Source organism: Bacillus sp. NTK034, from assembly GCF_017303275.1.
Lineage (GTDB): Bacteria > Bacillota > Bacilli > Bacillales > Cytobacillaceae > Cytobacillus.
The window spans coordinates 459,474-517,144 of sequence record NZ_JAFKOJ010000001.1 but is presented as its reverse complement, the minus strand read 5'-3'; the positions used below and the strand labels follow the sequence as shown (position 1 = coordinate 517,144).

63 protein-coding genes and 1 riboswitch (2 of these 64 cut by a window edge) are annotated in these 57,671 nt (G+C 39.6%); of the genes, 19 read left to right on the top strand and 44 right to left on the bottom strand.

Translation table 11 applies throughout. The annotated features are described in order from the left end of the window. Positions 1-648, top strand: partial view of a mechanosensitive ion channel family protein gene (locus JI665_RS02710; RefSeq protein WP_206835963.1) — the 3' portion only. 213 nt of this gene lie to the left of the window's left edge; only the last 648 of its 861 coding nucleotides appear in the window; its start codon lies off the left edge, out of view; the stop codon is at positions 646-648. 102 nt (positions 649-750) lie between these two features. On the opposite strand, the gene JI665_RS02705 is transcribed toward JI665_RS02710, so the two are convergent. The 8 genes from JI665_RS02705 to JI665_RS02670 form a co-directional block, all read right to left on the bottom strand. Beyond that, positions 751-1,875 (bottom strand): N-acetyldiaminopimelate deacetylase, encoded by a 1,125-nt coding sequence (locus tag JI665_RS02705; protein WP_206835961.1) that lies wholly within the window; start codon positions 1,873-1,875, stop codon positions 751-753. Between the two features lie 119 nt (positions 1,876-1,994). Further along, on the bottom strand, positions 1,995-2,705 hold the full coding sequence (dapD, locus tag JI665_RS02700) for a 2,3,4,5-tetrahydropyridine-2,6-dicarboxylate N-acetyltransferase (protein WP_206835958.1): 711 nt from the start codon (positions 2,703-2,705) through the stop codon (positions 1,995-1,997). A gap of 104 nt (positions 2,706-2,809) precedes the next feature. Next, positions 2,810-3,694 (bottom strand): LysR family transcriptional regulator, encoded by an 885-nt coding sequence (locus JI665_RS02695; RefSeq protein ID WP_113881776.1) that lies wholly within the window; start codon positions 3,692-3,694, stop codon positions 2,810-2,812. Between the two features lie 151 nt (positions 3,695-3,845). Continuing rightward, positions 3,846-5,345 carry an MDR family MFS transporter gene (locus JI665_RS02690; protein WP_206837631.1) on the bottom strand — a complete coding sequence of 500 codons (1,500 nt, stop codon included), beginning with the start codon at positions 5,343-5,345 and terminating at the stop codon, positions 3,846-3,848. A gap of 145 nt (positions 5,346-5,490) precedes the next feature. Further along, positions 5,491-5,937 (bottom strand): cyclic-di-AMP-binding protein CbpB, encoded by a 447-nt coding sequence (cbpB, locus tag JI665_RS02685; protein WP_206835955.1) that lies wholly within the window; start codon positions 5,935-5,937, stop codon positions 5,491-5,493. Positions 5,938-6,007: 70 nt separating this feature from the next. Next, positions 6,008-6,151 carry a hypothetical protein gene (locus tag JI665_RS02680; RefSeq protein ID WP_206835953.1) on the bottom strand — a complete coding sequence of 48 codons (144 nt, stop codon included), beginning with the start codon at positions 6,149-6,151 and terminating at the stop codon, positions 6,008-6,010. 52 nt (positions 6,152-6,203) lie between these two features. After that, positions 6,204-6,383, bottom strand: coding sequence for a hypothetical protein (locus JI665_RS02675; RefSeq protein WP_206835950.1), 180 nt, complete (start codon positions 6,381-6,383; stop codon positions 6,204-6,206). 75 nt (positions 6,384-6,458) lie between these two features. Next, positions 6,459-6,695, bottom strand: coding sequence for a YkuJ family protein (locus tag JI665_RS02670; protein ID WP_019381663.1), 237 nt, complete (start codon positions 6,693-6,695; stop codon positions 6,459-6,461). A gap of 184 nt (positions 6,696-6,879) precedes the next feature. On the opposite strand from JI665_RS02670, the gene JI665_RS02665 reads away from it, so the two are divergent. Together JI665_RS02665 and JI665_RS02660 are read left to right on the top strand one after the other, a co-directional pair. After that, positions 6,880-7,830 (top strand): MBL fold metallo-hydrolase, encoded by a 951-nt coding sequence (locus JI665_RS02665; RefSeq protein WP_206835947.1) that lies wholly within the window; start codon positions 6,880-6,882, stop codon positions 7,828-7,830. 60 nt (positions 7,831-7,890) lie between these two features. Then, positions 7,891-8,127: a glutaredoxin domain-containing protein gene (locus JI665_RS02660; protein ID WP_206835944.1), complete on the top strand. Its 237-nt coding sequence runs from the start codon at positions 7,891-7,893 to the stop codon at positions 8,125-8,127. An 84-nt stretch (positions 8,128-8,211) separates the two neighbouring features. Here the strand turns inward: JI665_RS02660 and JI665_RS02655 are convergent, their stop codons facing one another. The 3 genes from JI665_RS02655 to JI665_RS02645 all read right to left on the bottom strand — a co-directional run bounded on the left by JI665_RS02655 (position 8,212) and on the right by JI665_RS02645 (position 10,704). Beyond that, positions 8,212-8,913, bottom strand: a complete 702-nt coding sequence (locus JI665_RS02655; protein ID WP_206835941.1) for a DUF3993 domain-containing protein — start codon at positions 8,911-8,913, stop codon at positions 8,212-8,214. Between the two features lie 258 nt (positions 8,914-9,171). Beyond that, positions 9,172-9,411 (bottom strand): hypothetical protein, encoded by a 240-nt coding sequence (locus JI665_RS02650; RefSeq protein WP_206835938.1) that lies wholly within the window; start codon positions 9,409-9,411, stop codon positions 9,172-9,174. A gap of 78 nt (positions 9,412-9,489) precedes the next feature. Then, positions 9,490-10,704: an EAL domain-containing protein gene (locus JI665_RS02645; RefSeq protein WP_206835934.1), complete on the bottom strand. Its 1,215-nt coding sequence runs from the start codon at positions 10,702-10,704 to the stop codon at positions 9,490-9,492. A 180-nt stretch (positions 10,705-10,884) separates the two neighbouring features. Here JI665_RS02645 and JI665_RS02640 point away from each other — a divergent pair, with 180 nt between their 5' ends. After that, positions 10,885-11,667 (top strand): C39 family peptidase, encoded by a 783-nt coding sequence (locus JI665_RS02640; protein WP_206835931.1) that lies wholly within the window; start codon positions 10,885-10,887, stop codon positions 11,665-11,667. 45 nt (positions 11,668-11,712) lie between these two features. Here the strand turns inward: JI665_RS02640 and fadH are convergent, their stop codons facing one another. Next, a complete protein-coding gene (fadH, locus tag JI665_RS02635; protein WP_206835929.1) occupies positions 11,713-12,477 on the bottom strand; it encodes a 2,4-dienoyl-CoA reductase in 765 nt (254 codons plus the stop codon). A 249-nt stretch (positions 12,478-12,726) separates the two neighbouring features. On the opposite strand from fadH, the gene JI665_RS02630 reads away from it, so the two are divergent. The 5 genes from JI665_RS02630 to JI665_RS02610 all read left to right on the top strand — a co-directional run bounded on the left by JI665_RS02630 (position 12,727) and on the right by JI665_RS02610 (position 16,811). Beyond that, a complete protein-coding gene (locus JI665_RS02630; RefSeq protein WP_206835926.1) occupies positions 12,727-13,602 on the top strand; it encodes a metallophosphoesterase in 876 nt (291 codons plus the stop codon). Positions 13,603-13,757: 155 nt separating this feature from the next. Continuing rightward, entirely contained in the window at positions 13,758-14,225 is a 468-nt protein-coding gene (locus JI665_RS02625; RefSeq protein WP_211202419.1) for a L,D-transpeptidase family protein, read from the top strand. A gap of 136 nt (positions 14,226-14,361) precedes the next feature. After that, positions 14,362-14,976: a helix-turn-helix transcriptional regulator gene (locus JI665_RS02620; RefSeq protein ID WP_206835923.1), complete on the top strand. Its 615-nt coding sequence runs from the start codon at positions 14,362-14,364 to the stop codon at positions 14,974-14,976. Next, positions 14,973-16,247 (top strand): MFS transporter, encoded by a 1,275-nt coding sequence (locus JI665_RS02615; RefSeq protein WP_206835920.1) that lies wholly within the window; start codon positions 14,973-14,975, stop codon positions 16,245-16,247. Before JI665_RS02620 ends, JI665_RS02615 begins: the two co-directional genes overlap by 4 nt. A gap of 96 nt (positions 16,248-16,343) precedes the next feature. After that, positions 16,344-16,811, top strand: a complete 468-nt coding sequence (locus JI665_RS02610; RefSeq protein ID WP_206835917.1) for a YkyB family protein — start codon at positions 16,344-16,346, stop codon at positions 16,809-16,811. Positions 16,812-17,017: 206 nt separating this feature from the next. Here JI665_RS02610 and JI665_RS02605 read toward each other — a convergent pair whose 3' ends face one another. From JI665_RS02605 to JI665_RS02590, 4 genes are all read right to left on the bottom strand, one after another. Next, on the bottom strand, positions 17,018-17,923 hold the full coding sequence (locus tag JI665_RS02605; protein WP_206835914.1) for a chemotaxis protein: 906 nt from the start codon (positions 17,921-17,923) through the stop codon (positions 17,018-17,020). A 271-nt stretch (positions 17,924-18,194) separates the two neighbouring features. Beyond that, positions 18,195-19,514 carry an MFS transporter gene (locus tag JI665_RS02600; protein WP_206835911.1) on the bottom strand — a complete coding sequence of 440 codons (1,320 nt, stop codon included), beginning with the start codon at positions 19,512-19,514 and terminating at the stop codon, positions 18,195-18,197. A 407-nt stretch (positions 19,515-19,921) separates the two neighbouring features. Continuing rightward, on the bottom strand, positions 19,922-20,386 hold the full coding sequence (locus JI665_RS02595; protein WP_206835908.1) for a DinB family protein: 465 nt from the start codon (positions 20,384-20,386) through the stop codon (positions 19,922-19,924). 114 nt (positions 20,387-20,500) lie between these two features. Further along, positions 20,501-21,031 carry an RDD family protein gene (locus JI665_RS02590; RefSeq protein WP_206835905.1) on the bottom strand — a complete coding sequence of 177 codons (531 nt, stop codon included), beginning with the start codon at positions 21,029-21,031 and terminating at the stop codon, positions 20,501-20,503. 281 nt (positions 21,032-21,312) lie between these two features. Between JI665_RS02590 and JI665_RS02585 the strand changes: the two genes are divergently transcribed. Both JI665_RS02585 and JI665_RS02580 read left to right on the top strand, forming a co-directional pair. Beyond that, positions 21,313-21,516: a hypothetical protein gene (locus tag JI665_RS02585; RefSeq protein WP_206835901.1), complete on the top strand. Its 204-nt coding sequence runs from the start codon at positions 21,313-21,315 to the stop codon at positions 21,514-21,516. 109 nt (positions 21,517-21,625) lie between these two features. Further along, positions 21,626-22,780: an aminotransferase A gene (locus JI665_RS02580; protein ID WP_206835898.1), complete on the top strand. Its 1,155-nt coding sequence runs from the start codon at positions 21,626-21,628 to the stop codon at positions 22,778-22,780. Positions 22,781-22,907: 127 nt separating this feature from the next. On the opposite strand, the gene JI665_RS02575 is transcribed toward JI665_RS02580, so the two are convergent. The 12 genes from JI665_RS02575 to JI665_RS02520 form a co-directional block, all read right to left on the bottom strand. Continuing rightward, positions 22,908-23,087, bottom strand: a complete 180-nt coding sequence (locus JI665_RS02575) for a hypothetical protein (protein ID WP_206835896.1) — start codon at positions 23,085-23,087, stop codon at positions 22,908-22,910. A gap of 74 nt (positions 23,088-23,161) precedes the next feature. After that, the gene (locus tag JI665_RS02570; RefSeq protein WP_206835893.1) at positions 23,162-24,040 is read right to left on the bottom strand and encodes an NAD(P)-dependent oxidoreductase; all 879 of its coding nucleotides are present in this window, start codon (positions 24,038-24,040) and stop codon (positions 23,162-23,164) included. Between the two features lie 194 nt (positions 24,041-24,234). Continuing rightward, entirely contained in the window at positions 24,235-24,696 is a 462-nt protein-coding gene (locus JI665_RS02565) for a hypothetical protein (protein WP_206835889.1), read from the bottom strand. Positions 24,697-25,198: 502 nt separating this feature from the next. After that, on the bottom strand, positions 25,199-26,914 hold the full coding sequence (ptsP, locus tag JI665_RS02560) for a phosphoenolpyruvate--protein phosphotransferase (RefSeq protein ID WP_206835886.1): 1,716 nt from the start codon (positions 26,912-26,914) through the stop codon (positions 25,199-25,201). After that, positions 26,914-27,180 (bottom strand): phosphocarrier protein HPr, encoded by a 267-nt coding sequence (locus JI665_RS02555; RefSeq protein ID WP_009331020.1) that lies wholly within the window; start codon positions 27,178-27,180, stop codon positions 26,914-26,916. The genes ptsP and JI665_RS02555 overlap by 1 nt, the downstream gene beginning before the upstream one ends. A 445-nt stretch (positions 27,181-27,625) precedes the next feature. Further along, on the bottom strand, positions 27,626-27,916 hold the full coding sequence (locus JI665_RS02550) for a hypothetical protein (RefSeq protein WP_206835883.1): 291 nt from the start codon (positions 27,914-27,916) through the stop codon (positions 27,626-27,628). A gap of 218 nt (positions 27,917-28,134) precedes the next feature. Then, positions 28,135-29,373, bottom strand: coding sequence for a hypothetical protein (locus JI665_RS02545; protein ID WP_206835878.1), 1,239 nt, complete (start codon positions 29,371-29,373; stop codon positions 28,135-28,137). After that, complete coding sequence (locus tag JI665_RS02540) at positions 29,370-30,566, bottom strand: DUF58 domain-containing protein (protein WP_206835876.1); 1,197 nt, start codon at positions 30,564-30,566, stop codon at positions 29,370-29,372. The genes JI665_RS02545 and JI665_RS02540 overlap by 4 nt, the downstream gene beginning before the upstream one ends. Before the next feature lies 1 nt (position 30,567). Next, positions 30,568-31,506, bottom strand: coding sequence for an AAA family ATPase (locus JI665_RS02535; RefSeq protein WP_206835867.1), 939 nt, complete (start codon positions 31,504-31,506; stop codon positions 30,568-30,570). Between the two features lie 157 nt (positions 31,507-31,663). Further along, complete coding sequence (locus tag JI665_RS02530; RefSeq protein ID WP_206835864.1) at positions 31,664-32,035, bottom strand: cbb3-type cytochrome c oxidase subunit I; 372 nt, start codon at positions 32,033-32,035, stop codon at positions 31,664-31,666. Between the two features lie 262 nt (positions 32,036-32,297). After that, positions 32,298-33,044, bottom strand: coding sequence for an SDR family oxidoreductase (locus tag JI665_RS02525; RefSeq protein WP_206835862.1), 747 nt, complete (start codon positions 33,042-33,044; stop codon positions 32,298-32,300). Positions 33,045-33,194: 150 nt separating this feature from the next. After that, complete coding sequence (locus tag JI665_RS02520; RefSeq protein ID WP_206835858.1) at positions 33,195-33,389, bottom strand: hypothetical protein; 195 nt, start codon at positions 33,387-33,389, stop codon at positions 33,195-33,197. Positions 33,390-33,663: 274 nt separating this feature from the next. On the opposite strand from JI665_RS02520, the gene JI665_RS02515 reads away from it, so the two are divergent. Then, the gene (locus JI665_RS02515) at positions 33,664-33,852 is read left to right on the top strand and encodes a YkvS family protein (RefSeq protein WP_009331029.1); all 189 of its coding nucleotides are present in this window, start codon (positions 33,664-33,666) and stop codon (positions 33,850-33,852) included. 182 nt (positions 33,853-34,034) lie between these two features. On the opposite strand, the gene JI665_RS28465 is transcribed toward JI665_RS02515, so the two are convergent. Then, positions 34,035-34,145, bottom strand: coding sequence for a DUF6254 family protein (locus tag JI665_RS28465; RefSeq protein ID WP_019381647.1), 111 nt, complete (start codon positions 34,143-34,145; stop codon positions 34,035-34,037). 247 nt (positions 34,146-34,392) lie between these two features. Here JI665_RS28465 and JI665_RS02510 point away from each other — a divergent pair, with 247 nt between their 5' ends. Both JI665_RS02510 and JI665_RS02505 read left to right on the top strand, forming a co-directional pair. Further along, positions 34,393-35,004: a CPBP family intramembrane glutamic endopeptidase gene (locus JI665_RS02510; RefSeq protein ID WP_206835855.1), complete on the top strand. Its 612-nt coding sequence runs from the start codon at positions 34,393-34,395 to the stop codon at positions 35,002-35,004. Between the two features lie 200 nt (positions 35,005-35,204). Then, a complete protein-coding gene (locus JI665_RS02505) occupies positions 35,205-35,879 on the top strand; it encodes a hypothetical protein (RefSeq protein ID WP_206835853.1) in 675 nt (224 codons plus the stop codon). A 51-nt stretch (positions 35,880-35,930) separates the two neighbouring features. Here the strand turns inward: JI665_RS02505 and JI665_RS02500 are convergent, their stop codons facing one another. After that, a complete protein-coding gene (locus JI665_RS02500; RefSeq protein WP_206835849.1) occupies positions 35,931-36,989 on the bottom strand; it encodes a GerAB/ArcD/ProY family transporter in 1,059 nt (352 codons plus the stop codon). Between the two features lie 197 nt (positions 36,990-37,186). Between JI665_RS02500 and JI665_RS02495 the strand changes: the two genes are divergently transcribed. Then, positions 37,187-39,337, top strand: coding sequence for an ATP-dependent Clp protease ATP-binding subunit (locus tag JI665_RS02495; RefSeq protein ID WP_206835846.1), 2,151 nt, complete (start codon positions 37,187-37,189; stop codon positions 39,335-39,337). Between the two features lie 49 nt (positions 39,338-39,386). On the opposite strand, the gene JI665_RS02490 is transcribed toward JI665_RS02495, so the two are convergent. The 3 genes from JI665_RS02490 to JI665_RS02480 all read right to left on the bottom strand — a co-directional run bounded on the left by JI665_RS02490 (position 39,387) and on the right by JI665_RS02480 (position 43,359). Further along, entirely contained in the window at positions 39,387-41,081 is a 1,695-nt protein-coding gene (locus JI665_RS02490; protein WP_206835843.1) for a M3 family oligoendopeptidase, read from the bottom strand. A 136-nt stretch (positions 41,082-41,217) separates the two neighbouring features. Continuing rightward, positions 41,218-41,673, bottom strand: a complete 456-nt coding sequence (locus JI665_RS02485; RefSeq protein WP_206835839.1) for a MarR family winged helix-turn-helix transcriptional regulator — start codon at positions 41,671-41,673, stop codon at positions 41,218-41,220. Between the two features lie 102 nt (positions 41,674-41,775). Next, the gene (locus tag JI665_RS02480) at positions 41,776-43,359 is read right to left on the bottom strand and encodes a bifunctional metallophosphatase/5'-nucleotidase (protein ID WP_206835837.1); all 1,584 of its coding nucleotides are present in this window, start codon (positions 43,357-43,359) and stop codon (positions 41,776-41,778) included. Between the two features lie 133 nt (positions 43,360-43,492). Between JI665_RS02480 and JI665_RS02475 the strand changes: the two genes are divergently transcribed. Next, a complete protein-coding gene (locus tag JI665_RS02475) occupies positions 43,493-44,992 on the top strand; it encodes a PAS domain-containing sensor histidine kinase (protein WP_206835832.1) in 1,500 nt (499 codons plus the stop codon). Positions 44,993-45,028: 36 nt separating this feature from the next. Here JI665_RS02475 and JI665_RS02470 read toward each other — a convergent pair whose 3' ends face one another. Beyond that, positions 45,029-46,021, bottom strand: a complete 993-nt coding sequence (locus tag JI665_RS02470) for a phosphotransferase enzyme family protein (RefSeq protein ID WP_206835829.1) — start codon at positions 46,019-46,021, stop codon at positions 45,029-45,031. Between the two features lie 145 nt (positions 46,022-46,166). Between JI665_RS02470 and JI665_RS02465 the strand changes: the two genes are divergently transcribed. Both JI665_RS02465 and JI665_RS02460 read left to right on the top strand, forming a co-directional pair. Next, on the top strand, positions 46,167-47,402 hold the full coding sequence (locus JI665_RS02465; protein WP_206835826.1) for an MFS transporter: 1,236 nt from the start codon (positions 46,167-46,169) through the stop codon (positions 47,400-47,402). Positions 47,403-47,587: 185 nt separating this feature from the next. Continuing rightward, positions 47,588-47,908 (top strand): hypothetical protein, encoded by a 321-nt coding sequence (locus tag JI665_RS02460; RefSeq protein WP_206835823.1) that lies wholly within the window; start codon positions 47,588-47,590, stop codon positions 47,906-47,908. A 440-nt stretch (positions 47,909-48,348) separates the two neighbouring features. Here JI665_RS02460 and JI665_RS02455 read toward each other — a convergent pair whose 3' ends face one another. The 10 genes from JI665_RS02455 to JI665_RS02410 form a co-directional block, all read right to left on the bottom strand. Continuing rightward, on the bottom strand, positions 48,349-48,633 hold the full coding sequence (locus JI665_RS02455) for a ferredoxin family protein (RefSeq protein ID WP_019381639.1): 285 nt from the start codon (positions 48,631-48,633) through the stop codon (positions 48,349-48,351). Then, positions 48,633-49,928, bottom strand: coding sequence for an FAD-dependent oxidoreductase (locus tag JI665_RS02450; RefSeq protein WP_206835819.1), 1,296 nt, complete (start codon positions 49,926-49,928; stop codon positions 48,633-48,635). The genes JI665_RS02455 and JI665_RS02450 overlap by 1 nt, the downstream gene beginning before the upstream one ends. Next, a complete protein-coding gene (locus tag JI665_RS02445) occupies positions 49,921-50,946 on the bottom strand; it encodes an electron transfer flavoprotein subunit alpha/FixB family protein (RefSeq protein ID WP_206835816.1) in 1,026 nt (341 codons plus the stop codon). Before JI665_RS02445 ends, JI665_RS02450 begins: the two co-directional genes overlap by 8 nt. Before the next feature lie 25 nt (positions 50,947-50,971). Continuing rightward, complete coding sequence (locus tag JI665_RS02440; protein ID WP_206835813.1) at positions 50,972-51,790, bottom strand: electron transfer flavoprotein subunit beta/FixA family protein; 819 nt, start codon at positions 51,788-51,790, stop codon at positions 50,972-50,974. A gap of 255 nt (positions 51,791-52,045) precedes the next feature. After that, the gene (locus JI665_RS02435; protein WP_206835809.1) at positions 52,046-52,279 is read right to left on the bottom strand and encodes an aspartyl-phosphate phosphatase Spo0E family protein; all 234 of its coding nucleotides are present in this window, start codon (positions 52,277-52,279) and stop codon (positions 52,046-52,048) included. A 310-nt stretch (positions 52,280-52,589) separates the two neighbouring features. Next, the gene (locus tag JI665_RS02430; protein ID WP_206835806.1) at positions 52,590-53,111 is read right to left on the bottom strand and encodes a 1,2-dihydroxy-3-keto-5-methylthiopentene dioxygenase; all 522 of its coding nucleotides are present in this window, start codon (positions 53,109-53,111) and stop codon (positions 52,590-52,592) included. Positions 53,112-53,172: 61 nt separating this feature from the next. Then, the gene (locus JI665_RS02425; protein ID WP_206835803.1) at positions 53,173-53,808 is read right to left on the bottom strand and encodes a methylthioribulose 1-phosphate dehydratase; all 636 of its coding nucleotides are present in this window, start codon (positions 53,806-53,808) and stop codon (positions 53,173-53,175) included. Continuing rightward, positions 53,805-54,467 (bottom strand): 2-hydroxy-3-keto-5-methylthiopentenyl-1-phosphate phosphatase, encoded by a 663-nt coding sequence (locus tag JI665_RS02420; RefSeq protein ID WP_206835796.1) that lies wholly within the window; start codon positions 54,465-54,467, stop codon positions 53,805-53,807. Before JI665_RS02420 ends, JI665_RS02425 begins: the two co-directional genes overlap by 4 nt. Beyond that, positions 54,460-55,692, bottom strand: a complete 1,233-nt coding sequence (locus JI665_RS02415) for a 2,3-diketo-5-methylthiopentyl-1-phosphate enolase (RefSeq protein WP_206835793.1) — start codon at positions 55,690-55,692, stop codon at positions 54,460-54,462. The genes JI665_RS02420 and JI665_RS02415 overlap by 8 nt, the downstream gene beginning before the upstream one ends. 86 nt (positions 55,693-55,778) lie before the next feature. Beyond that, a riboswitch (SAM riboswitch) is annotated at positions 55,779-55,882 on the bottom strand. A gap of 92 nt (positions 55,883-55,974) precedes the next feature. Further along, a complete protein-coding gene (locus JI665_RS02410; RefSeq protein ID WP_206835790.1) occupies positions 55,975-57,147 on the bottom strand; it encodes a pyridoxal phosphate-dependent aminotransferase in 1,173 nt (390 codons plus the stop codon). 143 nt (positions 57,148-57,290) lie between these two features. On the opposite strand from JI665_RS02410, the gene JI665_RS02405 reads away from it, so the two are divergent. After that, on the top strand, positions 57,291-57,671 hold the 5' end (the start) of the coding sequence (locus JI665_RS02405) for a carbon-nitrogen family hydrolase (protein WP_206835787.1). Its footprint extends 405 nt past the window's final position; the window shows 381 of its 786 coding nt (coding positions 1-381); its start codon is at positions 57,291-57,293; its stop codon lies off the right edge, out of view.

Genomic DNA, 57,671 nt, shown 5'->3' with positions numbered 1-57,671 from the left:
TTCTCTTACGTACTTATTTTTATTTTTGCTGTTACGATACTGCAGATTTTCGGCATAAAAGCAACTGCCATTCTTGCCGGTGCCGGTGTAGTCGGATTAGCGGTTGGCTTTGGAGCTCAAGGCCTTGTCAGCGATGTAGTAACAGGGTTTTTTATATTGCTGGAAAGGCAAATTGATGTCGGGGATTATGTTACAACTGGAAGCTACTCAGGAATAGTGGAGCAAATCGGATTAAAAACTACACAAATCCGCAGTTTTGACGGAACATTGCATTATATCCCCAACCGGGAGATTACCAGTCTGAGCAATCATTCCCGCGGCAATATGCGCGCACTGGTTGATATAGGAATCTCCTATGATGACGATATTGATGAAGCTATAACAGTTCTCCAGGAAGTCTGCGACAAGATAGCCAAAGAAAACCAGGCGATTGTTGAGGGACCTAATGTCATTGGCGTACAAACATTAGGCTCATCTGATGTTGTATTAAGAATTATTGCCAAGACAGAAAACATGGAACAGTGGGCTGTCGAACGACAGCTGAGAAAAGCACTGAAGGAAGCACTGGAAGCTAACGGAATCGAAATCCCATTCCCTCATCAGGTGCTCATTCAAAAACAGGCAGGATCAGAAAGTGCTGCCGGATAAAGCCGTAAGCAAAAAGCTGATTTCGCAGAACCTAAAAAGGTTCTTTGAAATCAGCTTTTTTAACATTTTCAATTTTATTTAGTAAATGCTTACTGCAAATGGTTAACCTTTATACCTTAAATAAGCTGCAATCAATTCAATCGCTTTCTCGATTGCTGCTTCATCTGGATTCAGCCTGGCATGATGAAGTCCGTATTCTGAATTGACGCCAAGCCAAAACATGAAGCCTGGAATTTCTTCAAGCATATATCCAAAGTCCTCACCTGTCATCGCTTCCCTGCATTCAACCACGTTTATGTCTGTACTGGAGCGGGCAAACTCCATGAATTCATTTGTTAAGGCTGCCTCATTGTAAACCTGATGATACATGCTTCCGTAATCGATTGAAGCTTCACATTCATACCCGACTTCAATTCCTTTGACTAGCGCCTGAATTCTGCTTTTTACTTTTTTCATTGATTCAGGGGATAACGTTCGGATTGTACCTTCAAGCCTCGCTTTTTCAGCAATAATATTTTGCACGGTGCCGCCAGTGATTTTTCCGATTGTAACGACTGCGCTGTCCAATGGATCTATGTTCCTTGAAATGATGGACTGAAGCTGGCTGACCAGTGTACATGCTGCCACGACCATATCATTGGTATTATGCGGATATGCCGCATGTCCCCCTTTTCCTTTTAAATCAATGAAAAGTTCCGAGGTGTTTGCAAACAGCAATCCTTCTCTCAATGCGATTGTTCCAACCGGATACTCTGGAGCAATATGTAGGGCCATTATCATATCCGGCTTCCAATCCTTCATTATCTCAGATTTAAGCATGGGTTCTGCTCCGCCAGGCCCTTCTTCAGCTGGCTGAAATATAAACAGTAAATCATCGTTAATGCGTTCTTCAATGAATTTTGTTATTAGGCCAAGTGCAATCGACATATGAAAATCATGTCCGCAGGCATGCATTTGTTCACTATGCACGGACTTGAACGGCAGACCAGTTTCCTCAATGATTGGGAGGCCGTCTATATCAGCACGATACCCAATCATCCTGGAAGGATTCCTGCCGCTGATTTTCACAAAAATACCCGTTTTCCAAGTTTTAATTTCCATGTAGTCCTGAGGAAGGGAATACAGGTAATCTAATAGAAGCTTCTGTGTTTTAAATTCACGGAACCCTAACTCCGGTATTTTGTGCAGCTCCCGCCGTAATGCAACGAATGGATTATTTGTGACCAAAACTCTTCCCCCTTGTAAAAATGCCCCATATATTTCATTCACGCTATAGTCGTCATAATTAACCAAAAGATTTTCACCTTTAGAAAAAGCGCGGATCGCAATCCACGCTTTTCAAATTCTTATAATTGGCGAAGCTCTTGCTTAATTTCTGTTTTAGACTTAGTCTTTTCATCAATCTCTTTAATTACACGAGCTGGTGTTCCTGCCACCACAGTGAAAGGAGGTACATCGTCAATGACAATCGCACCTGCCGCAACTACAGCTCCCTTCCCAACCGTCACACCTTCCAGAACCACTGCATTGGCTCCGATTACAACATCATCTTCTACAACAACAGGTTTTGCTGAAGGAGGCTCAATAACCCCTGCCAGCACAGTTCCTGCTCCAATATGGCAATTCTTGCCGACTGTAGCTCTTCCGCCAAGGACAACATTCATGTCAATCATTGTACCTTCACCGATTACTGAACCAATATTAATGGATGCGCCCATCATGATTACAGCGTTATCACCGATTTCAACCTGGTCTCGGATGATTGCACCCGGCTCAATGCGGGCTTTAATATTTTTCATATCAAGCAATGGAATCGCTGAGTTTCTGCGGTCATTCTCAATAACATAATCTTCAATTTTAGACTGGTTTGCTTCAATCGCCTGGCTAAGTTCAGCCCATTCACCAAATACCACACCAGTGCTGCCATTTATAAAGGCCTTTGCTGAAGCACCGAAGTCGATTCCTTCTAATTCACCTTTAATATAAACCTTTACAGGTGTTGATTTTGTGCTGTTTTGGATAAATGAAATAATCTCATTGGCATCCATCATTTTCATATTAAAAATCCTCCTCTATGTATAACTTTGCAACTAGCATTACTTTAACAAACAAAAGCGCTGAAAACAAGAAAAATAAATGAAAATAGAAGTACTGGTTGATATCATTTTCCTTCTTCTTCAATATGTTCCTTAATTAACTCAACAAATGCCTGAACTTGCTTGAGCTGGAAGGCGGATTCATATCCCAGCAGCCACGTATCACGCTTAATCGGCAAATTATTTTCATCCAGCAGCGGAATCTTAAAAATATTCTTCTCTGCACCATTCAGCGTAATGGCCGGAAGAATGGCATATCCTATTCCATTGAAAGTCATTTGCTTGCACGTCTCAATTTGATCAACGACTATCGTCCGTTTTGGCGACGTTTTGAACTGCCGCAGCCACCAGTCCTGAATTTCCTGATAATAGTTGGAATCACTCTTAAACTGAATAAAGGGCCTGTCTGTTTCAAGGACCTGCTCCGGCCTTGTAATCTCTGTATCCACTAGATAAAGACTATCCTTAAATAAAGGGATTTTAATCCCCTTCCAGTCCGGAGTCCCTCTAATAATTCCAATATGAACCTGATCATCATATAGCGATTTTAATATTTCACTGCTCCAGCCGGTGATCAGAGAAATTTTTGCCTGCGGATAGCGGCTGACAAACTTCTTAAGAACTTGAGGCAGCCAATTTTGCCCTACGATGGAAGCAACAGCTATTTTTAAGGTCCCATGGACCTCTGAATTCAAGGCTGTAATTGATTCCCTGACTTTTTCTTCCTTCGCAAGAACTTCATTAATGAATTGTAGTACGATTTCGCCAGCGGGCGTCAGTGACAAACCCTTTTGTGAGCGTAGGAATAGTTTGCTGCCCCATTCTTTTTCAATATTTACAAGACGCTGTGAAAGGGCTGGCTGCGAAACAAATAAACGTTCAGCCGCTTTCCTCATATTCATTTCCTGTGCCAGCACTGATAAAAGGTGAAATTCCGTAAGTGAAGACATAAACATCTTCCCTTCATAACTTTTTATTATAGTGTATCTTAATCGAATTAAAGTTTCATTATCATTAAAATGGAAAGAAGCACCAAAAATACATACAGTTCTTTAAGAATATAAAAATCTCTGCACGGTAAATGCAGAGATCTCTGGCCGCTTAATCGGCAACTTCCTTTTCATGCTTTGGAAGAGCAATTACCAATAAGAAGCTTATAACAGCAAATAATAGCACTGCATAGTACACTGAATGAAGTGAAACGGTGAGACCATTTTGCAGGATTTCTTTCACTCCGGTATTTAGGCTGTTTCTCGCTTCTTCATTTAAAAGTACATTTGCTGAATCTAAAGATAAGCTGTCATCTATGCCTTCACCATTCTTCTGTATATACGATTTGATCTGGCTGTTCAGGATTCCGCCCAGCAAGGCTGCTCCTATAGTGTTGCCAAGATTTCTCATAAACATATTGGCAGCAGTAGCAATTCCCCTTTGCTTCCATTCCACTGTACTCTGAATGGATACAATAAAAGCAGTGCTCGTTAATCCCATGCCGGCCCCGACCAAAAAGCTTCCAGCCGCCGCCCAGACAGGTCCTGCTTCAGGAGTGAGTGTGACGAATAAAATACTCCCTGCAATTAAAAATACTCCCCCTATTACAGAGGTGCTTCTAAAACCAATTTTCAGGAGAAGCTTGCCTGCAGCTGCAGAAGCTATTGGCCACCCAATCGACATGGTCGTAAGTGTAAAGCCGGCTACAATCGGCGATCTTTCCATGACACCCTGGACAAATGCAGGCAGAAAACTGGAAATCCCGATCAGCATCACACCAGTTGTCAGTGAAGCTAAATTAGCAATTAATATCGGTTTTTCCTTCCAAATATTAAAAGGCATCATTGGCTCTGCTGCTTTTTGTTCCTGCAGGATGAATAAAATAAAGGCAATCACACTAACCGCTAAAAGGCTGATTGATTCAATGGAATTCCAGGCCCAATTTGTACCTCCCTCAACAAGCACAAACATTAGAGATGAAATGGAAACCGTTAATAGCACAGCACCTGCATAATCGATCTGATGCTTTTTCCTTTCCACATTCTCATGAAGGAAAAGCCATAAGCCTGCAATAGCCATGATGCCAAGCGGAATGTTAACCCAAAAAACATATCGCCAGCTGACGAATTCAACAAGAAGCCCGCCTATTGCAGGACCCATGATGGCTGAAATACCCCATACACTTGATAAATAACCCTGAACCTGCGCCCTTTCCTCTTTTGTGTATATATCCCCGACAATGGTGGTTGCAATCGGCATGACTGCTCCAGCACCGAACCCCTGAATTAATCGGAAAATAATTAGAGCTGTCATCGATTCAGCAAAACCGCATAAAATTGAACCTATTAAAAATATGATAATCCCGAATGTCAAAACAGGCTTCCGCCCAAATAAGTCTGAGAGCTTGCCGTAAATCAAAACAGTCACAGCATTCATTAACAGGTAAGCTGAAAACACCCAGCTATATAAAGCAAATCCGCCTAAATCTCCAACAATGGCAGGCATTGCAGTTGAAACAATGGTTGCCTCTATAGCCCCCATAAACATGGCAAGCATAACTGAAGCAAGCACAAAAGGCTTTTTCGTAACTTTTCTCTTTCCTTGCGGCATTTTTTTATGTAAAGTTTGACTCAAACATTTCCCCTCCAAAATGAATAAAAACATGATTAACACCAGCAAGTGACGGCAATAAAATCACCAGGACTCCCATCATTGAAAATAAAGCAAGCTCCCACTGCGGGGAGCTGAATGGTTTTTATCGCTTATTTAATCGTCTAATATGCTTATTTAATTGATCCAAAACAGTTCTGCGAGTCAGTATTCCCTCAAAGTAGCCTTCCTTGTTTTCTATACATATAAAGGGATGGTCAACTAAAAGCTCGATCGATTGCTGTATAGAAGACTCAGCATCAAGCCGCGGGATCTTTCTGTTCATTGCCTCTTCAACCCTTTTTTGCTCCATCTGCTCAAATTCGATTCGCTCTAGCCCGAGAATGGAATCCATGATGATGGGTGTGCTGATTAAGCCATGCAGCTTATATTGCGGGTCTAGTACAGGTATTGCTGTATATCCGCTTTTCGTTAGCACTAAGAGTGCATGCTCCAGGTTATTGCCAACCTGAACATGTGCTACCCGTTCAGAAGGAATCATGAAATCACTAATGTTAAATTCTAAAAATTCCTCGCTATGGAGACTGATCATCGCCGAAAACTCCTCAAAAATTAGTTATACTTCATAACCATTTTATCATAGTCTCCTGCATTTTGCCCCATTAACCTTTGCTGGTTTGAATGTCTTTTACTTCATAGCCGCAGTCTGGACAGCGAAAAATAACATTTTGATTGGACTGTGCGGTTAAAACGGCTTCGATGTCTTTTTCAGCCATGCAGGCTGGACATGTTACAACTGGCATCATTCTGCTTCACCTCATTATCAAAGGGTCCTTTATTATTTATTGTTCTCAATGCCTAATTTTTCGAGTCCTTAATTTCTTTTAAAATTTCTTTCAGTTCTTCAAGAGTTTTCCTGATCCTGATTACTTCTTTTTTTGTATTAATTAAATCTGCAAGCAAAAGAAGAACTGTAAAAAACAGCAAAATCATGAGCAGATAATACATTTCCACACCTCTGTGAGATTGATACTCCATATTATTGCACGCTTTCTCTTTAAGCTATTTTTAATAAGAAAAGAGGCCCAGAAGGCCCCTTATGTATGTGGTGGATTATTGAATCAAATCGAAAATTTCGATCGTGATCATATCAATGTTGTCGAATTGATATCTTTTTGGCTTTTCTTTATCGTAATATACTTCCAGTTCAAACGTTTCATTTTTTGGATGAAAAGTTACCTGGCATTTTCTTTCACCATTCACCTCAAAAAATCTTTGCATTGGCTCTCCGCCTGTTGCTTGTTCCTGTAAGCTCTTTAAGCGTGTTAATATACCTTGAAGCTGTGACATGCTCTCTCTCCTTTCCAAAACAAAACCCATAATTCTACATTTAGGTTTCTCTTTTGGCATGTTTCTATCCTAAAGAATTAAATTCAGAATATTCAAGCTCGATGCTTTACATACCAATATTAACAGAATAAAATATTGTCAGGTGTTTGTACAAGCAAAAGCTTAATAAAGGATGTGATTTTTTTTGGCAAAACCTGAAAAATTGGCGGAAAATCTTTATTTAATTGATGATTTTGATCTTTCATTGGAAAAACGTACCGGTACATATGTCTTAAAAGAAGAAGCGCTGACATTAATCGAAACTTCGGCAAGCCCTTCAATTCCCTACATACTGGAAGGACTAAGCCAGCTTCAGATTCGACCTGAGAAAGTTGAATATATCATCGTTACCCATATTCATCTTGACCATGCAGGCGGCACAGGTCTTTTACTGACACACTGTCCGAATGCAAAGGTTATTGTCCACCCGAAAGGTGCCAGACACTTAGCGGATCCTTCACGCTTAATTGCTGGTGCAAAAGCTGTTTATGGAGATAAATTCGATGGATTATTTAATCCTATTTTGCCTGTTCCGGAGGATAAGATTATCAAAAAAGAACATGAAGAAGAGCTTGAAATAGGGCCAAATTGCACGCTTAAATTCTATCATTCACCCGGACACGCTAATCACCATTTCAGCATCTTTCACCCTGCTATTAATGGAATGTTCACAGGAGACACTGCTGGTGTATATTACCCTCAATTAAAAGAAAATGGAATTGAAATGTATTTGCCCTCAACTTCACCAAACCAATTCGATCCCGACAAAATGCTCGAATCGATTGCCATGTACGAAAAAATGGATCTTGATTATATTTTCTTTGGGCATTACGGAAAGAGTTCAAACCCCAAGGAGGTCTACAGACAAATTAAAAATTGGCTAAAGATATTCATCCATGCAGGTGAAAATGCCCTTTCCGAAGGCGGCACTAAAGATCAGCAGACACAGGCAGCGCAAGCCATGCTTGAAGAAAAAATTAAATCTTATCTAAATAGCAGAGGCATCTCATCTGACCACCCTGTATATAAGATCCTTTCTGTTGATATTGCTGTCTGCTCTATGGGATTAATCGACTTTCTGCAAAAAACAAACTGATTGCTTATCTTAAGATCCTGCATTATGATTGAATAACAAAAAAACTCAGGGGGAAGCACTTTGAAAGAAATTGTTCTATATACACAGCCGGATTGTCCGCCCTGTGAGATAATAAAGTTGTTTTTGAATGAAAATGGATATACTTATACAATAAAAGACATAAAAAAAGATGCAACAGCCCACAAGGAGCTGACCAGGCAATATAATTCCTTTTCTACACCGACAATTGTCATCGGGGACACTGTCATTAGGGGATTTGACCTGGAAAAACTCCAATCTGCATTAGATTTGAAGTGAATCTTCAATTAGCGGAGATCTAACTGCCCGTTAGACTGCCATAGAAATAGGAGCTTAAAAGCTAAGCTTTTAAGCTCCTATCATCTAATTGGATGCCAGCTGCCCGTTTAATTCCTGTTGTTCAAATAAAGCTAATATACCTTGTTTATCATCTGTTAAAAGCATACTTCCTGAACGAAACAAAGCGTTGAATGGATTCAGCAGGAATCCAAATTGATATGACGATTTGTTAATCCAATTTTCAGGAGTTTTAAATGAGCTTTGTATTGCTGCTTCTTCATTACTCTCGGCTTTCTTTAAAATTTTCTCAGGTATATTTTCACCCAGGAATTTGGCGACTTTAAATTCCCCTTCTTGTTCCGCAAGCAAAAGTCCCTCATAGTGACCTTCATATGCGACTGGGCCGTCATGATTTTCTTTAAAGTATTCAAACACATAAATTTTGTTTCCTTCTTTAACTGCTTTTGTATTAACTGAATACGTAAAGAACGGAATGTAATATGCAGCAGCATCAGATCCAAGGGTAAAATACTTGCCATTCTCTGAAACAAGATTTTCATTCAGAAATTCAGCTTTTGGTTCTTCAGAAAAATATGGTTCAAGCAATTCATCGACTTCCTTCATACTTCGCTCTTCCTCGCTCAGTGAAACCTGTATATGAAATGCATTTTGCAAAAATTTGTATACCTCTTGTTTATTGTTAAGGCTCTCTGCATTTGTATGGGAAGGAATCGCTGCTGCCATGACTGCAATTGTTATAATAATTCCTGTTAAGTGCTTGTACATTCCACTCTCCCTTTCTTTATCGTTCACTATTTGTGTACCATCCATTTTACCAGCAAACAACTCTGCTGTTGCCGGTTTTCGTACCCGAAATTCACTTATATTTTGACATAAAAATTCTTTTCTTGTTATGAATCTACCCGTATTGACAAAGAATTAACGCAAAAAGCGGAAAAGCATATATAAAAACAGATGTAAAAATTGTTAATCAGCAGCATGTATTCATTTCTATAAAAAAATGACCCTGCTTAAGCAGGGTCATTACCAATTCCATGTAAGTGCAAAATAAGTGATCATAACAAGAAGAATTCCAAAGCAAATCGCATATGTCAGAAAGATTGGATTTCTGATATATGCATGCTTTTGAACATTATCAGGCAGTTCTGCGTCAATATCCCCTTTTACAGCCTTTCGTTCTTTTGCAGCAAAAAGGGTGTAAGCCAGGGCGTAACCGAGAATCCCCAAACCGATTACTAATATGATCATTGTGTACATGCTCATGTCTAATCTCTCCTCAAGGAAAGTTCTACACTTACATTTCCTCAAATCAAGATTGTTTATACTTCTAAAATTTCATGCTTATAATAATCCATCATGGTTGTATAGAAATTCGTACGATAAATCCACAAATAAGTAATCATTGGTATTAAGCGGGAAGGAAAACGTCCTGATCGTTTCACCTGTCTCAATATCGGTATACAAATCAGAAAGGATTCCTTTTTTATTTATTCGCATTTTCATTATATTTTCAAGAAAATATGGCCGCCAGCTCCAGTTTTTGTGAAGATATTCTTCCTGGGTTATCCATCCCCCATCCCGTTTGAAGTAATTCGCAGATTTCTGGAATCCATCTTCATCACAAATATACAGGCGAAACGCTGCACCATCCAGAAGAACCGCAATCTGCTCCAATGTTTCTTCATATACAAGTACCTTTTTATTTTTATTTGCAAAATCAATCATCTTTTCGTTGAAATCAAGGGTAACCTGATACAAGGACTCTAATTTTTTCTTTTCATGCACAATAAACCGATGGCATTCACTTCGTAATTTTTCCTTTAAAATATCTCTATCAGTGAAATCTTCAGCCGGTTTTTGCAAATAATAACCTTGATAGTAACGGCCTCCATTTTTCCAGGCATACTGAAGCTGGTAAACCATTTCAATATTTTCAAATAGCATGCTTGCTCCTATTTTCCTGGCAAGCATGGATAAAGAATAGAGGATATCATTAAAATTATAAGCAGAAGCATTTGATTTCATGGACTCCAGATCCACCTTTAAAATGTCGGGAGCCAATTGCCCAATCCTATCGAGATGACTGCTTTCATTGCCAAGTTTATCTATGGCTAATTTGATTCCATATGTCCTATAATAATTCAATAGATGGTCCAGATGGTCAATATCTCCCTTATAATTCCGTTCTGTAATTTCCAAAACAATCCTGTCAAGGCCTATTCCTTTTTTTGCATATTCTTTAAGGGTATCTAAAAATTGTTCCCCATCATTGTACATAAGCAAGTCAGCATCCCTGTTGATAAAAAGCAAGATATCTTTATCCAGGTCCCGGGCCTTATCCAAAGCCTTTTTTAATACTTCATAATCTACTTCAATCCGATATTCTTCAGGAATATTCTCATCCTGAAAAAATGGCCCCAGACTGGCAACTCCATCAGATCCTCTATATCGGCCTAAAACCTCATAACCAATGACACGATGCTCATCTGCACTGAATATTGGCTGGAAATAAGGAAATACATTTTCCAAATCTGTAAGTATATCCAATGCATCCATGTCCTAGCCTCCCTATGTATATTAATGAGTTATTATACCATATTCGCTTAAAACTTTTACTATTCAAAATATAGATTCCACTTTTTGATAAAACATCATTGGTTGGCAAAAGCTTTGCATCATATTGCCGTGCCTTCTCTCACAAGCTAATATCAGGACATCAAAGAAAGAGGGTATTTCATGAGGAATTTCCTATTTATATCCTTTCTTATTCCTTTGCTTGGCTGCGGCCATTCTGAACCATCCGGTTCTTTCCAAAGACCTGACATAGCATCAAAAGAGCTGGATGCACAAATACCAGTCCAGGCAAAGAAGGTACAGCAGAAAGTAACAGCCCCGTCTTCGAAAACACCTGCGGCTGTTAAAAAAGACTCTGTAATCATTGATGTTCCACTAATTAGGCAAAACCCCGAATTGAAGTATGGATGCGAAGTAACCAGCCTGGCAATGGTACTGCGGCATGCAGGTGTGCAAGTGGGAAAAATGGATTTGTATAATGCAGTAAAGAAAGATATTGATCCGCTGATACGTTCAAAAGGTGATATATTGAAATGGGGTAATCCAGCAGAAGGATTTGTAGGAGATATGACCGGAACAAGTGCAGGCTACGCTGTTTTTGATAAACCAATTGAAGAATTAGTGAATAGATACCTTCCCGGAAGAGCCGTTAATTTATCCAGCCAAAATTTTGAAGCGGTTCTAATGCATGTATCCAAAGGATACCCTGCTGTGGTCTGGACAACAGGAGATTATAGGCTTCCTGACCGCTGGGAATCCTGGACTCACTCCGGCAAAACCATTAAAACTCCATTAGATCTTCATGCAGTCGTATTAGTAGGCTATGATGAACAGTTTGTTATTCTTAACGATCCCCTCTCAGGGAAAAAACAGGTGAAGGTTTCTAAAGAACAATTCATCTCATCATGGAAAGCATTACAATCCAGAGCAGTAAGTTATCAATAGATAATGTCAACCGGCTGAAAATAATTCAGCCGGTTTTTATTAACATCAAAATGGAAATTGATTCAGCCACTGTCCTCCATCCATCGTGATGCACTCCCCATTAATATAACCTGCATGCTCTGAAAAAAGGAAAAATGCCAATTCTGCGATTTCCTCCGGCTTCCCGAGCCTGCCTAGGGGCACACTTTGGAGTGTCCTGTTTGCAGCATCTTCTGATTCCCAAAGCCTGTCAGCCCCTCCTGTCCTTTCTATCGGACCTGGGGCTATTGCATTCACTCTAATTCCGTATTTTCTTCCCCATTCTACAGCCAGAGTTCTTGTCATGGATAATACACCTGCTTTTGCTGCTGCCGAGTGTATAACACCCGCTCCAGCATCCCATGCATATGTAGCCACCATGTTAATGATACTTCCCTTAATTCCTTTTTCAATCCAGTATTTACCGACTTCACTCGAACAATAAAAGGTTCCATTCAAGACAATATTAATAACAGAATTCCATCCATTTGCACTCAGCTGCTCTGCAGGACATATAAAATTTCCCGCTGCATTATTAACAAGGAAATCAACTTGTCCAAATACACTAATTGTTTCATTGAGCATATGTTTAACATGTTCAATTTCACGGACATCCATTTGAATTGTCAACACTTGTCCCTGGAATGTTTGAATTTCGGCTTTTGCTGTCTCGAGGCGTTCCAGATTCCTTCCTGTTATCACCACATTCGCTCCAGCTTCAGCAAACCTCTTTGCCATATATTTTCCCATGCCGCTGGAACCGCCAGTAACAATGACAGTTTTATTCTTCATTCTAATTCCCCTCTCAAAAATGAATGATCATTCATTTACATTTTACCATTAAATATAGAATTTTCGAATTTTTATTTACAAATAAATTAATATTTCTAAGGAAAATGAAGGATAAGAAAAAGGCATAGTTAATTCTTCTTTTTAATAGGATAGTTTGATAGTATTAAAGATACTGCAATGAGAAGACAGTTGTTTTTCTCATGCCCAATACTTCAGAAAAAAATTTCAATAGATAGGTTGGTATGCTATATGCCGGAAAAAGTTTCCAGAAGATCTTTTTTTAAAAGAGTTCTCGGCTTTTTTGCTGCTGTTTTTGGTATTAGTGCAGGCGGCTATTATTATGCACGGGATATTGAGCCGCGGCTCTTGGAAATCACAAACTACGAAATTTCTGACAACGCTATTCCACAAGCGTTCAATAATAAAAAGATCATCCAATTCAGCGATACCCATCTAGGATTTCATTATGACCTGAAACAGCTTGAAAAATTGATTGAAAAGATAAACAGCTTGAAGCCTGATATTGTCTTTTTTACAGGTGACCTGATGGATGAACCCAACAAATATATAGAGGCGAACCAAATTGCGCCCCTCCTGAAAAGAATTCAGGCGCCGCTTGGAAGGTTTGCTATTTATGGAAACCATGATCACGGGGGCTATGGTTCTGATATTTATAAATCTATTATGGAAGAAGCCGGGTTTACTCTTTTGCTGAATGAAAATCGCAAAATCGAGTTCTCCGGAAGCAGCATCCAGATCATCGGCATTGACGATGCCATGCTCGGCAGACCAGACATAAAGCTTGCCAGCGGAAGTTTGGACGATTCTACCTATAATATTTTATTATCCCATGCACCGGATTTAGCAGATGCAGCTTCAGCTTTCAGCATCAATCTGCAGTTGAGCGGCCATAGTCATGGAGGACAAATAAAACTGCCGTTCATTGGAGCATTAGTTAAACCGCCGCATGCTGAAAGATATTATGAAGGCTTCTATGAAATCGGCAGCCAAAGCCCTTTAACTCTTTATGTAAACAGAGGGCTTGGTACAACCCGGCTCCCCTTCCGGTTTTTATCCAAACCTGAACTGACGGTATTTACCTTACAATCAAACAGCGGAAAGTAGAGGGAAAGCAATTCTTTGCAGCTTTCCCTTTTTTGCTGCATTGGGGGCACATTTTATCCAATTAGTTACAAGTTCACTTTTGCAGACATATATTTGAATAGACCTTTCAGAAAGAGGTGATTGTTATTTACCATATAGTAAAACCTGGTGAGACAATGTCTGTAATCGCAAAAAATTACCGCCGCCCTTTACGTGAGCTTCTCGCGGCAAACCCTTCCATTGTAAATCCAGGCCTGATCTATCCCGGCCAGCAAATAGTAATACCAGGGCTGCCGGAACCTGATTCCATTCCGTATACCATCATTGTTTCAAAAGGCAAAAGAATCTTAACGCTTCTAAATAACAGTACCGTTCAAAAAGTGTATCCCATCGCCGTCGGAAAAATGCTAACACAGACTCCAGTTGGAGAGTTTGTTATTGTGAACAGAGAACCCAATCCCGGCGGACCATATGGGGTCATGTGGCTTTCCCTGTCAAAAGCCGGCTATGGAATTCACGGAACCAATAACCCTTCCTCAATTGGCCAATCTGTTTCCAAAGGCTGTATACGCATGTATAACCAGGATGTGCTCGAATTGTCACGCATAGTGCCAAATGGCACCAGGGTACGGATACAGCCATAAATGCTGCTTACAATCTTCCTTTCAACAAAACTTTCGCTGAAAAATTGCGAAAGTTTTTATTTTTTTATTGATTTTTTTTAAAGCACAACATATCATATTGATATATCAAATTGATACATTGAAAGGAGTTTTATTATTGTCTATAGAACATACCATTCTTGCTGTCCTAAGCTTTTGGCCCAGCACAGGATATAATATTAAATCTGAATTTGAACACAAAGCTGCTGGCCTTTATTGGGGAATGAGCTATGGGAGCATTTACCCGAAATTAAAAAAGCTGGAGGAAGAAGGATTTATCTATGCAATCGAGCAGGAAGAAGAAGGTAGAAAGAAAAAGATGTATGAGCTCACGACAAAAGGCTGGAAAGAATTTGAGAACTGGCTAAAGACTCCTCCCTCTTTTCCAGTTATTAAAGATGAATTGCTAATGAAAATGTCAACCTGGCATGAAGATATGGATAATGAGGTGTTAATTAGCCATTTATTAAAAAGAAAAGAAGAAGCCTCAGATATACTAAACTTTGTACAGGAATGGCCGCGAAATGGGTACTCCTATGTCAGCAAGCTTGGCAGCCTGTCGATTCGATATGCAGAAATGAAGCTCGAAACAGAAATGAAATGGATCGAGGAATCAATTGAAGTGCTGCAAAATAATAATCTGCCAGCTGGCCAGGATCCTAACAGCAATACAGAAAAGCTGTTAAACAGGCGAAGGATGGCCTTAGGCAGGGAAAAGGGGAATGGCCAATGAAACCCGGTATTTTTAAACCACTCAAGCTGAAATCCTTTCGCTCTCTTTTTGGTGCCCAGCTATTTTCCGATTTGGGTAACTGGCTCGATTTTATTGCATTACAGGTTATTGTCGCTTATCACTGGGGGCTTGATGAAACGGCCATTGCTTCTGTCATCATTGTTCTCGGTCTTCCCTGGGTCATAATCGGCCCATTTGCGAGTGTGTTTGTTGACAGATTGCCGAAAAAAGCTGTTATGATCGTTTGCCTCTTTTTAAGAATTGCCTTTGTCGCAGGCTTGTTTTACGCTCCCAACCTATACATTCTGCTATTATTTGTGTTTTTAAAGGGAACCGTATCAGCCCTTTACGACCCGGCAAGACAGAGCGCGATCAGGATGATTGTACCTGACAGCATGCTGCCTGAAGCTGTAACTCTAAGCCAGCTGTCAGTCAATACCATGAAAATTGCCGGGCCGGCTTTAGGAGGGGGGATTATAGCAGTTTTCGGACCAAAAAGCCCGTTTCTATTTGAAGCAGCAGGATTTGTAATATCCATTATTTTCCTGATTTTTCTTCCCAGCTTAAAATCTTCTGAGGAATCAGATAAAAGGATAGCTGAAGATTATACTGTCAAATCGAGTTTTTGGAAAGAATTTTCCGAGGGAATAAAACATATTTTCTATACTCCCCTTTTAAGGATTTCAATTATCCTTTCTTCTGCAGCATTTTTCATCATTTTTCTTTATGATGGGTTATTTATTTTTATTGCAAAACAGATTGGTTTTAATGAGGGAAATTTCGGATTGCTGATCAGTGCAGTGGGAGCAGGCAGTGTGGCCGGCTCACTTTTGCTGGGCCAGTGGACAGGGTGGAACCAAAAACCAGTCCATTTAATGAGTTCTTCGGCCATATTAAGCGGCACTTTTATTGTAGCTGTTGGTCTTGGCGGCTTAGGTTTTCTTAATTTCCCTCCACTTGTCTGGATAATCGGCGCATGTCTATTGGGTCTTTTAGGTGCAGGAGAATCTGTTCCTTACGGGTATGTTCTCCAATCTGAAACACCAAAGAAAATGATGGGCAGAGTTTCGGCTGCCGCCATGTCCCTCCAGACTTTTTCCATGCTTATTGCACCAGCGGCAGGAGCTCTTCTTGCAAAACAGCTGGGCGCATCTTTTGTTATGATTGGTGCAGGGTTGGCAACAACATTATTAGGTGTAACTATGCTGATGGTTATATGTAAAAAATCAGGAACCTTCCAACCCATAAGCGGAAAGCAGCTGGATGGATAAGCTTTTGTAAGAAAAGCCCTATACTAAGTTGGTTTTATAGGCTAAAAAGGGTATAATATTTTTATACCCCTTTATAACTTGAAAGGAGATTGGAAATTGAATTCTGATAAGAAACAATATCCCCATCTGCAACCAACGGTTGAAAACCTCTCTCAAGCCATCTTCACCGTTAACCGCCATGCAAAGACAGCACCAAACCCTAAATTTTTGTATAAATTAAAGCACGATGCACTTCAAAAGTTAATTAAAGAAGGAAAAGCCCAAAAAGCAGGCCTTCACTATTCCGGCAATCCAAAAAACAGCCAGCAGCAGTCAGATGTTCTTGTAAAGTGCGGGAATTATTCTTTCCACCTTCCGCCTTCTAAAGAGGATTTTTCAGTGCTTCCCCATTTGGGTAAACTCGATTCCTTCGTAAGAAATCCAAAATCGTCTTTATCTCTTAATGCGGCGAAAAAATTGCTTATGACATATACAGGGCTAAAAGAGCTTAATAGCAAGCCAAACGCAAAAAAGCATCGCTATGAAAAACCTGTATTTAAGAAATTAGGAGAAAGTTACTTTTAATCAAGAAAAGCGCAAGCGCCTTCGGAACAAGCCAAAACTGTTTGTTCCTGGGAAGAACATCCAAAGAAGCTTATCCTAGGTGCTCACCCCCGACACTTCGAGGGGGTAGGCCCTGAAGCTATATAGTTATCAAAGTTCAAAGTTATTCTTTCTTACTAACAAGAAAAAGCTGGAATGGAAATTCCAGCTTTTTCTTTGTTATGGTCCTATAATGCATGCTGATCTATCAAAAGCACCAATTCTGCAATTTCAGGCTTGCTTACCTGCGCATTGGCTCCAACCATTTGGCCTTTATGGCGAAGATCCTCGGTAATCAATGAAGAAAAAATAATAACTGGAATTTTTGTCAGCACAGGATGTTCTTTAACTTTTTTAGTAAGGTGATGCCCATCCATTTGCGGCATTTCGATATCAGTGATCATGAGCTGCACTTCCTGAGTTATATCGCTCCCCGACTCGGCTAAAGAATGCAAATATTCATAAGCATCGTATCCATTTTCAAAGAATTCAATTTGTGAAAATCCAGCTTCATTCAATGTATCATTCAAAAGCTTTCTTAGGAGTGGCGAGTCTTCTGCGATAAGCAGCTTCTTGTCGGACCTCTCGCGCTTTCCAAGTTTCTGCACCTTCTGGATGCTAATCCCTGAAGCCGGATTGATCTCAGTGACCATTTTTTCAAAATCAAGCAGCAGCACCATTTCATCTTCTAGCTTTATGATGCCGATAATCTGGCTTTCCTGGCCCTGATACAATTCAGAAGGCTTTTCAATTTGGTTCCAGGAAATGCGGTGAATTTTCGAAACACTATGAACGTGGAATACAATTTTCTGCTGATTAAACTCTGTCACAATAAATTTATCCTGCTGAGGGCTTTCTGAAGGTGCCATATTTAATGATGATGCTACATCAACTACAGGAAGAACCTCTCCCCTCAGTTCAATGATCCCTTCAATATTTCGATGAGAATGCGGGACAGGAATGACTGGTACAGGATTAATAATTTCCTTCACTTTAATAACATTAATCCCCAATTTATTCCTTCCTATTGAAAATTCAACAATCTCCAATTCATTCGTTCCGCTTTCCAGTAAAATGCCTTTTTTCTGTTCCACTTTTTTCGCCCTTCCTTTTTCATATGCTTATATCTAAGTCGCGGCTCCAGTTTGTATGACGCTTGCTTTAAGAGCAGCAAGACAGCAGCTTATTTAAATCGTGAATCTTTTTCTCTATTAATATACCATGAATGGATAAAATTTCTTATGAAAATTTCAGCTTATTATGAAAAAAGTCCTTATTTCACCAACAGGAAGTCAACTGCTTTGCAAAAACAGCAAAAAGCAAGCCTTTGGCGGCTTGCTTTTTAAATGCAATACAGATGGAAACCTATTCAGGAATGCTGTCGTCCTTAATTTTTGAATGAATAAACAGACCAATTATCGTTAAAATCATCAATGAACCTAAAGCAAGTCTGCTTGCCAGGTTTCCATAGCTGGCAAAGATCAAAGTTATGCTTCCATAAATAACGGGTCCAATTATGGAAGATACTTTCCCTGAAAATGCAAACAAACCAAAAAACTGCCCTCTTTTATCTTCTGGAGTCAATTCCACAATATAAGTTCTTGTGGTAACCCACATGGACCCCAGAGCGACGCCAAACATGCTGCCCGCAATCCAGAACATAGTTTCATTGACAGCGCCAACAGCAATTGCCAGAGCAACAAGAAGAAGGATCCCAACGTACTTAACCGCTTTGTTGGGCCCTTTCGCCTTGGTAATATAGCCAAATACAAAAGAACCAATTATACTGGACACCGTTGAAGCAAGATATAACAAAATAAATTGGCCAGTTGAAAAGCCGACAATCGTTTTTGCGTAAATGGCCATCATGGCAATCGTTGTAGCAATTGCATCATTTAAGAAAAAATAGGCAATCATGAATGTGAAAATCGCCTTGTAATGTTTCATATCTTTAAAAGTCTGCCAAATTTCCTTATAGCCTGATAAAAATTTTTGTTTTTCTTTTGCCTTGTTAGGCTTATCTTTTACAAAGAAAAACAGCGGCAAAGAAAACACCAGAAATAAAATAGCAGTGGGTATAAAAGATTCGTGAAAACCGTCATCTCCTACAAATAAATAAACTGTCAGGCCTACCAGGGTTCCGATATAGCCAACTGCCACTCCAAAACCTGAAATCAGAGGTATATCCTGCTTTGTTCCCAGATCGGAAATCATTGCATCGTAAAAAACCAGACTGGAATGAAAAAAAAACTTTGCAATAATAAAACATATAATAACGAGCGCAAGATAAACAGGAAGCCCAAATATTTTCCCGCTAATCTGACTTGAAGCAAAAACCCCCATTAAAATGGTCGCCATTACAGTAATAAGCGTAAAGATTACAATATACTTCTTTTTTCTTCCTGTCCTGTCTATCATAACTCCAAACAATGGAGAGAACAGGACAAGAAAAAAACTTGCCAGCGCATTAGAATAAGAAATAAAGGTACTCGCTATCTGATTTAAAACTTCATTCTCTCCAATTACTTCCTGCAGGTAAAAAGGAAAGAAGATGGTATTGATATTTGAGGAAAAAATAGTATTCGCAAAATCGTAAAGTGCCCATGATACAATGGGCAGTGTCATATACAGCCGCCAGGAATTGAATTTCCCCTGTTTCTGCAGCTCCGTTTTTTCTATTTCCATGCCATCAGCTCCTTCAGGTAAAAAACACCTTATTCCTTATTCAAGACCTATCTGTAAAACCCTTTTATTTTACCAAATTTTATTAAATCCAGTTTATTGAAAAAATAATTAATATTCAAATAACAATTAATGCCAGAAATTAATTTAAGGTGAGGAAAAGTGAAAAGGAAGGAACAAAAAGAATATTCAAAGCTATTAATCTACTTATGTTATTGGTGAAGGCCAAAACAGGGGGGAATTTAATGAACAGGCAGAATCTTCCCGAATAGCCGAATTGATGTTGAATTCTTTCTTTGGCACTTTGTTTTATTGGGTGCATCATCGGATCAGGAGTCTCTGCCTGTTTTACTGCATGACGTTATATCATTCTAAATTACAGTTCTTAAAAGTGAAACTGTCAGCCGGTGTTAAACACTGATGCCGGATACCTGCATTATTTGCTTTTTATGGTGAATGTCATGTTCAATAAAATCGGCAAAATAATCGCGCATAGTTAAGCTAGTGCTGCCAATTTTAAATGCAGTATCCAGTTTTTCTTCTGACATGCCTTCCAGCATCTGAAGAAATTGTCTCCGAACTGATAAAAGTTCTTCAATAATCTCTAGTTGTGCCTGCTTTTTTGCGTATTCTCCTGCAGCATCATTCACACTTTGAAAATCAGGATAGCTCACCAGTACTGCACCCTCTTTAAAAAATGGGAAACGCTCATCAAGAGAATATCTATCCCAAAATAACAGATGGGCAACTACTGCCGCAACCGGCCATTTTCCAGCCGAGACAGGCTTTAGCCAACTTTCCTGGTCAAGATCTCTTAGCGACTCAAGCCATGCAGAAAAAGCTTCATAATGAGTAATAATATCTTGCTTCTTCATTTTCATCCTCCCTTCCTAAAAATATATTCTGTATGCAGTTAATAAATCCTTTTTATTGCAGTCCCACAAAAAAACCTGAAGGGCAACTGAGTTGCCCTTCAGGTTTTTTAAGAATTATTTTTTTAATACGACAGTGCCTGCGATTAAATCATGCAATGCCTGTTTTTTCTCTGTAAAGGCAGCAATGATATACCCGATAAGGAAAATTCCAGACAGGATGGCCATGGCCATATATCTGCCAAGCGCCCTCCAGAAAGAAATACGGTTACCATTTAAGTCAGTCACTTTTAGTCCCAGCAGCTTTTTGCCCACAGTTCCCTGCCATTTGGATGCATGCAGGCCTGCAAAATAGGCAACAGCAACGATAAGATTGACAAGAAAGGTTACTCCAAGTGCGCCAAAATAAGATCCCATGAATGCAAAAGCTTCTTCATCGGTCATTTCTGTTTCCATATAAGTTGGGTCGCTTATCATCGTATTAAATGCGTCAGAAGTGCCAAAGAAAATCATAAAGATAACAATGCTTAGAATTGTAAGCGGAATTCCAACAATAATAGAATCGATTAAATAGGCCGCAAATCGGAGCCAGAACCCGCCATATTCTTTTGTGCTTTCATAAGGCTGCTTTTCTAAAGTTGTCTCCACTTTATAACCTCCTTTAAATAGTTAGCTGGAAAACTAACAAACTAAAAATGTTGTAGTTTCCACTATCTACTAATGTTAATCTCTAAATGAATTATATTCAACTATTTGAAAAATTTTACACTCATTTATTTTTATGCAAATATCTCACTAAAACGTTTTCATCTTGACTTTTTTGTGAACAGTCTTATTACAGTGTAGACACTATTTTTCCAAAGTCATAAAATAAGTTTGTAAAGCTGAAAGTCAGTTTTACCTAAATTAAAAAAGAGGTGCGATCAGGCATGAAAGGTACAGCAATCCTTTACCATGATGAACATAAAGTTACGATCCTGGAAGATGTGGAGCATTCTGTGTTTGAGGAAATGAAAGATCAATGCGGCGACAACCATTGCCGATGCCATATAGAAAATAAAGTAATCGATTTTGGTGCTGTATCCCCGGTATTATGGCATGAAGACGAAGTCGATTGGGATTACGGATATTAATTTTATTTTTGCTGGCCCTGAATAGAATACAGGGCCTGTTTTACTTTTTACTGTTTGCCTCCGCATCAAAGTGATAGAATAAACATTAGAATTATGCGAGGTGAATACATTGGAACATTTAATCAATCAGAGGGTGAAGGACATTGAAATTTCTGGAATCAGAAAGTTTTTCAATATGGTTGCCGGCACCAAAGGCATGATTTCTCTTACAATTGGACAGCCTGACTTCCCGACGCCATTACATGTTAAAGAATCAGCTAAACAGGCAATTGATGAGAACTTTACCTCTTATACACACAATGCGGGCGATATTCGATTGCGGCAAGCTGCAGCTTCTTTTGTAAAAACAAAATACAACCTTACATATAACCCTGAATTAGAAGTCATTGTGACATCAGGGGCAAGTGAAGCTATCGATATTGCATTCCGTACTATTCTGGATGAGGGATCGGAAGTAATCCTGCCTGGTCCAGTTTATCCCGGTTATGAGCCAATTATAAAGCTTTGCGGTTCCGTTCCGGTTCATACTGATATTTCCAGAAACAAGTTTAGATTTACTGCAGATTTAATTGCAGAACATATGAGTGATAAAACAAGGTGCATTGTTCTTCCATATCCATCGAATCCGACAGGTGTCAGTCTGAGTTTGGAAGAACTTGAGGAAATTGCTGCTCTTGTTAAAGGCAAAGATATCTTTATCCTTGCTGATGAAATATACAGCGAACTGATCTATGATCAAACGCACCACTCAATCGCTTCCCTTTTACGGGAGCAAACTATAGTAATTAATGGACTTTCTAAATCCCATTCAATGACAGGCTGGCGCATTGGTCTTTTATTCGCGCCTGAAAACCTGGCAAAACATATCTTGAAGGTGCATCAGTATAATGTGACATGCTCAGCTTCTGTCTCCCAAATGGCAGCTCTTGATGCGCTTACAACAGGAATTAATGACGCCCTGCCAATGAGGCATGAATATGCCAAACGCCGTGATTATGTATATGAACGTTTAGTACAGATGAACCTGGATGTAGTCAAACCTGATGGCGCATTTTATTTTTTTATAAAAATACCAGATGTTTCAATGAACTCCTTTGAATTTGCCCTTTCTCTTGTTGAAAATGCAGGAGTCGCAGTAGTTCCTGGCAGTGCTTTCTCCTCATATGGAGAAGGTTATTTCCGAATATCCTTTGCTTATTCCATGGACACATTACAAGAAGGGCTTGACCGGATCGAAAAGTATCTTGAAGGTATTAAAATGTAACAAGATTCACTCTGTCGAAAGCGCCAGTTTCCTTTTTGGAGGAATGGCGCTTTTATTCATATTCAATGCTTCTTATTCAAATCCGAAAAAAGCAAAAAGGCAAGACCTCTGCCTGCCTTTTTCACTATTACTGCCCCTGATATTGCCCGTTGTTTTTTGATGCTTTTTCCTTTTTGGCTTTATCTTTATGAATTTTATTCGTGTCAGCACTTCCAAATTCGTGGGAGAATTCAGAATCAATAACAGCGGAATCGAAACCTTTTTTGTTCTTCTGCTGAGGATCATTTTTCTTATTTCTTTTAGCCACCTGTCTAACCCCCTTTTCACTTTCATTATTAGTTTGAAGTGAAGAAAGAGGCTTTATACATTTACAGGTGCTAATTACTTTTTCCAATATTTATATAAAGCGTGTGTACCGCTGTTTTCTTCCCCTAATTCAGAAAGCTCGGCATACATTTTTTTTGCAAGAGCAAGCCCTGGAGTCATCATGCCCATTGCCTCTGCTTCATCCAAGGCGATATTCATGTCCTTAATGAAATGTTTGATATAAAAGCCTGGTTCAAAGTTTCCATCAATGATTCTCGGTGCAAGATTGGATAGTGACCAGCTGCCTGCTGCACCAGATGAGATGCTTTGAAGCACCGTCCTTGGGTCCAAACCTGCTTTTTCTGCATACACTACCGCTTCACACACCCCTATCATATTTGATGCAATCGCGATTTGATTACACATTTTCGTATGTTGTCCGGCTCCTGCTTTTCCTTGATAGACGATATTTGTTCCGAGAAGATTGAAAATTGGCTCTACAGACAGAAATGCGTCCCTGTCTCCTCCGGCCATTATTGAAAGCTTTGCATCCCTGGCACCGATATCTCCTCCTGAAACAGGGGCATCTATTGCATGGATGCCTTTTTTGACTGCTTCTTCATATATCCTTTTGGCCAATGTAGGTGTCGATGTGGTCATGTCAATTACATATGTATTTTCTCTGCCATTTGTGATAATGCCATTTTCTCCAAGATACACTTCCTCTACATCTGCCGGAAACCCAACAATCGTAATAATGACATTTGCTTTCTTTGCAACATCCATCGGCGTCTCAGCCCACTCTGCCCCATTCTCTATTAGTCCAGAAGCTTTTTCTTTGGTTCTTGTATAAACAACTAATGGATAACCTGCTTTCAACAGATGTCCCGCCATGCTCCTGCCCATAACCCCTGTTCCCACAAAACCGATAACTGTATTTTCAGGTGAAATCAACGTACCCACTCCCTTGAAATATCTGAATTTTTTATAATAATTTTACCATTACTTTTCTTAGATTAAAAATATTAGATGTCCCAATAAAGACAAAAGACCAGGCAAATACCTGGTCCATCCCCAATTTTATGCGCGTAATTACTTTTACCCAAGTTAGATAAAAACAAAACCACCGGTCATTACATTGATTCTTTTTAAAGCTGTGATGAAAAATTATTTAAGAATGCTCTGGCAATCACTTCATCCTCATTTAAGATTTCTACAGATACTGCATCTTCATTCACGATCATTTCTTCTATTTCGAAAACATGCAGGTCCTGCGTAAGAGGAATGGGATTCATAAAAATGTAATTTCCCTTTTCATTATTGACTTCTATATATTCCCCATCGATTATTGTGTCCTCCCCATAAACAAACTCATCCGTACCCAGCGCAGCGGCCAGTTTTTCATTATGTATGGAAACCTTTACTTTGTATAGTTCTTCTTCTGAAAGGATTTTATCATTAATTTTAAACCGGAACTGCAGCTCATTGTTTTTAGTCAGCAATGCTTCAGCATGCCTATTGACGATGGAGTCCGTGGCACCCTGCATGCAGCCTGACAGGGACAGGGTCAATATGGCGGTAAGTATTAGGCTAATGATCTTTTTATTCATTGAAGAATTCCTCCTTTTTCATTACCTTTTCCTTTCTCGCCTTACAATAAACCCCAATTGCAATGTTACCCTCGAAAATAAGCGTACAAAATATAAAAGAAGCCCTTTCCAGGCTTCCTTCTTTAGTGGAGGACACGGCTTAAAAATGGACTCTGTTTTTCATATAAGTCGTTTTTCTGCTTTTCTTTAATGCATTTATATCGATCATGAAAGAGAAAGCTGATTATCATGGAAACCATTTTCCATCTCTCCTTTTTATTCTGTAGCTTCATTATAGGAGAGTTTCAGATTCCGGATAACAATCATAAGATGTGATTTCTGTCATCCTTAAGGCTGAATGGCAATATCGCCTGAAGAAGGATAAAAAATAAACCGGCCATCATAGGCCGGCTTAAAAAGGGGGGAAAATGAGAATGATCAGCTTACTTAAGTCTAACCTAAGTGCTTAATTCTTATTTACCCGGGAAATTATATTTAAAACTTATTAAATGTTTCAATTTGATTACAGTTTGGCTGCTTCTTTTACAGCTTGGACTACTTCTTCTGCTGTATTCATATGAAGCGCTTTTTCAGCCAGTGCTTCCATGTCTTTCTTGTTTAGGTGACTGATTTGAGAACGAGCTTTAAGAATTGACGTAGCGCTCATGGAGAACTCGTCAAGTCCTAATCCCAGCAGCAATGGAATTGCCGTTTCATCCCCAGCCATTTCACCGCACATGCCTGCCCACTTTCCTTCCTTGTGTGCTGCATCAATAACCATTTTAACTAAACGCAAAATTGCAGGATTATAAGGCTGGTAAAGATAAGAAACACGCTCATTCATTCGGTCTGCAGCCATTGTGTACTGAATTAAATCGTTTGTGCCTACGCTGAAGAAATCAACTTCTTTAGCAAATTGATCAGCCATAACAGCCGTTGATGGTATTTCAACCATAATTCCAATTTCAATATTGTCGGCAACCTTTGAGCCTTCGCTCACAAGCTTTTGTTTTTCTTCTTCAAGGATTGCTTTGCCCTGACGGAATTCATCAAGAGTTGCAATCATAGGGAACATGATTTTCAGGTTTCCATAAGTGCTTGCTCTTAACAAAGCCCTTAATTGTGTCCTGAACATTTCCTGTTCTTCCAGACATAGGCGAATCGCCCGGAAGCCAAGGAATGGGTTCATTTCCTTTGGAAGATTCAGATAAGGAAGCTCTTTATCCCCGCCAATATCAAGCGTGCGGACAACAACCGGTTTTCCGCTCATTCCTTCAAGGACAGCCTTGTAGGATTCAAACTGTTCCTCTTCTGTTGGAAGCTGGTCTCTTCCCATATATAGAAATTCCGTGCGATATAGGCCAATGCCTTCTCCGCCATTTTCAACTACACCCTTCAGATCCTTTGGAGTGCCGATATTGGCAGCCAATTCAACATGATGGCCATCAGCAGTAACTGATTTTTCGTTGACAAGTTTAGCCCACTCGGCTTTTTGATCCTCGAATTTGCGGTGTTCTTCTTTATATTCGGCTACAGCCTCTGGAGTCGGATTAATATGTACCAGACCTTTTAATCCATCCACGATAACCAGGTCGCCATTTTTAATTTGCTTTGTAGATTCCTTTGTTCCCACTACTGCTGGAATTTCCATGGAACGGGCCATAATGGCAGAATGAGATGTTCTGCCTCCGATGTCAGTTGTAAACCCTTTTACAAACTGACGGTTTAGCTGAGCAGTATCTGAGGGGGTCAAGTCTTCAGCAATAATGATTACTTCTTCTGCAATCATGCTGGGATTTGCAATTTGCACCCCAAGCAAATGAGAAAGTACGCGTTTCGTTACGTCACGAATATCCGCCGCACGCTCTTTCATGTATTCATTGTCCATTTGTTCGAACATTGTAATGAACATATCTGCTGTCTCTTTTAATGCAGATTCAGCATTTACTTTATCTGTTTTAATTTTATCTTCAATTGGCGAAATTAATTCCGGATCACTTAATACAAGAAGATGAGCATCGAAAATAGCAGCTTTATCAGCCCCAAGCTCTTTATGGGCATTATCGCGGATGACTTCCAATTCACCTTTAGATTCAGCTAATGCTGACTGAAAGCGCTCCACTTCCTGTTCAGCATTTTCTACAGTCTTTCTATCAAAAGAGAGATCCGGCTCAACCAAACGGTAAGCTTTCGCTATTGCAATACCGCTTGACGCCGCAATTCCATTTAAAAAGCTCATTATTCAGCCAAACCTTCTTTTTTCAGTGTTTCTTCAAGGCTGTTAAGTGCATCCTGTTCATCGCTTCCTTCAGCAATAATTGTAATATCTGCACCTTGTCCAACACCTAAAGACATAACACCCATGATTGATTTTAGGTTTACTTTCTTTTCCTTGTACTCAAGGTGAATTTCTGAGTCAAATTTGCTGGCAGCTTGTACAAGCATTGTAGCTGGACGAGCGTGAATTCCTGTTTCTGCAATTACTTTAAATTGTTTTTGAACCATATGGGATCAATCTCCTTCTTATTAATGATTGTATTAAGATGTGCAAGGCGTTGCCTCACGAACTTAAAGACGGGAACTGGAATTTATTCGGCAAAATCAGCAGCAGGATGAAACAGTATAATGCCGGGATATTTCTTCCTATATGCTTTTATATTTTCTCCAACACCCTATTATTCATGTATATAGTTGTTCAAAAAGGCTGAGAAAAATTAATAAGATCACTTCGTCTCTGCACTTTGAAAACTTCCATAGAATCAGGAAATATTACCTGGCTGCAATTAAGTCATCGGACAACTTACATCTCAGACAAAAGAATAGCATTTCACATTCATTTAGACAATGAAAAACCCTTAATTTTTCACGTTTGTTCACACTTTTTTCAGTAAAACGCTTTCATTTGCCAATGATTTCTACTTAATTTTTCAGATGCAATTTTTCTTTTGATTTATGGCTGTGGATGATACTTATCTTGTTTTCTAACCAGTTTTGAAATTTCTTTGTATTGAAGGACATTATAACTGATTCGCATTTTTGATATGGTCCCCTTCAGGACCGTTTCATGATCGCCTTCCCGGTCCGTATACACTGTGACAAGATCCGACACAGTACGCGCCAGCATTTCTATAACATGTTTTAAGTCTTCGCTATTATAAGATGTATTGTCTTCCATCAGATGCTCCAAAATGTCTTGAGATAAGCCTTTCACTCTGTATGCTTTTTCGTTTTCAAGTTTCATGATATTATCCCGCCTTTTTGATTGATTGTTCAATTATATGCGGGCCGTAAGAGTGAAATGATGTCAGCTTACCGTTAAGTAATCAGGTATTTTTTATTTTGCATGAAAAGATTGAAACCTGCAACAGCATGATTACTTTACTTCAGTGAAGGATAGAAGTATTTTCTGATTTTAAAAGAAAAGCCCTTTTCCATATGAGAAAAGACTTTACACATTGTTTATTTAGCGTTTTTCTTAGCCTGTTTCTTTTCCAAATTGTCTTTATGAATCCTTTTCATTTCTTTTTTCATTTGATCCACTGCATATTTATATTTCTCAACGCTTTGAGTGGACACGTTATTGCTGTATCGGACTGTTTCATATGCATCTACAATCTGTCCGGGGTCTTTGAGCCCTATCCTTTGAAGCCATTCTGGCAAGCTTTCGGATTCTTTTCTTCCCAGGTCTAAGTTTACTGCATATCTTTCCAGCTGAAAAATCTCTTTCCGGATCTGATTTTCAGGGGCAATATGCTGAAACCTCCTTGACAGCAATGTTCCTTTATCTTCAATCTGCTGACTATAAGAGGCAAATACAGCTCCATTTCTTACGCTTTTTACCTTTATATTTTTTTTATAAATATAAATGAACAGGGAAGTGATTACCCCTATAAAGAAGATAGATGTTAAGACCGCAGGATCAAAAAATTGCCCGCCTTCTCCCAAATCAGCAGGTACCTTGAAGCGTTCATCATTATCACGGTTTTCATTCTCAGAAAAAAACTTCACATGAATTTCCCAGTCCTGTCCCTCTGCCCAATTAAACAGCGGTGAAGCAATCAAGGCAGCTGCTGAGGCAATTAATTTTAGGATACCAAAGAAAAAGAACTTGAGAGTTCCCATACCGAAGGAAACTATTATGCCAACTGCAAGAATTGCAGCAGTCAGTGACAAGAAGTGAATTAAAAACCTTTTCTTTTCTCCTGCATTTGCATCCGATTCAATTATACGTTTAATAAAACCTCCCGAGATGATAAAAAACAGTTCCAATATCATTAGTCCCACAATTTCTCCGGTATAGGCACCGTCCTTCATGGCTGAAAAGATAACCAGGAAAGTACCGGAGAAAACCGTAAGCAGAATCCACCAGCCCTCTGGCCGGTAATTATGTTCATTGAAATGAACATAAGTTCTCCAAAAAACAAAAAAGCTTATCAGCACAATAAAAAACCAGGAAAAAGAGAGAATATTTCCGATTACAAATAATAAAGGAAGCTCAACAAGAAAAAAAAGAACCTTCCCTTTTTCTCTAAATCTGATGAGCAGAACTACAAATGCCATTCCTGCAGGAAAAACAAATACAAAATATTCAGTGAGAGGAACAGCCCCTTCTTTTGCCATATAAAAAGGGAATAACATTAGTGCTCCAAAAATGATTTCAATGCCAAGCAGAAAACTCACTTCAAACAGTTTTTTCATCGTACTGCCACTTCCTTCGCTTTCACTTGAAGCGGCCTCAAGTCGGCTTCCTCATTAAGCAGATGCAGTTCAAATAGGAAAGATCCTTTTCGGCTGATATTATTTATTGAGCTGACAGCAGCCTGCTTCAATTCTCCTGTGTGAACGAAAAAAGGCTGATGAGTCAAATGTCTTTCATAAAATGAAAGCATTTTTTCATAAGGGTAAACAGAAGAATGATTATCTACAAGAGCCAGCATTTCAAGCACCTTTTGCAGATGATCTTTTCCAGATGCTGCAGGCAAATAATAAAAGGGGGTGCTGCCGGCAGTCCGAATATTTATACATATGGAAAAAGGAATATTTTCTTTCACACAGATAAAGGCTATTTCCGCTGCACTGCTGATGCATTCTTCCAGCTGTGCAGATATCGAATGTCCAGCTGAAACATTTAGCGAAATATTCCAGCCTGTTTCTGCAGCTTTATCAAAGACCTTTGTCTGTAAACACTGTTTCCTCGCACTTGCCTTCCAATTGATCCGATTAAAACTATCTGGTGAAACGTACTGCCTTGTTCCTGCTGGCGATAAATTTTCGTCAAAAAGTGAATAGGCAGAAAGAAAAGTGCCCGGGCGGTCTGTTAAGAGTGGCAGTGTATTTTTAACTGGCAGACGACTCGGATAAACCAATGCATCCTGCAGCAATTGTGCCCGGTATTCAAGAATGGTTTCGCCAAACCCTATAAAATTAGGAATATATAATTCCAGTTTTCTTATTTTTGAAACTCCCCTTTTCATAGCAGAAAAGGGGATTGTTATTTTTTTCCGTTCATTATGATTCAATGAGAAAGGGATTGAAAGCTCAAAATTCCCCAGCCTGGGCTCCAGATTTTGATCCATCGGGCTAATACTATCGCCAAATAAAACCCTAAGTTCACCCTTTAAAATAGGAAGCCCTTTATTTTCAAATTCCAAAATCCATTTCGCTTCCTGTCCGGCAAATAGTTTATATCTAACCTTCGGGTTCCGCAGGCTCAGCTTTTCACCGAGGAGCTTCATGTAATATGTATTGGCAAATATTATTAGCAGAAATAGAATGGATGCCAGAAAAACTTCCCATGATTTCAAATAAAAGCTTGCTATTAATAAGAATACGGCCAATACACTTGAAAGGGACAAATATCCGTCTTCAGCATGATACTTTTTCCACTCCATTTTAGAGAGCACCTGACTCTACTGGAACTGGCACAGATTCCAGCACATCTTTCAGAACTGACTCTGGGCTTTTCGTCATGGAAGCTTCAGTGGAAAGGAAAATTCTGTGGCCAAGCACATACGGGACCATATTTTTAATATCATTAGGTATCACATAGGCTCTTCCCTCCATTAGAGCTTTGCCTTGAGAAGCTCTCATTAAGGCAAGCATTCCTCTGGGACTGACCCCCAGTTCAATATCCGCATGTTCCCGTGTCTTCCTTACAATATCCAGCAAGTAAGCTTCGACAGGCTCATTTAAAATAACTTTTCCGGCAGCCTTTTTTAGTTTAATGATTTGGTCTGAGATTAAAATTGCATTGATTTCCGCAGGGTCTGCACCGCTTCGATACATTTGAAGCATTGCCTTTTCCTCTTCCCTGCTCGGATAATCCATTTTAAGTTTCATAAAAAACCGGTCAAGCTGAGCAACTGGAAGCGGAAATGTCCCCTGCTGAGATTCAGCCGGGTTCTGTGTAGCTATAACCATAAAAGGTGAGTCAAGTCTAATTGTGTGTCCGTCAATGGTGACCTGACGCTCCTCCATTACTTCGAGAAGACTTGACTGTGTTCTTGGTGCTGCACGATTAATTTCATCAGCAAGTACAATATTCGCGATTATTGGCCCAGGATGGAATTCAAATTCCTGATTTTTCGGATTGAAGAAACGGATCCCTGTGACATCACTCGGCAAAACATCCGGTGTAAATTGAATGCGCGAGAAATTCCCATTAATGGTGCGTGAAAATGCTTTGGCAAGCATTGTTTTTCCAGTTCCAGGAACACTTTCCAACAAGATATGGCCATTGAATAATAATGAAATAGCCATCAATTCAATTTCGCAGTCTTTCCCGGAAATTACTTTCCCAATCTCAGTTTTAAGCTTGTCCAAATATCCCATTATTGCCCTCCTGTTCACTTCCATGCTGATCTCTATCCTATTTAGATTGACTGGTATAATTTTACTAAATAATATCTATCTTTACAATTATCTAATAATTCAGCTGCCAGTAAAAGAAAAACGCATGGATTACTAAATCCATACGCTATTTACATAGCTATTCAGCTTTTAAATTTTTCAGTATGTTCCATACGAAAATTAATATACCCGCAGCAGTAATAGTAGCTCCAATAGCAGTACCTGGAAGAAAGGCATTATTCTCTGTTACCAGGACCAGGGACAGTGACAGCATCATGATTGGAAGCCCAATATTATGAAGCCAAAAATGCCACTTCCCTGCCTTCCCTTCAGCAAGAGAAGGAAACAAGTAATAGAGGATTCCTGCAAGAGTCAGGGATGTCCATCCAAGTAAATTTATATGGACATGGACAGGTGTTAACAGGTATGAATGAGTACTTGACATATAATACCCAAGTAAAATTCCCACTGCAAAGTAAACGGACGAAATCTTAATCATAGTAATTCCCACTAGAGCCCCTCCCTCTAATTATACTAAAGCTTTAAAAGGATATGAGCCTTTTGAACCATTTAGAACAAGGGGCTTGTTCCTGTTTCTAACTTGTTTATCATTTTTTCACAGTAAATTTACAAAGAACTCAATGCCATTTAACGAGGCTGTTTTACAATGTCTTTAACGACAGGAGGCGATATAATGATTAATATCCTGCTTTGCCTTATTTTCATTGGTGCTGTTTTGGTGCTAAATATCGTATTGTTAAGAAAGTAGACAGTTAATATTTTTCATAAATCATTTTCCTTGTCATGCCTCCATCTACTGTTATATTTTCTCCTGTTATGAAGTCATTTTCTGGATCAGCTAAAAATAAGCAGGTTCTTGCAATGTCCGCTGGTTTTCCAACTCTGTTGGAAAAATGCTGATTATGATCAATCTCCCTGAGACTTTCATAATCCCCTGTTTCAATCCAGCCGGGACTTATGCAATTAACCCTGATTCCCTTTTCAGCAAGCGTACTGGCTAAAGCATGGGTGATTGCCATAATTCCGCCTTTTGAAGCCGAGTATGCCTCTGTATTGCTTTCAGACATTACTGCTCTCGTAGAAGATAGATTGATAATACAGGATCCTTGTTTCATCAACTTGGCAGCTTCCCTGCTGCACAGAAAGACACTGCGAAGATTCGTATTGATTACTTCATCCCACAATTCCACAGTCAGTTCAAAAAATGAATGAAACTTTGAGATGCCAGCGTTATTTATTAGAATATCAATTGCTCCAAATGATTCATAAGTTTTTATTAAAAGTCCCTTGATTTCTGCTTCATTCTTAACATCTGCTCTAATAAACATGCATGTCTGGCCTTGTTTGTTCAAGCTTTCTTCTAACTTTTTTCCCTTCATTTCATCTATGTCAACGATGACCACATTGGCCCCTTCCCCTGAGAACGTCTCGGCAATTCCCTTTCCAATTCCGCTGGCTCCTCCTGTAATGATGACCGTTTTTCCTATAAAATTGCCCATACTTGTTCAGCCCCTTCAAATTAGTAATATTGCTTTCAAACCCAGATTGGTATGCCTTCTTTTCAACTTTTCATGAGGACATACAGGAAAGACACCTGAGATTTTCAAGTGTCTTTTCTATGTGCTTTATATTTCAGCGCCATTTCTATTTTAGCTTCGGGGTAAATCTAAATATCGATATATAACATGGCCGCCTCTTTGTGCGATTCCGCGGAAGTGCTTAAAATCCTCCCTTTTCACAATAATGCTGCGAAAAGGAAGAAAGTCTTCTTTTGACACATGATACTCTGAGATGATTCCATTTTTTAATTGATCGAGCACTTCTATAATTTGTTCATGATTCATTACTCAGAACTCCTTTTTACTCTATTCTTTTTCTATCATAATTAAAGTGCTGTCAATTTTGAAGTATCTAATATTATATCTGTACATCAATCATTTATTCTGAATATTAAATAATTTTAATGTACAAAAGTATTTTATCTGGTATAATATTACCAACCTAATGCTGTAATAAATTACCTAAACAGCAGTGAATTGCAAAATTCTTTACGCATTTCATAATATAGTGCAAACTGTTATTACCAGCGAAAGAAATGGACAAAAGGAGAGATGCTTTTTGAAGAAAGCAGAGGTTGGCAATATTATTGAGTTTCGTGACGGATTACAAGGGATTGTAGAAAAAGTAAATGAGAATTCTGTTATTGTAGATTTAACGTACATGGATAACTACCGTGATTTGGAATTAGATCAAAGAACAGTTGTCAATCATAAAAATTATAAGGTAGTAAGAGAATCAGCAGTATAAAAGAAAAAATGAAAGCGCATTCTTTCGGATCCAAAAAAAGCAGCTCTCTTGCTGCTTTTTTTATTCTTGCATTTTATCAGTTTCATTCTCCACCTTCCTCTCCCCTTTTCAGCTTGCATTTTAAAATGGCGCACCCTTGAATTTCTTCACATTCGCGGCCCCCAGATTAGGGGGCCCAGATTTTATTCCTTTTCCCCGGACAGTTCTTTTAATGATTTCACTTTACCATGCGGGTGCTGGTCCTGCTTTCTTACCGTCCATGCACGCTCTTTTTCTCTTTTTGATTTCGTCATTATACATACCTCCCTTCTCATGGGTTTATGATTAGCATATCTGCATTATTTTATCTTAACGTTTCCAAAGAAATCTTTTCCTTACTTTTTAGGATTGTTTTTTGTTAAAATAGTGTTTGGTTATTTTTAAAAAGATAAGAAAGTTTTTTGTGCTTTGAGAACTGTCTAGCAGCGTCGCCTGCCCCCTCGGGGGGGGGCGGGCGTGGGCAAGGCGCTTCGGCTTTTCTTATTGAAAGGAGATTAAAAATTGAAGAGTGTTGCCGCAGATGTCCGATTTATTGGCGGGATATTACTCGCTCATCTGCTTATGTATTTTACATTTCAGGATAAATCAATTTTTTGGTATATCTTTTCTGCCTCTTTACTGCTTCTAATCAGTTATTCCATCATAATGGAGGAAGTGGAAGACAAGGCCACTTTTGGAACATTTATTACCTATGGAGTCCTTTCGGGTTTCCTTTTGTACGGTCTTTTTTGGGCCGGATACAGTTTATTTGAAATACTCAATCTTCCCTTTGTTAATCAGGTTGAAAAACTATACGGCCGTTTTTCACCATCCTTTATCTGGCACTATATTGCGCTGATCTTAATCATTGTTCCAGGAGAAGAAGTCTTTTGGAGGGGTTTCGTTCAAAAGAGATTGATGAAATTTACGACTGTTAAGTTATCCATCATACTATCGTCTCTCCTCTATTCTTCTGTTCATTTTTATTCAGGATACTGGATGCTAGCCTTTGCAGCGTTAATCGCAGGCCTCTTCTGGGGATGGCTATACGCTTGGAAAAGAAGCCTTCCGCTTGTAATCGTATCCCACCTGGTTTTTGACTTATTGATATTCGTCCTGCTCCCCTTTTATTAAATGGACTCGTGCAGATTTCAATAATGATTAGACAATTCCATCATGGATTGTCTATTTTTTTTAGTTTTTATTGAGTCTTGTCGATGTTTTACATAAATGGTAATGTACTAATTAATAGGAATTTATATGTAACTCTTTCATTCCATTTACGTCTAATTATGCAAAAGCGCTAGGAGTGACAACGGGAGGATGAAACATTAATGAAAAATATGGCGAAATTAATCTTAATGCTGGGATTATTTGCTGCAATCCTGACAGGCTGCGGCACGACTCAGGATGATTCCGGCAATGGAGCAGATCCGGAGCAAAATGAAGAAGAAACTGCTTCAGAAGGACAGGAACAGACTGAAGAACAGAATTCAGAAGAAGATGACTCTGTTGGTGAAGGAGACAGTGTTATCAGAATCCTTGAGCAGAATATGGCTTATATGGTTGAGGGTGAAGCGAAGGAAGAGACTGCCTTCCTGAAGCATAGTGATAATCAAAATTATTCTATTTACGTTTTGCCCGCCTATGAACTTACGGCCGAGGAGCCTAATAAAGATGTCTTATACCTTTCAGAAAATGATCAGGTATTCATGCGTATTGAACTTCTTCCGAATGATGCAGACTGGAATATGATCGAAGAAAATACAAAAGCACAATTAGGGGCTGTTAGCGAAAATGTGCAGACATCTGAAGCCCCTTCAGATGATTTTTACAAAGATGCTACTGTAATGAAAGCTGAAGGAAACGGTGAGCTGGTTTCAGCCTATCTTGTGAAAAACGAAGATCTTTCTCTGAAGCTTACCCTATTTAATAAGGAAGAAGCTGACCATGAAGATGCTTTCCTTCAGATGGCGAAAACCATTATGAAGGAAGAGCCGCAAAAATAATGAAATAAAAAAGAGATCCGTGCAAAACGGATCTCTTTTATTTAGCTTTAATCAAGCTTTCTTGCCTTTACTTCCATCATCAAATGGCTTCATCCACAGAAGAATAATAAATGTCAAACTTACATATCCGAATACCGGATATAAATAGGAAAGCAATGTTCCATAATTGATCAAACTGATAAAGTAACATACTACAAAAATAAAGCCCACAATAATAATACTCGGAACTGAAATATACTTTTTTACCTGTCTCTCGATCCCAAACACATTCCCAATCACAGAAGTGAAAATTTCACCATAGATGACAAAAACAAATATCCAATAGAAAGATGATGCCAACGTCTTAACAATAGCAGCCATTGGGATATCATAAGCTTCCAGATTTGGGAGCATCATCAGCGTCAAATGGCTGGAAAGCAGGATGAGAGTCAATGCGGCTCCTCCAAGGTATCCACCCCACTTTATTGTCCGATCGTCATTTATTTCTGAAGCCACAGGCACTAATACTGCTTGGGCCAATGTCAAATTCAGAGCCGTATAAGAGAACGGAGCCACTACCGCTTTCCATCCATCTTCAGCATATGGGATAAATAGAACCTGTTCTGCAAAATTAGGGAGCTTCATGCTTATGAACAACAAAATAAAGCTAAATGCAATCATCATCGGAACAACAAACGTATTCACAGCGAATAATCCGCGGATACCCACTATCATTGTAATAATCGTTAACCCTATCGTTATGAGCAATCCTGCAGTCTTGCTGATGCCGATCTGTTCTTCAAACACTGCTCCTGCACCTGACAGCATGACGGCGCAAACGCCCAGCAGCATAAACAGCATCAATATATTAATGGCAGAACCAAAAAATCTTCCAAATAAATATTCATTTAATTCCTGATAAGATGCAGCCTTTATTCGGGCAGAGATTCTCATTAATTTGGAGCCGAGAAAAATAAAGATATAGCCGCTCATTAAGATCCCAATTAAACCGATAAAACCAAATCGGGAAAAAAACTCCACAATCTCCCTGCCAGTGGCAAAGCCCGCTCCCACCACGGTTCCCACATAAACGGCAGCGATCTGGAAAGCTGCCCCCCAATTCGTTTTCACTTAATCTCCTCCTTCCTTTCCAATATATGTAGGCTGGTACAAACAAAGACGAGCTTTTTTGCAATACGGCTAAACTACAGTTAAGGGAAAAAATACCAAAACAAAATACTTGAAAGTCAAAAAAGGTCAAATTATAATGCAGGTATAAAGTCAAATATAGTCAAAGTCAGACCAAACTTTTTATGGAGGTATGCAAAATGCTTTGTCAAAAATGTCAAACAAAACAAGCAAATGTACAATTAAGACTGAAATTGAATGGAAATGAACGAAATCTAAACCTTTGCCATAGCTGTTATCAAACTGAAAAGCAACATAGCCTTACTTCCTTTGGGCCTGCTTTGAGTGGTTTTTCAGGTTTTGGCCAAATGCCTTTGGAGGATTTCTTCAAGAAGATGGCTGCCTCTCAAGGAAATGAAAACTATGATCTAAAAGAAGCGCCGGGACACAATCATGGCAATGGCGGATTTATCGATCAATTCGGAAGAAATCTTACACAGCTTGCCAAAGCAGGTTTAATTGACCCAGTCATCGGACGGGATTTAGAAATAAATCGTGTGATTGAAATTTTAAATAGAAGAACCAAAAATAATCCGGTCTTAATCGGTGAACCAGGAGTAGGTAAAACAGCTATTGCCGAAGGGCTAGCCATTAAGATTGCCGAAGGAAATGCACCAAAGAAACTTCAAAATAAAGAAGTCTATTTGCTGGATGTGGCATCCCTGGTTGCAAACACAGGCATCCGCGGCCAATTCGAAGAACGCATGAAGCAGCTGATCTCGGAGCTTCAGACACGCAAGAATATTATTCTCTTTATAGATGAAATTCATTTGCTTGTTGGAGCAGGGTCAGCCGAAGGATCAATGGATGCAGGCAACATTCTAAAGCCCGCCCTTGCACGGGGAGAGCTTCAAGTGGTCGGAGCCACCACATTGAAAGAATACCGCCAAATTGAAAAAGATCCAGCATTGGAACGCAGATTCCAGCCTGTTCAAATAGAAGAGCCCGCTGAAAATGAGGCAATTGAAATCTTGATGGGACTGAAACAAAAATACGAAGATTACCATGATGTTTCTTTTACTGAACATGCCATTAAAGCATGTGTGCAGCTGTCAAGCCGATATATTCAGGACCGGTTCCTTCCTGACAAAGCCATTGATTTAATGGATGAAGCAGGTTCTAAAATGAATCTTCAATCAGGATATATACCAGCAGAAGATATTGAAAAACAGCTGAAAGAAATCAGCAGGCAGAAAGAACTTGTTTTAAAAGAAGAAAAATATGAAGATGCTGCAAAACTCCGTGAAAAGGAACTAAAACTCCAGCAGGCACTAAACGGGGACAACAAGGCAGAACGGCCAGTTATTGACGTTAGCCATATTCAGGAGATTATTGAAAAGAAAACCGGGATTCCTGTCGGCAAATTAGCAGATGATGAGCAGGAAAAAATGCAGAACCTTGAGGCAAGTCTTGCAGAAAAAGTAATTGGACAGGCGGAAGCCGTGCGGAAAGTTGCAAAGGCAATTCGCCGAAGCCGTGCAGGACTTAAATCAAAGTACCGCCCAATTGGCTCTTTTCTATTTGTCGGGCCAACAGGCGTCGGCAAAACTGAGCTGACCAAAACACTTTCCCAAGAGCTATTCGGCTCAAAAGACAGCATGATCAGGCTTGATATGAGTGAATATATGGAAAAACACAGCGTAGCAAAAATTATCGGTTCCCCTCCAGGATATGTGGGCCATGAAGAAGCCGGACAGCTTACTGAGCGGGTACGCAGAAACCCATACAGCATCATTCTGCTTGATGAGATAGAAAAAGCACATCCAGATGTACAGCACATGTTCCTTCAAATACTGGAAGATGGGCGCCTGACAGATAGCCATGGCCGCACTGTCAGCTTTAAAGATACAGTCATTATCATGACAAGCAATGCAGGAGCAGGGCAAAAAGAAATCCATGTTGGATTTAGTGCAGCTGACGCCGTCATGGAGTCAAACATTCTTGAATCGCTCGGCAGCTTCTTTAAGCCGGAATTCCTGAACCGCTTTGATAGCATTATTGAATTTAAAGCTTTGGAAAAAGAGCATTTATTGAAAATTGTCGACTTAATGCTTAATGAGCTTCAGGAAACATTAATTGAACAGGATATTGAATTGACTGTTACCAAGGAAGCCAAGGAGAAATTAGCTGCGGATGGATATCATCCCGTTTTTGGCGCACGGCCATTAAGAAGGATCATCCAGGATGAACTTGAAGACAAGATTGCTGATTTCATCATTGATCATGGCGGAAATAGCCAATTACAGGCCGATCTTGTTGACGGTTCAATTGTCATTAAACCCCTCCGCTAAAAAATAAGAAAGAGCCGGAATCAAGAATTTCCGGCTCTTCCTTATTTTTTTATAAACTCTTATCATCCACGGAATTCAGCCAGTTTTCAATTTCTCCGATAACAGACTCGACACAGCCCTCTTCAAAAGGAGAAATCAATCCAGCATCTTTAACAAGGCCTGTGAAAGGCTTGCTGCCGCCAAGCTGGCACAATTTTAAATAATCCTTCCATGCCGCTTCCTGATTCTCCCGAGACCTTTTCCAGAATTGAAATGCACAAATCTGCGCCAATGTGTAATCGATATAATAGAAAGGTGAATTGTAGATATGGCCCTGCCTCTGCCAAAATCCGCCGTTCTCTAAATACTCATTCCCATCATAATCTTTATGCGGTAAGTATTTCTTCTCAATTTCTCTCCATGCCTGTTTTCTTTCCTGAGGTGATGCTTCCGGGTTTTCATATACCCAATGCTGGAATTCATCAACTGATACTCCGTAAGGCAAGAATAGCAGTCCTCCGCTCAAATGAGAAAACTTGTATTTCTCGGTATCATCTTTAAAGAAGCCCTCCATCCACGGCCAAGTGAAAAACTCCATACTCATGGAATGAATTTCAGCAGCTTCATAAGTTGGCCAGTTATATTCAGGGATCTCAAAATGGCTGCTTGAATACACCTGGAATGCATGGCCTGCTTCATGGGTAAGAACATCAATATCTCCTGAAGTCCCATTGAAGTTAGAGAAAATGAATGGGGATTTATAGTTTTCAATATATGTGCAATAGCCGCCCCCTGCTTTTCCCTTTTTGGCTACCAGGTCCATTAGATTATTTTCTCTCATATAAGTGAAAAATTCACTGGTTTCTCTGGAAAGCTCGTCATACATTTTTTGTCCGTTTTCAATAATCCATTCCGGATCGCCTTTCGGTACAGCATTTCCTGTTTTAAATTCAAATCCTTCATCGTAATATTTCAGCCTGTCAACGCCAATCCGCTCTCTTTGCCTTTCCTTTAGCCTTGTGGCGATTGGAACGATGAAATCCTTCACCTGCTTGCGGAAATTTGCAACCATCTCCGCGTTATAATCTGTCCGGTACATGCGGAAATAAGCCAGTTCAACAAAATTCGCATATCCAAGTTTATGGGCAATCCCTGTTCTAACCTTGACAAGCTCATCATATATACGGTCCAGCTCATTCTCATTATCTCCCAGGAAACCAAAGCGTGCTTCGCTTGCTTTCTTGCGCATTTCTCGATCTGTAGATTCAGTAAATGGCTCCAATTGGGCAAGAGTGCGTTCTTCACCTTCAAAATCAATCTTGGCTGAAGCAATTAATTTAGTATACTCTGAAGAAAGCTTATTTTCTTTTTGCAAAAGGGGAACAATCTCTGGCGAGAACACCTTCAATTGTGCTTCAGCAAGCGCAAACAGCTGATTCCCCCATTTTTCTTCAAGCTCTGCCCTGAACTTAGAATTAACCAAAGCCTGATAATACCTTGTAACAAACCCTTCTACTTCAGGCTGAATTTCATCCATATAATCCTGCTCTGCTTTATAAAATTCATCATTTGTATCAACTGAATGACGGATATAGCAAAGGTTGAACATCGTGCCGACATCATTTCGAATATCATTAATTTCCTTCATAGCTCGATTTTGCTGTTCTGCAGAAGCTGCATTTTCAAATTTCTCAAGCGCTGCTTCGAAGTTCCCCTTTACTTTTTCAAGATTCGGACGAACATATGCATAGTCTTCAAATCTCACATTATTTCCCCCTCATGTATATGTAAATCGATTTTAAACAAACCACTAAACTATTTCGACAATATTTGGTTAATTTCCTCCCCTGAACCTATCTATAAAGCACAAAATAAAAAACAGCCGGTTAAGGCTGTTTTAATTACTGTACCCCATTTTTATCATTGGAGATAGACAGTCCAAGCTTCTTTAATAACTCAATGGCCGTACCTTTTTCTTCTGGAGTAAGCTCGGACATTAATGAATGGATATGCTTTTCATGGTCAGGGAATATGTTTTCGATAAAGTCTTTTCCCTTATCTGTTATTTGCGCAAAGGTAACTCTTCTGTCATTCGGGCATGCGACCCTTTTTAACAAGCCTTTCTGCTCTAGCTTGTCCACTACATATGTGATGCTTCCGCTGGCCAACAGTATTTTCCCGCCAATCTGCTGCAAAGGCTGCTCACCTTTATGGTAAAGCAGTTCCAGAACAGCAAATTCAGTTGGGTTCAATCCATAAGTTTGTATTAGTTTATTTACATTTTCATTTATTGCCCTATATGCCCTGGACAGGACAATAAACAATTTCAACGATTGGTCAATTTGTTCAGACCCCATTTTATCCAATCCCTTTACCATTTAATTAGTAGCGTTTACCTAAATTCAATTCTCAATCATTATAGAAAACAGGAAGAAAGCTGTCAATTTAACACATTCGGATCATTTGCCCGCTACAACCTCCCAATTGTGATTAAGAGTTGGAATTACCTTTTTCTTTTCAAAGAAGTAGTCGGCAATCAATTCGGTCATATCGGTTAAAATTTCTTTCACCACTGGCTTATCCTTGAACATATTGTAGCCTCCACCGCCAGCAGCACGGTAATTGTTCATTACTACATGATACTCGCCATCTTCCCTGATAGGATGCCCTTTATAGAGAAGCTTTGTGATCCTGCTGCCCTTATGTCGTGAAATATCTATTTTATACTCAATACCTTCCCACATATCGTAATTATAATGCTGTGGCTTTGGATACGAAAAATCAGGATTCACCATAATTTTTCCGTCACTGTTCAATTCAAAATAAGCTGCTGACCGCTCCAAAGCGCCTTTAATGTCTTTTCCTGTAACTTTGAGAACACATAATGAATTTGGATAAATATAGTTAGAAACAATTTCTCTCATCGTTACTTTAGACTTGAATCCCGGTGCCCCCTCATGAAATAAGGCCGTACAGGAAATATCAGCACCTGACGCTTCCATCTGCACTTTATTAATGAATTCAATCAGCGGATGCTCCCCTGTTCGCGCCTCAAATATATTATCAATCAGCATATCCCCATCAATTTCACCGATCACCTTATCCAGCCATTTCTGGGTTTTAGATTCATAATACCCGGCAAGCTGCAGCACCTCATTATCAGGCGGCATTCCGTCCGGATAAATTAAGGCAGAGTGTTTTTCATCAATCAGCCAATCATTGTGTTTCTTTCTGAATTTAACGGTAACCTTTGCAAGCGCTTGACCATTAAATCCCGGCTGCACAACAGCCACACCATTTACTTGTTCTCCTTCAATATAACGGTGCTGATGCCCGGTAATCAGAACATCAATTCCAGGAACTTCTGTACAAATCCGATATGCTTCATTTTCTCCAGTTTGTTCTTCTGTCTCTTCACCTGTTCTGATATCCCTTTCAAAGCCGCCATGATAAGAGACAATAATCAAATCTGGTTTCTCTTCCTCCTGAATATATGAAACCCACCTCTTTAAGCTGATCACCGCAGATTCAAAAACAAGATGTTCAATATGCTGCCTTTTCTCCCAATTGGGGATATACTGGGTTGTGACACCTACTACCGCTGCTTTCAAACCATTTGGAAAAGATTTTATTTTATAAGGTAGCCCGAAATACGTTTCCTTTGTTGAATTGAATAAAATATTGGCTGACAGCCATGGGAAATTGGACTCGCTGACAGCTCTTGCAAGTATGTTCTTTCCATAGTTGAATTCATGATTTCCGATTACAGCTGCATCATATTCAAGTTCATTTAATATTTGAATCATGGGATTTTTTTGGTTTTTTAAGTATCTGGAATAATAATAAGTTAGAGGAGTTCCCTGGATCAGATCGCCGTTATCAATAAGAATGGAGATCTCAGATTGTTCCTTTTCTTTCTTAATTATTGCTGCAAGCTTACCCAGCCCATGATCAGCGTGCTCACCAGTTCCATAATAATATGGATAAACATGTCCATGGACATCACTTGTAGCTAAAATCGTGAGAAAAACCTCTGATTTCATCAAATAACCCCTCCTTACATATAAAATATCATTCCTTTGAAAGAAAAAAACCACTTTTAACACAAAATGGTATAATATTGATAATGTCACTTAGATAAGAACAAATCAACCTAATTATGCTGGAGTTAACCTGATGAATAGTCGAAAACGAAATTTACTACTATATTTAATCGCAGTAATTATTCCCACTTTGGCCGGCAGCATCTTTTTCGTTATGGACTCTGTTAATCAAAACGATGAAAAAAGACTGGAAGAAGCAAAATGGATTGGCTCCATACACCAAAGGAGCTGGGATCAGTTTATATCTGAAACTGTGACCACACTTGAGATGTTATCACTGACTGCAGGAAGTGCTGACACGCCATCTGATAAACTGGAGCCTCTGCTCCAAAAAGCCAATCAGCTGGATCCGCGATATGGCGGGATTTACCTTCTTGATCCCAGCGGAAAGGTTCTTACAGGGTCAAATCAATTTTTAGCGAACTCCGATTTATCTAAAAAGAAATATCTAAATGAGGTTTCACGCACGAAAGATATTGTTATCTCTAACTCACCTGAAACCCTCACCAATGGGCAAACAGTAGTTGGGATAGGAAAGCCCGTATTCAACGACAATGGAGAGGTAATCTCTATTATTGTGGCACATATGAGGGTGGATTACGTACAAAATATTATGAGACTTCTTACTCCTGAAGCACGGCTTTCTGTCCTTAATTCAGAAAGGGAAACGATTATGGACATCAACATGAATGGTGACTCATCGTTTTCCAGGCATAATAGCATTTCAATTCCAATTGACAGGCTTCCCTGGAGTGTAAAAGTAGAATTGCCGCCAAGAGATATGCTGGAAATTGCCAAAGATGCTTTTAAGGCTATCCTTGTGTTAATGATTATAAGCCATATTCTATTTCTCTTTATTAAGTATTTAAGGCTTAAAAAGCAGAATGAAGAGGAAAAAAAGGAAAATGAGCTCCAAAAGCTGGAACTGGTGGGTACTCTTGCTGCCAGCACTGCCCATGAAATCAGGAACCCTTTAACAGGAATAAAAGGCCTTATACAGCTATTAAGTGAAAAATATACGAATACACATGACCAGTATTACTTTTCAGTTATTAATGATGAGATAAGCAGAATTAATGAAATTGTAAGTGAATTTTTAATACTGGGTAAACCTGCAGCTCAAAAGATGGAAACGTTGGATTTGAGAAATATCATAAAGGAATTAGAACCCTTGATACGCTCCGAAGCTAATTTACACAATGTCACTTTTGAATCTGCTCTTTCAGATGAACCTGTCATGGTCGATTGTACGAAAGACCAGATGAAGCAGGTTGTCCTGAATTTAACGAAAAACGCTTTTGAATCGATGGAGGGTGGAGGAAAGCTGACAATCAAGCTAAATAAAATGCATTCCAAGTGTCAGCTTAAGATTGCGGACACAGGCTCAGGAATCCCTGAAAATGAGATTGAAAAAATTTTCCATCCATTTTACACTTCAAAGGAAATGGGCACGGGCCTTGGCCTCGTGGTCTGCAGACGCATTCTGCACTCTTTCGGCGGTGAAATATTTATTACAAGCAAAGAAACTAAAGGAACGCATGTAGATATTTTTCTTCCTATTAAAAACGCATAAAAAAAGGAAGGTGCACACTGACGGGCACCTTCTTTTTTAAATCGGATAGATAGGATCATTTCTCTCTATTCTTTTCTTTATCGTCTCCATCATAAATAATAGCTGCGAATTCCTGTCTTCAGGAGCAATTTTTTTATGAAGGACGGAATAAAGTGTGATATCTCTCAGCCTCAGAAATAAGGGCAGCTGCCTTTCCAAACCATCAGGAATTTCATTTTCCAGCTGATAGCCAACCAAAAACGCGTCCAGGAAATGTTTACCAAATATTTTCATTTCTGCTGTATCCGCCTCTTTGAACTTATATAAAAGTGAGTAATACAGCGGAATCGCTATATCAGATGCAAACCAATGATGGCAGCAGTCATCAAAATCAAATACATGAATATCTTTCCCATCATAAAAAAAGTTTCCCGAATGAAGATCCGTATGAATAAGGCCAAAACTGTTTATATTTTTCGGCAAATTTTGAAGCAGATTCAATAAATCCTTTGTATGCTTAATGACCAATTGATCTTCTGCCGGTATATATTTCTCCACTAAAAGCAGTTCTTCTTCATCCCATTGCATTCGCGGTAAAATTCCAGCTGATGGAACATATGATTTTGTGGCTGCGTGCATTTTCCCCACCGCTCTTCCCCATGCTTGAAATAACTCCTGATTGAATTCGCGTGCCCGAACACTTATTGGTTTTCCCTCTGCTTTTGAAAACAGGCTGGCATAAAAGGCAGAACCGTCCTCGGCTGTTAACCTCTCAACCATATTCCCATTCTGTGATGGAAAAACTTCTGAAACCTTTAAATCCTTCGATTTCAGGTAATTCATCCAGTCTGCTTCTGATAGAAGCTCCTCCAGCATGCGGTGAGATGAGTGGGTTATCCTCAAAATATATACAATTCCATCTTTATGAACCTCATAAACATAGTTTTCAAAGTCACCCAGCTTTTTATAATTCCCGATATTCAAAGAATAGATTCTAAGGAAATTTTTGAGAATATCGTCCGTCATTAAAGCATCAACTGCATTTTCCATTAGCTCCCCTGCCCTTTTATATAATCTGAATAATGTAAATTATATAATATTTAATAGATTTCCAAAATAACTATTTTGAAAGACTAATGAATAATGTAAACTATATTTAGCTTTGCGAAATGTTCAGAAAAAAGGAGACTATATCATGAGTACTACCGCTGCTTCAATCAGCCCAAGATATGAGCCGCATCAGAAAACGGCCTATCGAATCTTATTCATTATTGGCCTTTGCCACCTATTGAATGACTCTATACAATCAGTTATTCCAGCCATGTTTCCCATTTTAGAAAAATCTATGGGGCTTTCATACTCACAGCTAGGAATGATTGCCTTTTCACTGAATATCGTGTCATCTGTCATGCAGCCGGTTATTGGAATGGCCACTGATAAAAAGCCGTTCCCTTTCGCCTTGCCAATCGGCCTGACTTTCACTTTATTTGGCATATTAGGATTGGCCTTTGCCCCGGATTATAAATGGATTATTATATCGGTATTATTGATTGGTTTCGGTTCAGCTGTGTTCCACCCGGAAGGATCCAGGGTTGCTTATTTGGCAGCTGGCCAGCGCAGAGGTCTGGCTCAATCTATCTATCAAGTCGGCGGAAACACAGGACAGGCACTTGCTCCTATCATTACCGCGCTCATTCTAGTTCCGCTCGGTCAAATGGGAGCTGCCTGGTTTACTGCAGTTGCTGCAATTGCAGTCGGACTGCTGATCTATATAGCATTTTGGTATACTGGACGCCTTCAGGAAGAACTAATTGCCGGCAGAGCTAAAAAACTAGCTGGTGGACATAATAATAAAAAGATATCAAAAAAAGTATGGCGTGCACTGACCCTGGTTCTCTTTTTGATATTTGCCCGTTCATGGTATATCTCCGGGATGACAAATTTCTACGCTTTTTATGCAATAGAAAAATATTCTTTCTCCATTAGTCAGGCACAGCTCTTCTTATTTGCATTTTTAGTATCAGGTGCTTTGGGCACATTTTTTGGCGGGCCGCTTGCAGATCGGTTTGGAAAGAAAAGGATTATTTTCCTGTCCATGATCCTGACTGTTCCGCTTTCCATCCTGATTCCTTTCGTTCCATCTCCAATTGCATTTGTCATGCTCGTGGCTAGCGGATTCATACTGATGTCAAGCTTTTCGGTGACGGTAGTATACGCTCAGGAATTAGTTCCGGGCAAAATCGGCACTATGGCAGGACTTACAGTGGGGCTGGCTTTTGGTATGGGGGCAATAGGCTCAATTGCTCTGGGCTATATTGCTGACACTGTTGGTCTGATAAATATGATTATATTAACCGGCTTTCTTCCCGTACTGGGTTTGCTGACATTATTGCTCCCGCCGGATGAAACTGTTTCAGAATGGAATAAATAGATAAAAAGGAGGGGTCACCCCTCCTTCTTCAAAAGGATTGCAGATTCTTCAGATTCTTTTTAAAAGTTTTCTAAAAATTTTAACAATTGTGTGCAATCTTCTCCTTTTTTGCCATATAATAAAGGTAAGATATTAGCTCTCTTTGTGCAGCTAAATACCCTGTAAAATGTTAGGAGGGATTAAATATGCACCTGCCAAACTACTTTGATTTTTATCAAAAATGCCTTATTCCAGCAAAGGCAGCTGAGCCATTCCTTACGGCTGGGCAAACCCATTGGCTAATCGCTCTGGAAGGACAGCTTAAAGAACAGGAAAATGATTTCTACGTCTGGAAAGTAACCCTATATCCGTCCAATTCAGAAGGAAGTTTTTCATGGAATAAGGCGCTATATTCTTCATCTCTGTACGAATGCATCCATAAAGCGTTTGAACATGCTAAAGAGCTTGAAGCCAATGTAAAAAACTCACAGTTCAATTTTTTAAAGAGACAAGAGAGAATCAGCTAACCTCAAATTTTATTCCCCTATGCGTTACTCTTTTTTTACCCTCGAATGTGAAATAACATACATATAGGTAATTTCTACTTTTAATCAAAACCCTCAGAAAATTGAATTCATAATTCATTGTAAAAAAAAGAGCCTAGACATCTCTAAGCTCTCCAAGATTATAGGGGGTCAACTATAATAGTCCGACCACTTTTAGTTTAACAGATCCTGCCTATAAAATTAAGATACTAAAGTACTATTACTTAAAAGCTTTAACGCGGTAATTTATAATAAAAACAGAATAACATACTGCAGGATTAATAGTTTTGATATAGGTTGTTAACATTTTGTTAATATTTCTAATCTATAATATAAATGTACCGAAAGATAAAACCTTTTTCATTACCCCCCTTTTCAAACCGGCCAAATATGGCCGGTTTTTGTATGAAATAGGGGTTTACTTATGCAAGCCTGAATACTATACCATGGCCGCCTTTTGGGTATTCCCATTTAATATTCTGATATGGGCATCCAATCCGGCAGCTGCCGCATTCATGGCATCCTTCATAACCCACCTGCATTCTCAATCCTTCCCACTTGTACACCTCAGCCGGACAGAAAATAGTGCATATTTTATCGGGGCATTTTGTCATGCAGATATCATGATCCAATACGGTAAGATGTGATTTGGTGTCTGCCTTAAAACGAACTAAATATTGCTTTTCTTCGATCGTTTTTGTTGACATTATTTCACCGCCTTCCATGCCCTGTACATGTCTTGAAGCACACGAATGGTCCCGCGCTCACTGGTGAAGCTCTTCACAATTTCCTTTTGCTTATCTTTCTTAGGAGTTCCATCAACTGTAAAGAATTTGCTTGCTGCCCTGTTCAGCATTGGAACATATTCCTTAAAATACTGAGGATAGTGTTCAAACGTGTGAGTTGCATCTTTATATTTTTCCAGGTCTTTAATAATAAAGCTTTGATACAGTGTTTCCCTGTACTGATTCAAGCTTGTTTCGCTAAAATCACCCCGTTTTTTGGCATCAATGATGGTTTCTGCAGCCATCGTTCCGGAAGCCATTGCCATATTGGAGCCTTCGCGATGTATGGCATTAACCAGCTGGGCAGCATCACCTGCAAGAAGGACACCATCCCCGGCCACTTTAGGCACTGAATGGTAGCCACCCTCAGGAATCAAGTGAGCCAGATACTCAGCAGATTCTCCCCCTTCTATTAAAGGTCTTACCATAGGGTGTGTTTTTAAATAATCCAGCAGGTCATAAGGCTTAAGCTTTGCCTTAATCATGCTTGACAGTGTGGTTCCCACACCAATGTTAATACTCTCTTTATTGGTGTAAATAAAGGCAGTTCCCAGATTGCCTTTCGTAGAGTCCCCAAATATTTCAATCGTACAGCCCTGGTTGTCTTCCAGGTTAAAGCGGTCATTAATTTTGTCTTTTGAAAGATTAATGACTTCCATTACCGTTAGTGCCACTTCATCAGGGCGAAATTCTTTATGGTAGCCCAGCTGTTTTGCCAGCAGTGAATTTACACCATCTGCCAAAACCACCACATCTGCATACACCTCACCATCCGGCCGGTCAGTTCTTACACCAACTACTTTTCCATTTTCAGTCAGACACTCAAGCACGACTGTTTCATTTATTAAAAGTACTCCCTGTTCAATCCCTTTTTTTGCAAACCATTGGTCAAATGGCGCCCGGAGTACTGTAAAATTATTATATGGCTCCTTCCCCCACTCAAGACCTTTATAGCCAAAACTCACTGTCGATTCTTTATCCATCATCCAAAACCGCTGCTCTATGACAGGCCTCTCCAGCGGTGCTTCTTTCCAAAATTCCGGAATGATTTCCTCCATTTGCTTACGGTATAAAACTCCACCCATTACATTTTTGCTGCCGGGATATTCTCCTCTTTCAATTTGCAGGACTTTTAAACCGTTTTTGGCGCATGTGTATGCACAGGAAGTCCCTGCAGGCCCAGCCCCCACCACAATGACATCAAACTTTTCAGACATAACTCATTTCACCCCCTCTTTCCCTTGCTTCCTTTAACTCTTTAATTAGCTTCGGCACAATTTCAAGTGCATCACCCACGATTCCGTAAGTTGCTACATCAAATATTGGTGCTTCCGGATCTTTGTTAATCGCAATAATGAACTCTGAATTCTTCATGCCTACGACATGCTGAATTGCCCCTGAAATCCCAATAGCAAAATAGACCTTTGGTGTAATAGTTTCCCCGGTCTGCCCTACCTGCTGTTCATGCGGCAGCCATCCAGCCTCCACTACATCCCTAGTACCCCCTACGGTTGCTCCAATTGCTTCAGCCAGCTCATGGATCAGCTGAAAGTTTTGAAAATCACCCATCCCTTTTCCGCCTGCAACGACAACATGAGCATCTGCTAAATTCACTTTTTTTGTGACATCTTTCACAATTTTAATCACCTTAGTGCGCATGTCATCTTCCCTTAGAGCAATCGCTTCTTTTATAACCTCTCCCTGCCTATCTGGATCTGGCTCCATGGCTTTCATAACCTTAGGCCGGACAGTAGCCATCTGCGGCCGGTGCTTTTTACAAAGGATGGTTGCCATTATATTTCCCCCAAACGCCGGGCGGCTTGCTTCAAGAAGCCTCTTATCCACTTCGACATCCAGCATGGTTGTATCTGCAGTCAATCCTGTGCTAAGATCTGTAGCAACAGCACTGGCCAAATCTTTACCATTGGAAGTGGCCCCATAAAGAAATATTTCAGGTTTATATTTTTCTGCAAGATTGATAACTGCCTTCATATATGATTCTGTCCGGTAATCCTTCATTACTTCATGGTCTATTACATATACCTGATCAGCTCCATAAGCGATTACCTCCTGACTTAAAGGCATTATTTCATAACCAAGCAGCACACCGGAAAGAGGCACATCCAGCTTATCTGCCAGCTTCCTGCCTGCACCGAGCAATTCAAGGGATACCCCCTCAATTTTTCCATCATTTTGTTCTATGAATACCCACACTCCCCGGTTCTCATCCATCATGTAAATTACCCCCTAATAATTTCTGTTATCGGCTTACAAACAGCTCTTTCTTATCATTAAGAAGCTCCATCAGCTGCTTAACCTGTTCGTCCGCATTCCCTTCAAGCCTCTTTCCGCCTTCCGGCTTAGGAGGGGTAAACATTTTTCCAACTATCGTAGGAGACCCTTTCAAACCGAGCTGTGTACGATCCACATCCTCGAGATCATTTACAGACCAGATAACCGGCTCATACCTGGCAGCTTTTATCATGTTAGGCATAGGAGAGTATTCTATGCTATTAATCTCTTTTTCAACGGTCAGCAGACAAGGGACTTGAGCTTGTATCAATTCATACCCGTCCGTAATTTTCCTTTTGATCAGGATCGTTTTTTCACCTTCATTAAATTCGGATACCTCTATAATTTTTGTAACTGGCGGAATATCCAGCCTTCTTGCTATTCCTGGTCCCACCTGGCCGGTATCTCCATCAATAGCATGTTTTCCGCATATGATTAAATCCACAGGCATATCTTTTGAAATGCGTTCCAATGCTTTAGAAAGAGCATAGCTTGTTGCGAGTGTATCTGCACCGGCAAATGCACGGTCCGAGATTAAAAAACCGCGGTCTGCTCCAATTTCGATGCTTTTCTTAATAACAGCAACAGCCTGTGGAGGCCCCATGGATAAAACCGAAATAATGCCTTTTCCTAAGGTCTTTGTTATTTTCACTGCTTCCTGCACTGCATGGGCGTCATAAGGGTTTAAAATGGCAGGAGCACTTCGCCGGTCAAGAGTATTAGTCTTGGGATTGATTTTAATAATTTTTGTATCTGGGACTTGCTTGACACACACAACTATGTGCATTTTTTACTTTCCCTCCTCTTAACTTAAAACTTGTATGAGTATTGTTCGCTTTAAGAGATTTATAAAAAAGCTTTGTATTACGATATATGATTCTCGATACAGGCATAGTACTGCAATAAGGAATTAATAAGAAATGTGCTGCTCAATATCAAGAAAAGAGGAAGCAGGCTCCCCAAATAAAAAAAAGGACCCATTATGGATCCTTTTTTTTGCTTCCTTATTATATGCTCAATATATATGCTCGGCTTTTTAATATTAGACAACTGCTTTCTTCCATGAGAGAATCATTTCCCGGAAGGAAATCCTCATTCTTTTCTTTTGTTCCTTCTCTCTTTTAATGACGCATTGATATTCAAAAATTAATTGATCAAGTTCCTGGCTGCAGCGCACAGTTTCCTGGCTCGCCATTCCATTTTTCTTGGCTGTTTCTATCATTTTTTCCCTTTTTTGCTGAATTTCAGTCAGCAGCTGTATTCTTTTATAGCGCAACGTTCTTCCTCCTACTCCTATCCCTTTATCCGATATAAATGTGTCTACTTGAAGCATTATTACAAGAATTTCTATAAATGTAAATAGATTCGCAATATTAGACAATCTTTTTCCAAACTTATTTTTATCGACATCAATTTCAATTCGCCATCATGCGGTTTCGACACATTCTGCTAAATTACACATGCGGCATCAACGGGATTTGATAAAAAATTTGCCAGACTAAAACATGTAAAAAATATCCAATTGTTATAGTGAGAAAATAAAAACCCAATGCCGGTGGCAATGGGTCATCAAATTATTGATGGACTTACTTTTTTTCATAAATTGGCACCCATCCTTCTGCAGAAACAAAAATTCGGATGGCTACTACTTTTCGATCATCCTGGAGGGTAAAATAATGGCGGATGTTTTCAGGTACGGATATTAAATCGCCTGGATGCAGGAATACTTCAAAGAATTCCCCATCTTTTCCTTGTATAATAAAAACTCCATGGCCGCTGACAATAAATCTCACCTCATCATCAGTATGATGATGTTCCTGCTGGAAATTTTGAAGAAGCTGCTCCAAATTCGGCGTATTCTCTGAAAGCGAAATTACATCCTGTGCCTTATATCCTCTTCTTTCTGAAATATCTTTAATTTCTTCAGCAAATGCAGCCAAAATTTCTTGTTTTTCATTATCGGAAAGTAAATATTTTTCCTGCAGATTTTCAGGCAATTTCTCTATTGCCCATTGCTCATAGATAACCTCCTGCTTTTCCAGAAAAGCTGCAACCTCTTCCTGATTCCTGATTTCTTTTTTTGAATTTTTCAGTACAATATATGCCAAACTAATCAACCCTTTCTATTAAAATCTTTCTCTAGCATGTTTTAGAACAGAAGCTTGGGTACTAGACTACTTTAAATAGCTGATTGGGCTTATGTTCCAGGAGCCTTAGCTGATAGCGGAAAAGAAACTCTGAAGCCTCAAGGATCTTTTTAGCCTCAAAGGAGGTTTTGCCCCATACAGTAATTCCATGATTTCTTATTAAAACAGCACCTGCATCTTCATGTATATGGGAAGAAAAACACTTAGCCAGCGCGGGAATATGTGCATGATTCGGAATAATCGGAATCCTAAGAACAGCATCTTCCTCCCATTTATCAAATGCTTTAATCAGCTCCTGCCCTTTAAATGTAACTGCCTCCTGATCACCATAAATTTCTGAGATGACATTATTATCTATTGTATGTACATGGAGACTGCATTCAGCTTTTGTTCTTCTATATATCTCAGTATGCAGAAGTGTTTCAGCGGATGGCTTTAGATGTGTTTCCACTGCCGGGTGTCCATATTCATCAACAAGGAGAAAATCTTCATCAGTTCGTTTCCTTTTATCCTTTCCGCTTGCTGTAACGAGGAATTGAAGGGGACGCCCGCTGACCTTAATGGCCAGATTTCCGCTCGTTCCCATAAACCAGTCCCTTTCTGCAAGCTCGTCCTTAATATCTGCAAGCTCATTCCATTTTTCCTCAAGTCTGCTCATACCCTCACCTCATTTAATCTTTTTAAAAGCTCAATGCAATCATAGAACGATTCAAAGGCACAATGATTTAGGTTCATCTCTTTGCTTTTCTCCAGGAGCAGGTCTCTTGCTATGACAAAGTCTGCCTGTTTTGCAGCCTCCAGATCAGTTACTGAATCCCCGATCACCACTTTAAAGGTTTCCTCACCCTCCAGTTTTCTCATAATGGAAGGCTTGCAGCAGCCGCAATTATTATCGCAATTCTCATCACAGCTATGCGGCCATAAGATTTTAATTGTATCGCAGCTAAAATCAGAACTATTGCAGAACACCTCTTCAAAGGGTCCATACTTATCCAATACAGGAGCCACAAAAAAATCTATTCCTCCGCTGACTATATAAAGCGGTATATTTTCCTTTGCCAGATAATCGATAAATGGCTGAAATCCCTCTCTTACTCTCGCATTTTCCAAGATGAAATCGGTGATCTCATCTTTCAGACTGCTTGGGAGAAGGGAAAACATCTTTCCTACTCCTTCCTGAATGGAAATTTCCTGTGCCAGAACTTGATTTTTTATCCCTTCCCACCTGGAAGGAGCAAAGTGCTTCATGATATGAATGATGTTATCATTTTCGGTAATAGTTCCATCAAAATCACAAAAAACCGCTATTTTAGCCATTCTTGACAGCCACCTCTTTGTACCCCCACAGATCAATCGCTTTTTTTAATTCAGGGAAGTTTGATGGAGCATCTGTTAAAGAAGCCCCCTTTAATATTAAATCAATTGCCTGGCGGAATGCCAAACCGCCTCCTCTTGCCCCATCCGGATGCCCATGTACGCCGCCTCCGGCATTGATTACACTGTCTATTCCGAAGTCTTCGAAAAGAAGAGGCACAAGACCCGGATGGATGCCGGCTGATGGAACCGGAAAGGTTCTTTTGCAGAAATCATTCTTAGTCAGGGCATCCCCAATTGATAATGCCTGAGTTTTTTCAAGGGCAACCGATCCATAAGGGGAAGGGAATAGAGACAAGTCTGCACCTGCATACCTGAGAAGTTTCCCTAAAAGCAAAGGATAGGAAATCCCATAAACATTTGAAGCAGAAAGTGCTCCACTAACTGCAGGATGTGCCATGATAGGCAGCCCAATCTCTTCATCTTCTCTTAATGACTGCAAAACATCGAGCCCATAAGAAAATACATTAAACAGAAGAAGGTCTGCACCAAGTCTGGATGCCTTCCTTGCCTTTTCTTTTAATTCAAAAGACCTGCCTGTTAAATTTACAGCATATAGGGTACGGTGCCCTGTTTCCTCATAAACCTGCCTTAGCACTTCTTTGCCTTCGGTTATCCTGGCTTCAAAAGGTGTAAGGCGGTTTTCAAATAGAATTTCATCATCTTTTACAAGGTCGATGCCGCCAAGGGCCTGTTCCCTAAGCTGCGAAGTTAAAAAATCCATGTCTTTGCCCAGCACCCCTTTGAAGATGCTCATTAGAAGGGGTCTGCCATATACATTCACTTTTTCCCTCAGTCCGTCAATCCCGAATCGAGGCCCAGGGAAAAAGCTTTTAAGTTCATTGGAAAACTGTAAATCTAACAATTTAATCTTTCCGTCCAATGACAGCTTTCCAAAGACTGTTGTTAATATTGCCGGTAAATCCGGACTGAAATTAACAGTGGGATAGGCAATCTTAATGACTGCAGCTGTTTCCTTTCTTTCTTCATCTTTAATAAGGACTTCAACAGCAACGACCCTGCCTTTATGCTTTTCCAGCTGCTGTTTTTCAAGCTCGGGCAAATGGGTCCATGACCCGACCGTTAACCCTAAAGCGATCTCCTCGGCCTTTTTCTCCGGGTTATGTTTTTCATCATGAATCAGATACGTTGCAATAATTTCACTCATGTATATTCTTCCTTTCAAAAATCAAAGAATGGGAACAATAAAAAACCTCTTCAAATAAGAAGAGGTTAGCATAGCAATCTAACATCTTCTTATCTTTCAGCTAAAAGCTGCAAGATTTAGCACCGTGCTCAGGTATAAGTCGGTTGCCGGGCTTCATAGGGCTAGTCCCTCCGCCTGCTCTTGATAAGAAAACGAAACGAGTATTCAGTTAATTTCGAATTAAAATTTAATTAGAATTATGACAGTGCTTAATATTTTTGTCAATTGAATTATGAAAAAAATTTAAAACAAATTTAATTTTTTTATTCGGTCCACTGCTTCTTTAAGTCTATCCTCAGATGTCAGCAATCCGGCTCTCACATACCCTTCTCCATAATCACCAAATCCGATGCCAGGTGCAACCGCAATATGCGCTTTATCCAGGAGATAGTCAGCAAACTCTTCCGATGTAAATTGCTCAGGGACTTTGAGCCATGCAAAAAAGGAGCCTTTAGGAGCTTGTACATCCCAGCCAATTTCCCTGAGGCCAGAGATGAAGGTATTCCGTCTGGATTCGTAGATAGAATTCAACTCATTAACACAATCCTGGGGTCCTGACAGAGCGGCTGCTGCAGCTTCCTGAACAGCACCAAACAAGCTGACGTATAGATGATCCTGCATTAGATTCAGTGCTTTAATGACACTTGCATTTCCAGCTGCAAATCCTATTCTCCAGCCTGCCATATTAAAGGTCTTTGAAAGGGTATAAATTTCAATACCGACCTCCTTTGCCCCTTCTGCCTGAAGAAAACTTTCAGGCTTGTTGCCGTCAAAACCAATTCCGCCATATGCAAAATCATGGACGATGCAAATACCATGACTTCGGCTCAAATTAACTGTTTCCTGAAAAAAATCCTTATTTGCCACTGCTCCTGTCGGGTTATTTGGATAATTAAGGAACATCAGTTTAGCTGAATTAAGCTGATCTGCTGACAATTCACTGTATACGGGCAAGAAGTTATTATCTTCTCTTAGAGGCATTGTCACCATGTTTGCTTTAGCAAGTGCTACACCTGACCAATAATCAGGATATCCCGGGTCCGGAACCAATACGCTGTCCCCAGGGTTTAAAAGGCATTGAGGGATTTCAACCAGGCCAGCTTTACCTCCAAAAAGGATGGCTATCTCGGTTTCGGGATCCAATTCAACATCGAATTCCCTTTTATAAAAGGATGCAGCGGCCTTTTTTAAATAAGGGAACCCCTGGAAAGGAGAATATTTATGGTTTTGCGGATTTTCGGCTGCACTTTGAAGACTCTTGACAATATGCTCCGGGGTAGGCAGATCAGGATTTCCCTGTCCAAGATTGATGACATCAAAACCTTGTTCGAGTTTTTTCCCCACTTTGGCTGTCAGAGATGCAAAAAACTGTTTAGGCAGACTTTTCAAAAGATCTGATTGCGGATAATTTACCAAATTGTTCACCTGCTTAAAAAAAAGATTGAAAATATAGTCACAAATGATATAACGTAAATGATAAGATGTAAAGTAAAATTTTGAAAATTTCCATCTATCGGACTAATTTTACCATATGGATAAGATGATTGCGGGGGAGTTTTATGAAATTAAAGATTGCCTGTTTACAAATGGATATTTCATTTGGAAAACCTGAGGAGAATTATAAAACAGCCGAAACCATGATTAATAAGGCGCTTAAGGCTAATCCGGATGTTATTGTGCTGCCTGAACTTTGGACGACAGGCTATGATTTGACCAGATTGGGTGAAATTGCAGACCAGGATGCCGGGTCAGCACTAGTTTTTTTAAAAGAGGCAGCACAGAGCAATCGGGTTCATCTGATAGGAGGATCTGTTGCAAAGAAAACATCCGAAGGCATTTACAATACTCTGCTGATTGTAGATAACAAAGGTGACTTCATACATGAATACAGCAAGCTGCACTTATTCAAGCTTATGAATGAACACCTCTATCTGAAAGGA

What these genes read in the sequence shown, in the direction of transcription:
- dapD (WP_206835958.1), bottom strand. Translation starts at nt 2,705, where the DNA reads ATGAAAATGATGGATGCCAATGAGATTATTTCATTTATCCAAAACAGC.
- JI665_RS02695 (WP_113881776.1), bottom strand. Translation starts at nt 3,694, where the DNA reads ATGTCTTCACTTACGGAATTTCACCTTTTATCAGTGCTGGCACAGGAA.
- JI665_RS02690 (WP_206837631.1), bottom strand. Translation starts at nt 5,345, where the DNA reads ATGCCGCAAGGAAAGAGAAAAGTTACGAAAAAGCCTTTTGTGCTTGCT.
- cbpB (WP_206835955.1), bottom strand. Translation starts at nt 5,937, where the DNA reads ATGATCAGTCTCCATAGCGAGGAATTTTTAGAATTTAACATTAGTGAT.
- JI665_RS02680 (WP_206835953.1), bottom strand. Translation starts at nt 6,151, where the DNA reads ATGATGCCAGTTGTAACATGTCCAGCCTGCATGGCTGAAAAAGACATC.
- JI665_RS02675 (WP_206835950.1), bottom strand. Translation starts at nt 6,383, where the DNA reads ATGGAGTATCAATCTCACAGAGGTGTGGAAATGTATTATCTGCTCATG.
- JI665_RS02670 (WP_019381663.1), bottom strand. Translation starts at nt 6,695, where the DNA reads ATGTCACAGCTTCAAGGTATATTAACACGCTTAAAGAGCTTACAGGAA.
- JI665_RS02655 (WP_206835941.1), bottom strand. Translation starts at nt 8,913, where the DNA reads ATGTACAAGCACTTAACAGGAATTATTATAACAATTGCAGTCATGGCA.
- JI665_RS02650 (WP_206835938.1), bottom strand. Translation starts at nt 9,411, where the DNA reads ATGAGCATGTACACAATGATCATATTAGTAATCGGTTTGGGGATTCTC.
- JI665_RS02645 (WP_206835934.1), bottom strand. Translation starts at nt 10,704, where the DNA reads ATGGATGCATTGGATATACTTACAGATTTGGAAAATGTATTTCCTTAT.
- JI665_RS02640 (WP_206835931.1), top strand. Translation starts at nt 10,885, where the DNA reads ATGAGGAATTTCCTATTTATATCCTTTCTTATTCCTTTGCTTGGCTGC.
- fadH (WP_206835929.1), bottom strand. Translation starts at nt 12,477, where the DNA reads ATGAAGAATAAAACTGTCATTGTTACTGGCGGTTCCAGCGGCATGGGA.
- JI665_RS02630 (WP_206835926.1), top strand. Translation starts at nt 12,727, where the DNA reads ATGCCGGAAAAAGTTTCCAGAAGATCTTTTTTTAAAAGAGTTCTCGGC.
- JI665_RS02625 (WP_211202419.1), top strand. Translation starts at nt 13,758, where the DNA reads ATGTCTGTAATCGCAAAAAATTACCGCCGCCCTTTACGTGAGCTTCTC.
- JI665_RS02615 (WP_206835920.1), top strand. Translation starts at nt 14,973, where the DNA reads ATGAAACCCGGTATTTTTAAACCACTCAAGCTGAAATCCTTTCGCTCT.
- JI665_RS02600 (WP_206835911.1), bottom strand. Translation starts at nt 19,514, where the DNA reads ATGGAAATAGAAAAAACGGAGCTGCAGAAACAGGGGAAATTCAATTCC.
- JI665_RS02595 (WP_206835908.1), bottom strand. Translation starts at nt 20,386, where the DNA reads ATGAAGAAGCAAGATATTATTACTCATTATGAAGCTTTTTCTGCATGG.
- JI665_RS02585 (WP_206835901.1), top strand. Translation starts at nt 21,313, where the DNA reads ATGAAAGGTACAGCAATCCTTTACCATGATGAACATAAAGTTACGATC.
- JI665_RS02565 (WP_206835889.1), bottom strand. Translation starts at nt 24,696, where the DNA reads ATGAATAAAAAGATCATTAGCCTAATACTTACCGCCATATTGACCCTG.
- ptsP (WP_206835886.1), bottom strand. Translation starts at nt 26,914, where the DNA reads ATGAGCTTTTTAAATGGAATTGCGGCGTCAAGCGGTATTGCAATAGCG.
- JI665_RS02555 (WP_009331020.1), bottom strand. Translation starts at nt 27,180, where the DNA reads ATGGTTCAAAAACAATTTAAAGTAATTGCAGAAACAGGAATTCACGCT.
- JI665_RS02550 (WP_206835883.1), bottom strand. Translation starts at nt 27,916, where the DNA reads ATGAAACTTGAAAACGAAAAAGCATACAGAGTGAAAGGCTTATCTCAA.
- JI665_RS02545 (WP_206835878.1), bottom strand. Translation starts at nt 29,373, where the DNA reads ATGAAAAAACTGTTTGAAGTGAGTTTTCTGCTTGGCATTGAAATCATT.
- JI665_RS02540 (WP_206835876.1), bottom strand. Translation starts at nt 30,566, where the DNA reads ATGGAGTGGAAAAAGTATCATGCTGAAGACGGATATTTGTCCCTTTCA.
- JI665_RS02535 (WP_206835867.1), bottom strand. Translation starts at nt 31,506, where the DNA reads ATGGGATATTTGGACAAGCTTAAAACTGAGATTGGGAAAGTAATTTCC.
- JI665_RS02525 (WP_206835862.1), bottom strand. Translation starts at nt 33,044, where the DNA reads ATGGGCAATTTTATAGGAAAAACGGTCATCATTACAGGAGGAGCCAGC.
- JI665_RS02520 (WP_206835858.1), bottom strand. Translation starts at nt 33,389, where the DNA reads ATGAATCATGAACAAATTATAGAAGTGCTCGATCAATTAAAAAATGGA.
- JI665_RS28465 (WP_019381647.1), bottom strand. Translation starts at nt 34,145, where the DNA reads ATGACGAAATCAAAAAGAGAAAAAGAGCGTGCATGGACGGTAAGAAAG.
- JI665_RS02505 (WP_206835853.1), top strand. Translation starts at nt 35,205, where the DNA reads ATGAAAAATATGGCGAAATTAATCTTAATGCTGGGATTATTTGCTGCA.
- JI665_RS02495 (WP_206835846.1), top strand. Translation starts at nt 37,187, where the DNA reads ATGCTTTGTCAAAAATGTCAAACAAAACAAGCAAATGTACAATTAAGA.
- JI665_RS02485 (WP_206835839.1), bottom strand. Translation starts at nt 41,673, where the DNA reads ATGGGGTCTGAACAAATTGACCAATCGTTGAAATTGTTTATTGTCCTG.
- JI665_RS02480 (WP_206835837.1), bottom strand. Translation starts at nt 43,359, where the DNA reads ATGAAATCAGAGGTTTTTCTCACGATTTTAGCTACAAGTGATGTCCAT.
- JI665_RS02475 (WP_206835832.1), top strand. Translation starts at nt 43,493, where the DNA reads ATGAATAGTCGAAAACGAAATTTACTACTATATTTAATCGCAGTAATT.
- JI665_RS02470 (WP_206835829.1), bottom strand. Translation starts at nt 46,021, where the DNA reads ATGGAAAATGCAGTTGATGCTTTAATGACGGACGATATTCTCAAAAAT.
- JI665_RS02465 (WP_206835826.1), top strand. Translation starts at nt 46,167, where the DNA reads ATGAGTACTACCGCTGCTTCAATCAGCCCAAGATATGAGCCGCATCAG.
- JI665_RS02460 (WP_206835823.1), top strand. Translation starts at nt 47,588, where the DNA reads ATGCACCTGCCAAACTACTTTGATTTTTATCAAAAATGCCTTATTCCA.
- JI665_RS02455 (WP_019381639.1), bottom strand. Translation starts at nt 48,633, where the DNA reads ATGTCAACAAAAACGATCGAAGAAAAGCAATATTTAGTTCGTTTTAAG.
- JI665_RS02450 (WP_206835819.1), bottom strand. Translation starts at nt 49,928, where the DNA reads ATGTCTGAAAAGTTTGATGTCATTGTGGTGGGGGCTGGGCCTGCAGGG.
- JI665_RS02445 (WP_206835816.1), bottom strand. Translation starts at nt 50,946, where the DNA reads ATGATGGATGAGAACCGGGGAGTGTGGGTATTCATAGAACAAAATGAT.
- JI665_RS02440 (WP_206835813.1), bottom strand. Translation starts at nt 51,790, where the DNA reads ATGCACATAGTTGTGTGTGTCAAGCAAGTCCCAGATACAAAAATTATT.
- JI665_RS02425 (WP_206835803.1), bottom strand. Translation starts at nt 53,808, where the DNA reads ATGAGCAGACTTGAGGAAAAATGGAATGAGCTTGCAGATATTAAGGAC.
- JI665_RS02420 (WP_206835796.1), bottom strand. Translation starts at nt 54,467, where the DNA reads ATGGCTAAAATAGCGGTTTTTTGTGATTTTGATGGAACTATTACCGAA.
- JI665_RS02415 (WP_206835793.1), bottom strand. Translation starts at nt 55,692, where the DNA reads ATGAGTGAAATTATTGCAACGTATCTGATTCATGATGAAAAACATAAC.